The organism is Kribbella sp. NPDC050241, assembly GCF_044459685.1.
In the GTDB taxonomy this organism is placed as follows: Bacteria; Actinomycetota; Actinomycetes; order Propionibacteriales; family Kribbellaceae; genus Kribbella.
This window is the reverse complement of the sequence record NZ_JBITJE010000009.1, coordinates 166,611-221,294: the sequence shown is the minus strand read 5'-3', so window position 1 is coordinate 221,294 and position 54,684 is coordinate 166,611. Positions and strand designations below refer to the sequence as shown.

The following is a 54,684-nucleotide window of genomic DNA, read 5'->3' as shown; positions in this document are numbered from 1 at the left end:
GCAGCCCTGGTACACGGAGGTGCCGCATGACCGAGCAGCGCGAGGGAATCGAAAACACAGCCCGACTTGTGCCTCATGGGCGCCCGGAGCGAAGCGAGGACGTCCATGAGTAGGTGGTTCCGGCCGGCTGGATCCACGTCCCGCAAGGGATTCGACGTGGCCGTCACCCCAGGGGAGAAGGACTGGGAGCACAGCGGCCTGTACGTCGCGACCCTGCGCCCCGGGCAGTCCGTCGAGATCGACACCGGCGATTGCGAGTACCTCGTCCTCCCGCTGCGCGGATCAGCCGAGGTGATCGTCGACGGCGAGACTCTTCCACTCGGCGGCCGCGCCGACGTGTTCGCCGGCCCGACCGACTTCGCGTACGTCCCGCGCGGCTCCACCCTCGCCGTCACCAGCGCGGGTGGCGCCCGCATCGCCCTCCCACACGCGAAGGCCGCGAACGACTACCCGTACCGCCGGATCGGCGTCGAGCAGGTGGAGACCGAGCTGCGCGGAGCGGGCGTCGCCTCCCGCCAGGTCCGCAACTTCGGTACGCCGGCCGTCCTCGAGGCCGACTCGATCATCGCCTGCGAGGTTCTCACCCCGGCAGGGAACTGGTCGTCGTACCCGCCGCACAAGCACGACGAGCACAAGCCTGGCAAGGAGAGCGTCCTCGAGGAGATCTACTACTTCGAGCTCCAGCTCTCCGACGCTGCCCCGGAAGGTGTCAAGGGCAACGACCCGATCGGTTACCAGCGGGTCTACGGCACCGAGGACCGCCCCATCGACGTCCTCGCGGAGGTCCGCGACGGGGATGTGGTGCTGGTGCCTCACGGTTGGCATGGTCCGGCGATGGCGCCTCCTGGTTACGACATGTACTACCTGAATGTGATGGCCGGCCCCGGAACCGAACGTCAGTGGCTGATCACCGACGACCCCAACCACGGCTGGGTCCGCGACCTGTGGGCCACCCAGCAGATCGACCCGCGCCTGCCTTTCGATGCAGCAGAGCCTTTCGGAGGAGAGAAGTCATGACGGTGCGTCTCACGGTCGCGCAGGCGTTGGTGCGATTCCTGAGCGTCCAGTACTCGGAGCGTGACGGCGAGCGGCAGCGCCTGTTCGCCGGGTGTCTGGGCATCTTCGGACACGGCAACGTGGCCGGCGTCGGCCAGGCGTTGTTGCAGGCCGAGCTCGAGGACCCGGCGGCGCTGCCGTACATCCTGGCCCGCAACGAGCAGGCGATGGTGCACACCGCGTCCGCCTTCGCCCGCACCCGTGACCGGCTCCAGACCTATGCCTGCACGGCAAGCATCGGCCCGGGCTCGACCAACATGGTGACCGGCGCGGCCCTCGCCACGGTGAACCGGTTGCCGGTACTCATCCTCCCTTCCGACGTGTTCGCAACCCGGGTGGCGACCCCCGTGCTGCAGGAGTTGGAGAGCTTCGGCGCCGGCGACGTCTCCGTCAACGACGCGTTCCGCCCGGTGTCGAAGTACTTCGACCGCATCTGGCGCCCCGAGCAACTGCCGTCGGCACTGCTGAACGCCATGCGGGTGCTGACCGACCCGGTCGAGACCGGCGCGGTCACACTGGCCCTGCCACAGGACGTCCAGGCCGAGGCCTACGACTGGCCGGACGAGCTTTTCACCGAGCGCACCTGGTACGTCGCCAGACCATTGCCCGAGGCATCAATTGTCGACAAAGCGGTAGATCTCCTACGGGCCGCGAAGGCGCCGCTGGTCGTCGCCGGTGGTGGCGTGCACTACTCCGGCGCCGAGGACGCACTGCGCCGGTTCGCCGAGGCCACCGGCGTACCCGTCTCGGAAACCCAAGCAGGCAAGGGATCTCTGCGCTACGACCACCCGCAGTCGGTGGGCGCGGTCGGCTCGACCGGGACCACGGCAGCCAACGCCCTGGCTTGTGAGGCTGACCTGGTGATCGGTATCGGCACGCGCTACAGCGACTTCACGACGGCCTCGCGGACCGCCTTCCAGAACCCGGATGTGCGGTTCGTCAACATCAATGTCGCGCGCTTCGACGGTGGCAAGCATGCCGGCCTTCCTCTCGTCGCGGACGCCCGGGAAGCCCTTGTTTCCTTGACGTCTGCGCTCGGTGACTGGTCTGTGAGCGACCAGTACAGATCGTCGGCGGCCACTCTCGCAACCCGGTGGGACGAGATTGTGGATAACACCTACAACCCACCCGCGGAGGTGACGTCGAAACTCGCCGTCGGCGTCCTGACCCAGGGCGAGGTGCTCGGTGCCGTCAACGAATTGTCGGCGGCGTCTGATGTGGTGGTTTGCGCAGCCGGGTCGATGCCCGGCGAGCTGCACAAACTGTGGCGGACGCGCGACCCGAAGGGATACCACGTCGAATATGGCTACTCCTGCATGGGATACGAGATCGCCGGCGGCATCGGGGTCCGGCTCGGCGCGCCGGATCGCGATGTCTTCGTCCTGGTCGGCGACGGGTCGTACCTGATGATGTCGAGCGAGCTCGTCACCGCCGTCCAGGAGAACGTGAAGATCATCGTCGTCCTGGTTCAGAACCACGGCTTCGCCTCGATCGGCGCCCTGTCGGAGTCGCTCGGTTCGCAGCGGTTCGGGACGGCGTACCGCAGGCGCAGCGGCGACGGGCGGCTGGACGGGGACTATTTGCCGGTGGACCTCGCGGCCAACGTTCGCAGCCTGGGCGTCGACGTGATCGAGGTGCACGACCGCTCCGAGCTGGAGAAGGCGATCGGTACGGCGAAGGCTGCCGGCGGCCCGATCGCGATCCACGTCACGACCGATCCGTTGATCGGTGGGCCGGACAGCGAGTCCTGGTGGGACGTCCCGGTCAGCGAGGTGTCCGCGCTCCAGTCCACCCAGGCCGCATCCGCGCAGTACGAGGAGAGCAAGAAGTCCCAGCGGTTGTACGTCGCTCCGGTCGAGGGAGACAGCTGACATGGGCACGCTGAGCATCGGTACGGCGCCGGACTCGTGGGGAGTCTGGTACGCCGACGATCCGCACCAGACCCCGTGGACGCGGTTCCTCGACGAGGTGGTGGCAGCCGGCTACCTCCGGATCGAGCTCGGACCGTACGGCTACCTGCCGACCGATCCAGTCCGCCTCAAGGACGAGCTGGACCAGCGCGGACTGACGATCACTGCCGGCACAACCTTCGAGCAACTGCACCGGCCGCAGGGGTGGGAGGCGACCTGGCGCGACGTTGCGAAGACCGCCGAGTTGACGGCCGCGATGGGCGCCAAGCATCTGGTCGTGATGCCGTCGATGTGGCGTGGCGACAAGGGCGAGATCGTCGAGGACCGGCTCGACCACGAAGGTCAGGCACGGCACGGCCGGCAGGTGACCGAGCTGGGCCGCCGGCTGGCCGAGGAGTTCGGTCTGCAGACGCAGTACCACCCACATGCGGACGGGCATGTGGACACGCAGGACACCGTCGAGCGCTTCCTCGAGGAGACCGACGGCGACTACGTGAACCTGTGCCTCGACACCGGCCACATCAGCTACTGCGGCGGTGACAACCTCGAGCTGATCCGCAAGTACCCCGACCGGATCGGGTACGTCCACCTGAAGCAGGTGGATCCGAAGGTCCTGGCCGAGGTCGAGGCCGAGGGGCTCAGTGTCGACGAAGCCGTCCGGCGCGGCGTGATGTGCGAGCCGCCGAACGGCGTACCCGAGCTACCGCCGGTGCTGGATGCGTTGGCTGCGCTCGGCAGTGACCTGTTCGCGATCGTCGAGCAGGACATGTTCCCCTGCCCACCCGACGTGCCGCTTCCGATCGCGGAGCGCACGTTGGCCTATCTGAGATCCCACGGGGGTGGCGAATCGAGGTGACGGCCAGCAGAGTGTGAAACTCTCTGGTCCCACGCAACTCCGCGGAGTGGCCGCGGCTCGTCTGAAAGGCTGGTTGGACTCATGATTCGGTGGCAGAAGAAAGCGGTGGCCGCGAGCGCGGTGATCGCACTGGCGACAGCGCTGGCGGCCTGCAGTTCCTCCGGGGGCAAGCAGGAGGAGCAGAACTCCGGCGGCAGCGGCGGGAACGTCGCGGACACGCCGCGGATGAAGGTCGCGCTGATCACCCACTCGGGTCCCGGCGACACCTTCTGGGACATTGTCCGGCGCGGTGCCGAGGCGGCCGCGAAGAAGGACAACATCGAGCTGCAGTACTCCGCCGACCCGGACGGGGCAGCGCAGGCCAACCTGGTGCAGACCGCGATCGACTCGAAGGTCGACGGCATCGCGGTCACGCTGAACAAGCCGGACGCGGTCATCCCGAACGTCAAGAAGGCGATCGCGGCCGGCATCCCGGTGTCGGTCCTCAACGGCGGCCTGGACTCCTGGAAGACGACCGGCGCGGTCGGATACTTCGGCCAGGACGAGCGGATCGCCGGCCAGGCGACCGGTGACAAGCTCAAGCAGCTCGGCGCGAAGAAGGTCCTCTGTGTCATCCACGAGCAGGGCAACGTCAGTCTGGAGGCCCGCTGCCAGGGCATCAAGGACAAGTTCGGCAATGTCGAGAACGTGAACGTCAACGGCACCGACCAGCCGGGCACGCAGGCGACGCTGACCTCGAAGCTGCAGCAGGACAAGACCGCCGACTACGTGGTCGCGCTGAACGCCGGAATCGCACTGACCGCGGTGACCGCGGCCAAGGACGCCGGTTCGGCGGCCAAGATCGGCAGCTTCGACATGAGCAAGGAGATGGTGGCGGCGGTCAAGGACGGCAGGGTGCAGTTCGCCGTGGACCAGCAGCCGTACCTGCAGGGCTACCTGGCGATCGACTCGATCTGGCTCTACAAGACCAACGGGAACACCATCGGCGGTGGCGAGGCGACGCTGACCGGACCGGCCTTCATCGACCAGTCGAACATCGCGACGGTGGAGAAGTTCGCCACGGCCGGGACGCGCTGAGGTAGCGCCATGGCATCGACCATCACCACCGTGCCGGCGGACGACCGCGTCTCCGCCCGGTCCATCGGTGCCCGGCTGCTCAGCCGGCCCGAGATCGGATCGCTCGTCGGCGCGGCCGTCATCCTGGTGTTCTTCCTGATCGCCGCACCGCCGTTCCGTGACATCAACAACACGGGCACGATCCTGTACCAGGCCGCACTGATCGGTGTGATGGCGGTGCCGGTCTCGCTGCTGATGATCGGCGGCGAGTTCGACCTCTCGGCCGGTGTCGCGGTGACGACGGCCGGCCTGACCGCGGGCATCATCGCCTACCAGCTCAGCGTGAACGTCTGGGTCGGCATCGTGATCGCGCTGGCCCTGTCGCTGGCGATCGGCTTGTTCAACGGCTGGCTGCTGATGCGGACCGGGCTGCCCAGCTTCCTGGTGACACTGGGCACGTTCTTCATCCTGCAGGGCCTGAACATCGCGGTCACCCGGCTGACGTCGGGCGCGGTCGCGTCCAACTCGATCAGCGACATGGACGGGTTCAGCACCGCGAAGGCGATCTTCGCGTCGGAGTTCAAGGTGGGCGGGGTCACGATCAAGATCATCGTCGTCTGGTGGATCGCGTTCGTCGCCGTCGCCGCGTGGGTGCTGCAACGCACGCAGATCGGCAACTGGATCTTCGCCGTCGGTGGCGACGCCGCGGCGGCCCGCGCGGTCGGTGTCCCGGTGACGAAGGTGAAGATCGGCCTGTTCATGGCGGTGGGATTCTTCGCCTGGTTCACCGGCATGCAGTTGCTGTTCGTGCAGAACGGCGTGGTGCAGTCCGGCGAAGGTGTCGGCAAGGAGTTCCTCTACATCATCGCGGCGGTCGTCGGCGGCTGCCTGCTCACCGGCGGCTACGGCTCCGTGATCGGCGGGGCGATCGGCGCGCTGATCTTCAGCATGGTTCAGCTGGGGGTTGTGTACGCCGGGTGGAATCCCGACTGGTTCAAGGCGTTCCTCGGCGCGATGTTGCTGTTGGCCACCATTGTCAACCTCGTCGTCAAGAGGCAGGCGGAGGCACGATGACCACTACGAGGAGCGTCGATTCCGACGCGGTCACCCACCCGACCACGCCGATCGTCGAGCTGCACGACGTTGGCAAGAGCTACGGCAACATCGACGCATTGCGGGGCGTGTCGCTGTCGGTCCGGCAGGGCGAGATCACCTGCGTGCTGGGCGACAACGGTGCGGGCAAGTCGACGCTGATCAAGATCGTCGCCGGCCTGCACGACTACACCGCCGGGACGATGGTGGTGAACGGCGAGGAGCGGCATTTCTCCTCGCCGCGGGAGTCACTGGACAGCGGCATCGCCACCGTCTACCAAGACCTGGCGCTGGCGCCGCTGATGTCGGTCTGGCGGAACTTCTTCCTCGGCAACGAGATCACCAGAGGTCCGTTCCGCCAGCTGGAGGCGGCGCGGATGAAGCGGATCGCGAGCGAGGAGCTGACCAAGATGGGGATCTCGATCCCCAACCTGGAGCAGCCGGTGGGCAAGCTGTCGGGTGGCCAGCGCCAGTGCGTCGCGATCGCGCGCGCGATCCACTTCGGCGCGAAGGTGCTGATCCTGGACGAGCCGACCGCGGCGCTCGGCGTGAACCAGTCCGGCGTGGTGCTGAAGTACATCGTCAGGGCACGCGATGCGGGGCTCGGGGTCATCTTCATCACCCACAACCCGCACCACGCGTACCTGGTCGGCAACCACTTCGTCATCCTGAAGCTCGGCCGGGTCGCGCTCGACACGCACCGGGCCGACATCACGCTCGGGCAGTTGACCACCGAGATGGCAGGCGGTTCCGAGCTCGAGGCGCTCAGTCACGAACTGCGCGACGCCAATCCCGAGGCGGTTGTCGACCAGTCGGGTCCCAGACCGGTTGACACGCCTACGGACAATGAGGAGGAGAGGGAGGGGCCATGACCGATCTCCGGGTCGGCATCGTCGGCGTCGGAGTGATGGGCGGCGACCACGCCGAGCGGGTCGCACGCCGTACCGCCGGCGCGCGCTTGGTCGCTGTCGCCGACCCCGACATCGCCCGCGCCGAGGCACTCGCGAAGAGTCTCGATGTCCGGGTGGTCGAGGATCCGCTCGATCTGATCGCGGCGGACGACGTGGACGCGGTGATCCTGGCGTCGCCCGGGTTCGCCCACGCGGAGCAACTGCTCGCGTGCCTGGAGCACCGCAAGCCGGTGCTGTGCGAGAAGCCGCTGACGATGGACGCGGCGTCGTCGCTCCAGGTGGTCGAGGCGGAGCACAAGGTCGGCCGGCCGCTCATCCAGGTCGGCTTCATGCGCCGCTTCGATCCGGAGTACGCCGCCTTGAAGGAGCTGCTCGACTCCGGGGAGCTGGGCCGGACGCTGATGCTGCACAACGTGCATCGGAACAAGTCGGCCCCGGTGACGTTCCGCAGCGAGATGATCGTGCGGGACTCGATGGTGCACGAGGTGGACATCGCGCGCTGGTTGTTGGGTGACGAGATCACCCGGATCACCGTGCACGCCCCGAAGCCCAGCGGCCTCGTCGGCGACGGCGTACTCGATCCGCAGCTGGCCGTGTTCGAGTTGGCCAACGGAGCGATGGCCGACGTCGAGGTGTTCGTGAACTTCCAGGTCGGGTACGAGGTGCGGTGTGAGGCCGTGGCTGAACGCGGTAGCGCGACCATCGGGCTCGGGTCCGGCGTGTTCACCCGCGCCGGTGGCCAGTGGGGCGGTGCGATGCCGTCCGACTTCCGGGTTCGCTTCGAGCGTGCGTACGACATCGAAGTGCAACGCTGGGTCGAGGCCGCTGCCCGCGGTGCGATCGACGGACCGAGCGCTTGGGACGGTTATGCGGCGGTCGCGGTCTGCGAAGCCGGCATCGAGTCACTCACCTCCGGCCGCCCCGTCGATGTCGACCTGGCCGACCGCCGGAAAGTCCTCGGATGAACCGCCGAACGACCCTCCGCAAGGCCTCGGATGAAGAGCCTGTCGTCAACCTGTCACCCCATGCAGTAAGGAAGCATCGTGAGTACTGAGATCAAGCGCATCACCCACCTGGTCGGCGGCAACTCCTGGACCGGCGTCGCCGAGCGGACCAGCAAGGTCTACAACCCGGCGACCGGCCAGGTCACCGGCGAGCTCGACCTGGCCTCGGCCGCCACCGTCGACGAGGTGGTGAAGGTCGCCCACGAGGCATCCCGAGCCTGGGGCCAGACGTCGCTGACCAAGCGGACCCAGGTGCTGTTCGCGTACCGCGAGCTGGTGAACGAGCGTAAGGACCAGATCGCCGCGCTGATCACCGCCGAGCACGGCAAGGTGCTGTCCGACGCGGTCGGCGAGGTGACCCGCGGCCTGGAGGTGATCGAGTTCGCCTGCGGGATCCCGCACCTGCTCAAGGGCGGCTTCAGCGAGGGCGTCTCGACCAAGGTCGACGTGTACTCGATCCGTCAGCCGCTCGGCGTCAGCGCGGTCATCTCGCCGTTCAACTTCCCGGCCATGGTGCCGATGTGGTTCGTCCCGATCGCGGTTGCCTGCGGCAACAGTGTGGTGATCAAGCCGTCCGAGAAGGACCCGTCCGCGGCGAACGCGATGGCCGAGCTGTGGAAGGAGGCCGGACTGCCCGACGGCGTGGTGAACGTTCTGCACGGCGACAAGGAGGCCGTCGACCGGCTGCTCGAGCACCCCGACATCAAGTCGGTGTCGTTCGTCGGTTCGACCCCGATCGCGAAGTACGTGTACGAGAACGGCACCAGGAACGGCAAGCGGGTGCAGGCGCTCGGCGGTGCGAAGAACCACATGATCGTGCTGCCCGACGCCGACCTCGACCTGGCCGCCGACGCCGCGGTGAACGCCGGCTTCGGCTCGGCGGGTGAGCGCTGTATGGCGATCTCCGCGCTGGTCGCGGTCGAGCCGATCGCCGACGAACTGATCGGCAAGATCAAGGACCGGATGGCCAAGCTGACGACCGGGGACGGCACGCGGGGGTGCGACATGGGCCCGCTCGTCACCGGTCCGCACCGCGACAAGGTCGTCGGGTACGTCGCGGCCGGTGTCGAGGAGGGCGCTGAGCTCACCGTCGACGGGCGCAATGGTGACGTCGACGGCGCCGCCGAGGGCTTCTGGCTGGCCCCGACGCTGTTCGACAAGGTCACCCCGGAGATGTCGATCTACACCGACGAGATCTTCGGCCCGGTGCTGTCGGTGGTCCGCGTTGCGTCGTACGACGCTGCGCTCGACCTGGTGAACTCGAATCCGTACGGCAACGGGACGGCGATCTTCACCAACGACGGTGGCGCGGCTCGGCGGTTCCAGAACGAGGTCGAGGTCGGGATGGTCGGCGTCAACGTCCCGATCCCGGTGCCGATGGCGTACTACTCGTTCGGCGGCTGGAAGAACTCGCTGTTCGGCGACACCCACGCGCACGGGATGGACGGTGTCCACTTCTTCACCCGGACGAAGGTCGTCACGTCGCGCTGGCTCGACCCGAGCCACGGCGGGATCAACCTGGGCTTCCCCACTCACGACTGAAGGCAGGGCTGTCGCCTGGGTGTAGCGTCGAAGGCAACCCCCGGGGCATGAGGAGTACCGCGGCGTACGAAGGCCGGTCGGCCCGTCCGAAGTCAGCGAACACCAAGCCCCGGAGTGCGTCATGTCGAAGAACAAAGGCGGACGTGAAGTCCGCAAACCCAAACAGCCCAAGCAGCCGAAACCCAACCCGAGCGACGGCGCGATCATCCCGCCGACGAAGCAGGGCAGGAAGTAACCGCCGAACCCGGTAGCACGGTTTCGCACCGCGTCCTGCGTGGCTAACGATCCCTCGGCCCCGGCCACACCCGGGCCCGAGGGGCCCGGCCGGGGTGGCTTGGCGCGGTGGTGGTCCGGGGTTGAGCTGGCAGGCGGTCCGGGGTGGCTGGTGCGGGAGGGTGATTGTTGGGCGTTGACCTGGGGGTTGGGGTTGGGTAGCGTCTTGGGGGCGTTGTGGGGACGCGTCGAGACTCGCCGGAAGGCTGGAAGCCACCTCACCTTATCAATGGATTGAGCGCAGTTGTGACGCTCTCTTGTAGCCCGTGCGAGTCCGGGAACGAGAGGACGCGTTGTGAGACTGCTGCCTGACAAGCCGAGCATGGAGTTCCTGCGAAAGCAGGCCAAAGACCTCCTGGTCGCGTTGCGTGAAACCACCCCCGGATCGTCGCTCGCAGATGCGCAGCGGACGCTGGCGGGTGAGTACGGGATGCACGACTGGCCCACGCTGAAAGCCGAAGTCGACCGGCGGAACGCGGACGCCCCCGTCGCACCCGACGGTCTGGCCGACGAAATCGCCGCCGCCTTCGGGCTCGGACGTGTCACCGAGCCGGCCACGCCGGTTTCGTTCACGCCGATGGGACGGTCTTGGGACCTGACGACCGACCAAGGCCGCTGGCTGGCCGGCGCGGTCTACCCGTGGATCACACCCGAACAGGCCGAGATCGGTGCCCGGCTCCGCGACGCGGCCGTGATCGCCGGCGTCGCCGCACCGGTCGCCGTACGGAGTCCGAAGGGACAGCTGATCGAGCGGGTCCGCGACGAGGGTTGGCGCGTGCACGAGTGGCTCGAGGTCGGACCGCCGCCGGTGACGCCGGTCTCGTCAGCGGTGGCGCGGCGGATCGGTACGGCGTACGCGATCCTGCACGGACTGGCGATCCCGAGCGAGGCACCGATCAACCCGTACCTGACCTGGCGAAGCGGGGAGGCCGAGTGGCACCAGCTCGTCGACCGCGCCCGCGCCGCCGGCAAGCCGTGGGCGGGGCAGCTCGAAGCCCTGCTGCCGGAGGTGTTCGAGCTGCACAAGATCGATGCCGACTTCACCGATCAGGAGCTCATCCTCTGCAACAGCAACCTGATCCCGTCGTACGTCCGGCAAGGCCGCAGCGGCGAGCTCGTCGTCACCGAGTGGGACTTCACCGGATCTTTGACGCCGGAGTTCGAGGTCGCCGGCGCGCTGACCCACTGGGGCATGCGGCCGAAGACCAACCACAAGGCGATCGTGGCGTTCCGGGAGGGGTATCTGGAACGGGGTGAGTGGCCCAAGCTCGAGCTGGCCTCGTTCACCCTCGCCGTGACCGCCTGGCTCAACTGGACCTACAACGCGATCTGCGAAGCCATCGACCCGGAGAACGACGAGCGCGCCGAGTTCGCCGAACGTGAAGCGCTCGGTCTCCTCCAGTGGCCGATGACGCGGGCCAGGCTGGAGGACATCCTCGGCGCTTAGCCGCCCGACAGGACAGCGGTCAGCGCCGCGGCGGACGGTTCCGAGGTGTGGCCGTGGAGCAGCTCGGTGCGGTGGAGCAGGCGGGGCGCCGTCAGCGGTACGGCGGCCACCTCGGAACCTGTTGCTGACAAGGGAAGTACGGCCAGGCCGTGACCGGCCGCGATCAGGGCCAGCAGGCTGGCGACATCCGTGCCGGAGTAGGTGAGCGCCGGCCGGATGCCGTCGGTCTCGGTGGCGGCGCGGAGATCGGCGAGCGGTGCCGCGACATCGGGCGCATCGATCCAGCGGGCGTCGACGAGGTCGTGGAGGCTGATCCTGCGGCGGCCGGCCAACGGGTGATCCTTGGCGAGGGCAACGACCAGGTCATCGTGCGACACCGCGGTGGTGCGCAGCGATCCGACGCCGAACAGACGGAGCGGGTCGCTGGGCGCCGCCACTCCGTCGACCAGTCCCAGGTGGTACTCGCCCGCTGCCACTCCCTCCGCCACCGCTTCGCGGCCGCACACGGTCAGGACGACCGCAGTCCCCGCGCGAGCTCGTCGTACCTCGGTCAGGGCGTTCGCCAGCCGGCCGTCGGCTGCGGCGAGCGGGGAGGCCGCGATGGAGAGCGTGCCGGGCGGATCGCCGAGGGCGCGGTGGACATCAGCACGAGCGGCGTCGAGGCGGAGGAGGATGGCGCCGGCGTGTTCGAGCAGGCGCTCGCCCGGGACTGTCGGGACCACGGGCCGTCGGCGGAGGAGCGGCGTACCGAGGTCGTGTTCGAGCGCGGCGATGTGCTGGGACACCGCGGACTGCGTGTAGCCGAGACGTTCCGCGGCGGCGGAGAAGGAGCCGCACTCGGCGACGGCCACGAACGTGCGCAGCAGGTGTGGATCCACACGGATCAGTATCGCTTATGCCCAGTGCAGAGATCATCGTTGGCGCTGATGCTGGCGGGACGCCCAGGATGGTGACCATGAACGCCTACGCCGGACGCATCGCCCTGGTCGCCGATCGCTCGCCGCACGTCCGCTCGCATGCGCGGGTGCCCGGTCTGCTGGACCGGTTGAAGGAACGCGACAATCTGGACCTCGACGTGTACTGGGTACCGACCGAGGAGGCCGACGAGTCGCTCAAGGGGTTCGACGGCATCTGGCTGCTGCCGGGTAGCCCGTACAAGGACGAGGCCGGCGCGGTCACGGCGGTCCAGATCGCCCGGGAGAACAGGATCCCGTTCTTCGGCACCTGTGGCGGGTTCCAGCACGCGATGCTCGAGTTCGCCCGCAACGTCTGCGGTCTGTCGGGCGTGCAGCACGGCGAGAGCAACCCGGCGGCGGACGATCTGCTCATCGTCGCGCTGGAGTGCTCACTCGACGGTCACGAGGGTCCTGTCCAGGTGACGCCGGGCACTCGCGCGGCCGACCTACTGGGCGTCGAGCGGTCGATGGAGCGGTACCACTGCTCCTACGGCCTCGACTCCGCCCGCCTCGACGTACTGCGGGACCACGGCATGGTCTTCAGCGGGTACGACGACACCGGCGATCCGCGCGTCGCGGAGTTGCCCGATCACCCCTTCTACCTGGCCACGCTGTTCCAGCCGGAGCTGGCGGGCGACGGCACTCGACCGCATCCACTGATCGAGGCCTTCGCCCACGCAGCCGCCGGGAAGAACTAGAGCGTGGTGGTCGGACGAGGCTCGAGGCCGGCCGTCCGGTAGCACTCGTCGATCAGCGTCATCGTCGCGACCGCGTCGTCCGCGTCGATCGGTAGCGGTGCACCGTTGCGGATGCGAGCCGTGAACGCCTCCAGCTGATAGGCGTACGACGACTTGCGGCCGAGCTGCTCGACCCAGTGGTCCTCCTTGGTGGTGACGATCACCCGGTCGTCCAGATGCGGCAGCACGAAGCTGGGCGCGAACGCCTCACCGCGGGTGCCGACGATCCTGCAGCTGAAGTCGAGCGTCTCCGCCGCCATGCTCGTCCGCACTGATCCGGTCGCGCCGTTCGGGAACTCGAGGTCGGCGTTCAGCCACTCGTCGACACCGGGCAGCCGCTTTCGCTCACCCGCTCGCGCACTGACCAGTCTGGGTGCTCCACCGGCCCAGGGCGCGACCATGCGCTGGGCGTGCAGGGCGTAGCAGCCGACGTCCATGACTGCGCCGCCGGCCAGCGGCAGCGACCAGCGCGGGTCGTCCTCCGGCGGCGGTGGCATCACCATGGTCGTCTCGACGTGTTGCAGGTCGCCCAGCTCACCCTTGGCGAGCAGCTCGTGCAGCCGCCGGGTCACCGGGTGGAAGACGTAGTGGAAGCCCTCCATCAGCACCACACCGCGTTCCGCGGCAGCGTCGCGCACCGCCGCTGCCTCGGTCGCGTTGCTGGCCGACGGCTTCTCCGTGAGCACATGTTTGCCCGCGGCAATCGCCTTCAGGTTCCAGGGACCGTGCAACGAGTTCGCCAGCGGGTTGTAGATCGCTTCCACCTCGGGATCGGCGATCACGTCGTCGTACGACACGTGCACCTTCTCGACCCCGTGCTCCGCCGCGAACGCCTCGGCCCGGTCCCTGTCCCGCGCGGCGACGGCCACCAGTCGCGCCCCGCTCGAGCGCGCCGGTTCGGCGATCGCCCTCCCCGCGATCCGGGCAGCACCAAGGATCCCGATACGCAGCGGTTCCATGTTTCTCCTCATCGTCAGCGGTACGGCGGGTGCGGCACGACCGTGCCGGCGAATTCGACACCGAAGATGTCATCCTCCCGCACGCCCCCACCACCAAACATCCGTGGCCCGCCATCCGGACCCGACCCCCAGCCCTCAGCGTAAGAGCCTCCCGCTCCACCGCTCCGCTGCCGCGCCCCCCGGATCTTGCCCTTCACCTACCGGCCGCACGGCGTTCATCCGGGTCGCTGAGGTGATTCGGTAACGGAGCGATCTGATCAAATCTGGGTGTTGGGTCGACGGATGCGGGCGCAGGCCGCAGTATTTGCGCATGAGCACCGTGCAGGTCCGGGTTGATCGGAGCAGTCGTACGCCGTTACATGTGCAATTGGCACAGCAGCTCGAGGCGGCGATCCAGGGTGGCGAGTTGCCGGTCGGTTCTCGGCTGAGCAACGAGGTGGACCTGGCGGAGGCCTATGGCTTGAGCCGGCCGACGGTGCGGCAGGCGATCGCGCGCCTGGTCGACCAGGGGCTGCTGGTGCGCAAGCGCGGCGTCGGCACGCAGGTGGTCGGCCACTCGGGCCAGGTACGGCGTTCCCTGGAGCTCACCAGCCTGTACGACGACCTGGCCGCCGCCCACCGGAAGCCGGAGACCGAAGTACTGCGGTTCGGGATGAGCCCGGCGAACGCAGACGTGGCGACCGCACTGCAGTGCGAGCAGGGTGACCGAGTGCTCAGGATCGAGCGACTGCGGCGAGCGGACGCCGAGCCGCTGGCGCTGATGCGGAACTGGCTCCCTCCCGACATGCTCGAGACGGACCCGGTCACGCTGGCCGAGCGTGGACTCTACGAGCTCCTCCGTGCCGAGGGCGTACGGCTGAAGGTGGCGCACCAGACCATCTCCGCCGTACCCGCCACCACCGAGCAAGCCAGACTCCTGTCCGAGGAGCCCGGCTGCCCGCTGCTGGCGACCACCCGCATCACGTACGACGACCACGGCCAGCCGGTCGAATACGGCTCCCACTTGTTCCGCGCCAGCCGCTATTCCTTCGAACACACCCTCGTCCACCGCTGAACCACGGCGTGTCTAGCGGTTGAGGTCCCTGCCCCAGCCGGCGGGCGGGTAGGTCCACCTCGGGCTGTCGGCCATCGCGATCAGCTGGGCCATCGACAGCATCGGCTTGGCGCGGGTCGGTACAGCCTTCTTGTAGGCGGTCGCGTTGGCGCTGCCCAGTGAGATGGTCCGGCCGTCGGGGTGGCCGATCGTCACGTAGTTGATCTGGGGTTCGCTCGGGAGGCCCCTTCTCGCAGAGGTGTAGGCGATGACGAGCGTCCCGTCGGCGCGGGTGGTGCAGAACTCGGGGTGCTCCGGCGGGCAGACGATCGGAGTCTTCTCGGTCTTGATCAGCACCTCGACGTACGACGCCCCCTTGCCGTCATCGGCCAGGACGGATGCGCCGATGAAGTCGTCGCCGAAGCTCGTCGGCTTGCTCACCCTGGTCCCCGGCGGGAGGAGTGATTGCAGCGTGAAGAGAATCCCCTTCTTCGTCACCGTGTCCTGCGTGGTGGCGCTGGTCCTGGGCGTCGTACCGCTGCTGGTCGCGGAAGGCGTCGCGGCCGGTGTTGCCGCGAACGGAGGCTGCTCTGACGGGCGGCCGCCGAGGGCTTGGGTGCCGGCCACAACGATCCCGACGGTGGCCAGTACTGCGACTGCTCCGCCGGCGCCGGCGAGGGCCGTCCGGCGCCGGGACAGGACCTGCCCACGGCGGATGCCGCGCTCGACCAGATCGGTCGCGTTCGGTTCGAGGTTCTCGGTGGCCCGGTCCATCAGGTCGGGCAGGCTGTCGTTCAGAGGTGTCATCGAGGTTCTCCCAGGGTCAGAGGGCGGCCAGGTGGACGGCGTCGTCGCCGAGCACCGTCCGGAGACGGTCCAGGGCACGGGACGTCCGGGTCCTGACCGCACCGGCGTTCTTGCCCAGATCGAGCGCGACCTGTTCGACGCTGCGATCTTCGAAGAACCGCAGCACGAGCACCGCACGATCGAGAGGGGCCAGCTCGGCGAGCGCCTGCTGGAGGGACAACCGCAGCTCGGGGTCGCCGGGCCGGTCCGCCCGGTCCGGCAGCGTCTCGCTCGGCTGCTCGGTCGAGCTCCGGCGCCGCCGTTGCGAGATGTAGGTGCGCGCCAGCACCGTCTGTGCGTACGCCGGCAGGTTGTCGACGTGCTCGATCCGGCGCCAGGACCGGTACAGCTTCGCCAGCGTCTCCTGGACCAGGTCTTCTGCCAGGTGGTGCTCACCGGCCAGCAGCCAGGCGGTCCGATACAGCCTCGGAGTGCGCGCTCTGGCGAACTCCTCGAAATCCTCGGTGGCTCGCGTCAAGTCACCCTCCCGGTCGTCGTCTCACCTTCTTTGACGCTCCCTGCGCCCTGCTGCGTTACACCGCCGGCGGAAGAAGTTATCCACAGCCCGCCGGAGCAGAGTGGCAGGTGAGCCCCGGGCTTGACAGGATGGTCGCGCACGGTGACCAGATGGTCGCCGACGGGACTTCTGGGGAGACCGATGGCAGCCGACAGACTCGCCGCGCGCCGGCCGGGCCGGGACGCTGTCGAACTGATCGACGCGCAGGTCCGGGATGTTGTCCGGCGGGAGGGGATCGACCCGCTGCGGGATCCGGGAGCGGTGGACGCGATCGTTGCGACCGTCGTTCGGGAGTACGACGAGCGCAGCCTGACCGGGGTGGTTCCACCGATCGTGGATGTGGACGCGGTCAGCCGGGAGGTGCACGACCGGGTCGCCGGCTTCGGGCCGCTGCAGCGGTTCCTGGATGACCCGGCGGTCGAAGAGATCTGGATCAACGAGCCGAGCCGGGTGTTCATCGCGCGTGAGGGCCGGCATGAGCTGACCACGACGGTGCTGACCGAGGAAGAGGTCAGCGATCTGGTCGAGCGGATGCTGAAGACGACCGGCCGGCGGATCGACGTCTCGCAGCCGTTCACCGACGCGCGACTCCCCGACGGCAGCCGCGTGCACATCGTGCTCGGCGGCATCACGCAACGCTACGCAGCCATCAACATTCGCAAATTCACGGTCCGCGCGACCCGGCTGAGCGATCTGGTCGCGCTCGGATCGCTGACCCCGCACGCGGCCGCAGTACTCGACGCCGCCGTCGCGGTCGGGCTGAACATCCTCGTCTCGGGCGGCACCCAGGCCGGCAAGACCACGATGCTCAACGCCTTGGCCGGCTCGATCCCGGGCAGCGAACGCGTGATCAGCTGCGAAGAGGTCTTCGAAATCAAGCTCCCGATTCCGGACTGGGTGTCCATGCAGACGCGGCAGGCGGGTCTCGAAGGTACAGGTGAGGTGCGGCTGCGCGATCTCGTGAAGGAGTCGCTGCGGATGCGTCCGTCCCGGCTGATCGTCGGCGAGGTCCGCGGCGAGGAGTGCCTGGATCTCCTGCTGGCTCTCAACAGTGGACTGCCCGGCATGTGCACGATCCACGCGAACTCGGCGCGCGAAGCTCTGACCAAGATGTGCACGTTGCCGTTGCTGGCCGGCGAAAACATCGGGTCTCGGTTCGTGCTCCCGACCGTGGCCGGCTGCGTGGATCTCGTCATCCATCTCGGCATCGGGGCGGACGGGCAGCGGCGGGTGCGGGAGATCGTGGCGGTCAGTGGGCGGATCGAGGAGCAGGCGATCGAGACCGAGACGGTGTTCGGCACGGTCGACGGGCAGTTGCGGCGGGCCGAAGGGCATCTGCCGCATCCAGAGCGCTTCCAGCATGCGGGGTACTCCTTGTCCGGGCTGCTGACCGAGCTGCCGCGAGGTGTGGGCTGATGGGACTGCTGCTCGGACTGTTCTTCGGGATCGGCCTCCTGCTGATCATCTGGACGTTCGCGGTGCCGGCGGAGACGCGGCCGGCGAACGACGCGCGACTGATCGCTCGAAGCCGCGACCTTCTGGCCGGCGCGGGGATCGAAGGTGTGACGCCGGGCGCGTTCATCGGCGCGTGCCTGATCACCGGCGTCGCCGGGTTCGTGGTGATGTTCGTGGTTTCGGGCGCGTGGCCGGTCGGCGTGGTGTTCGGCCTGATGGCCGGTGGTCTGCCGGTCGCGCTGGTGCGGAGCCGCGCACGGAAGCGGCTCGCCGAGTTTCGTGAGCTGTGGCCCGATGTCGTCGACAACATCGCCTCCGCGGTCCGGGCGGGGCTGTCGCTGTCCGAGGCGCTGGCCCAGGTCGGTGAGCGTGGACCGCTGCCCTTGCGTGAACCGTTCCGCCGGTTCGGCGCGGACTATGCGTCGACGGGTCGCTTCGCGGATTCCCTGGACCGGTTGAAGGCGCGGCTCGCTGATCCCGTCGGCGACCGCGTGGTCGAGGCATTGCGGATCGCGCGCGAAGTCGGTGGTGGGGATCTCGGCCGGTTGCTGCGTTCGCTGTCGACGTTCCTCCGCGACGACGCCCGGACCAGATCTGAGCTCGAGTCCCGGCAGTCGTGGTCGGTCAACGGTGCCCGGGTCGCGGTCGCTGCGCCGTGGCTCGTGCTCGCGTTGCTGTCGTTCCAGGGCGACCTGATCCAGCGCTACAACTCTCCGGTCGGCGCACTGATCATCGGTGTGGGTGCAGCGGTCTGCGTGATCGCGTACCGACTGATGCTGCGGATCGGCCGGCTGCCCGAGCCCGAGCGGGTGCTGCGATGAGCCCGATGGTGCTCGGTGGCCTGGTGGGTGTGCTCTTCGGACTCAGCCTTCTCCTGGTCGTCCGGCGTTTGCCGTTCCTCCGGAGGCCGTCGGTCGACGACCGGATCGCGCCGTACCTGCGTGATCTTGGTGGGCCGGAGGTGTTCCTCGGTGTGGTCGACTCCAGCTCGCCGTTCTACGCGATCGTCCGGTTGTTCGGGCCGTCGCTGCGGGCCGGGGCCGGTCGGCTGGAGCGGCTCCTTGGTGGCGCCGCGTCGATCCGACGCCGGTTGTCGCGGGCCGGGATCGAGCGGTCTGTCGAGGAGTTCCGGATCGAGCAGGTGCTGTGGGGTACGGCGGCGTTCGGGGCAGGGCTCGTCGTCTCGATCGTCGCAGTGTCGTTCGGTGTCGGGAATCCGGTCGGGATGCTGGTGTTCTGCGGTCTGCTCGGCGTCCTCGGAGTACTTGCCCGAGACACCTATCTGAGCACGCAGGTACGACGCCGGGAGCGGCGGCTGCTCGCGGCGCTGCCGACCGTGGCCGAGCTGCTGGCGTTGTCGGTGGCGGCCGGTGAGGGTCCGGCAGCGGCGCTCGATCGGGTCGCCCGGTCCTGCCGCGGCGAGCTCGCCGACGAACTCCAGCGGGTCCTTGGTGAGACCCGCGCCGGTGAGACGCTCGTCCGCGCACTCGACGGCCTCGCCGACCGCACCGGTCTGCTCGCGTTGTCGCGGTTCGCCGATGGTCTCGCGGTCGCACTCGAACGCGGTACGCCGCTGGCCGACGTGCTGCGCGCGCAGGCGGGGGACATCCGTGAGGCCGGGCGGCGCGAGTTGATCGAGTCCGGTGCCCGCCGTGAGGTCGCGATGATGGTCCCGGTCGTGTTCCTCGTCCTGCCGGTCACCATCGCGTTCGCCTTCTACCCGGGCGCTGTCGGAATCCGGCTGATCGCCGGATGAACTGAGGAGAGGTCATGTCCCTACTGCTGACGAGACTGTTCGTGGCGCTGCTGGCGCCACGGCCCGCACGGAAGGAGCGCGGCGACGTCCCCGGCTGGGTGCTGATCACCGTGATGACCGCCGGGCTGGTCGTCGTGATCTGGGGCCTGGCGGGCAAACAACTCGCGCAGATGCTGCAGGACGCACTGGACTCCGTCTCCAACAAGTGATGGTTCCCGTCCGCCCGCATCCGCCGCGGCCGCGTGATGAGCGTGGCTCGGCGGTGGTCGACTTCGTGCTGGTGTCGATGCTCGTGGTGCCTTTGTTCCTTGGCATCCTGCAGGTCGGGCTCTACCTGTATGTCCGCAACACCTTGACCGCCGCGGCGTCCGAGGGTGCGGCCTACGCGGCCGTGCTGAATCGGCAGCCGGCCGACGGAGAGGGGCGGACGCGCGATCTGATCGACGGGGTGGTGAAGGACGGGTTGATCGATGCGGTCCAGTCCGAGGAGACCGACATCGACGGCCGGCCGGGAGTGCAGGTCGTCGTGAAGGCGCACATGCCACCGCTGGGCTTGTGGGGTCCTGGCGTCGCGTTCAGCGTCGAAGGTCATGCCGTCAAGGAGACCGGCGAATGAACCGATCGCGGGACGAGCGCGGCAGCGCGGTGGTCGAGTTCTCCTGGCTGGCGCTGTTGCTGATGGTCCCGTTGATCTACGTGATGCTGGCCGTGTTCGACGTCCAGCGGGCGTCGTACGGCGCGACCGCGGCGACCCGGGCCGCGGGGCGGGCGTTCGTGATCGTGCCGGCCGGGTTGTCGGAGGACGAGGCGCGAAGCCGGGCGTTCGAGGCGGCGCGGCTGGCGATGAAGGACCAAGGCGTCGAGCTCACCTCCGACCAGCTCACGATCAGCTGCGATCCTGCCTGCCTGGAGCCGGGGTCGACGGTCACTGTCACGCTGGCCACCGACGTACCGCTGCCGTTCATCCCGGACGCACTCGGTGGGGAGCCGCCGGCGATCCACCTCAGTGCCTCGCACACGGAGCCGTACGGCGACTATCGCGAGGCCAAGGGCAACGGATGAACGGATGCCGACGGCAACAGGGTGAGCAGGGTCAGATGACTGTCCTGATCATCGGCTTCACGGCGATCATCTTGCTCATGATCGTCGTGGTGACCGATATCTCCAAGGTGTTCCTGGTACGCCGTGACCTCGATGCGACCGCGGACGGCGCCGTACTGGCCGCGGCGAACGGGCTGGCAGCGATCTACGCGCAACCCGCGGCGGACGGGAACGCCGAGTTCGACCCGGAGCAGGCCCGTCGGCTGACGGCCGAGTACCTGGACCAGGTTGCCGCGAGCAACCGATTCGGTGACCTCGACTGGTCGGCCGACGTCGCCGGTACGACGGTGACCGTGCGGCTGACGTCCTCGGTGGACCTGCCGTTCGAGCCGCCCGGCTGGCAGGGAGACGCGGACATCGCCTCCGAGGCGGCCGCGATCGTCCCGATCCGGTGAATCCCGCGTTCGGCCACGGCAGAAAGGGCACCATGGGGTGATGAAGATCGAGCTGAACGGACGGCGGGCGCTGGTGTCGGGATCGAGCCAGGGGATCGGGCTGGCCATCGCCACCGAACTGGCCCGGGCGGGTGCGGCAGTGGTGGTGAACGGACGCGGTGAGGAGAAGACCAGCGCGGCCGCGGATCAGGTCCGCAAGGAGGTGCCGGACGCGGACGTGACGGCGATCGCGGCCGATCTCGCCTCGGCGGAAGGCGCCGGCGTACTGCGGGATCGGGTCGGCGAACTGGACATCCTGGTCAACAACCTGGGCATCTTCGGAGCCAAGCCGGTGCTGGAGATCGATGACGACGAGTGGCGCCGGTACTTCGAGGTGAACGTGCTGTCCGCGGTCCGGCTGATCCGGATGTATCTGCCGGGGATGATGGAGCGCGGCTTCGGCCGGGTGATGAACATCGCGAGTGACTCGGCCGTGGTGACGCCGCTCGAGATGGTGCACTACGGGATGACGAAGACGGCTCTCCTCGCGGTGACGCGTGGCTACGCGAAGGCCGCCGCGGGCACCGGCGTGACGGTGAACTCGGTGATGGCGGGCCCGACCCACACGCCGGGCGTCGAGGACTTCGTGTACGAGTTGGTCGGTGACGACCTGCCGTGGGACGAGGCGCAGCGCCAGTTCATGAAGGAGCACCGGCCGTACTCCTTGATCCAGCGCCTGATCGAGCCGCCCGAGATCGGCAATCTGGTCGTCTACCTCAGCTCCGACCTCGCGTCCGCCACCACCGGCGGCGCGGTGCGCGTCGACGGCGGCTACATCGACTCGATCCTGCCGTAGACCTTCAGCTGAGGATCCAAAAATGTAGTGACTACAAGATTGGATGGAGTAAAGCAGGGTGCCTTACGCTCTGTCGAATGGAGACGGGGCGGCGGGAGCGGAAGAAGCAGCAGACGCGGCAGGCCATCTCGGATGTCGCGACCGCGCTGTTCCTCGAGCGCGGCTTCGACGCGGTGACGGTGGCCGAGGTCGCGCGCGCGGCGGACGTCGCCGTACAGACGGTGTTCAATCACTTCCCGGCCAAGGAGGATCTGTTCTTCGACGAGCAGGGCTGGTGGACCGGGCCCGCGCGGTCGATCCGTGAGGCGCCCGCCGGGGCGGATCCGGTGACTGTGCTGGAGGCGGCGTACCTCGCAGAGACCCGGGAGCGGCTCGAGGCCGGGCATCTGGCGACGTGGAAGCAGTTCGTCCGGACGATCGAGAGCAGCCCGGCCCTGCTGGCCCGTCGCCGGCTGAACGCTGCCGAGATGGAGAAGTCGCTCACCGAGGCCCTCGACGAGCGGAATCCTGGGCACCTCAGAAACCGTTTGATCGCCGCGCAGTTCGCCGCCGCGCAGAAGGTCCTGGAAGAACAGCTGATGCGGCTCCTGCCCGACGAAGCGTCCGCGGATCAGGTGCGGGAAGCCCAAGCAAAGCTGGAAAGGGCAGTCGCAGAGGTCTTCGGAGTACTCCGCCATGGCCTAGCTTTACCGGCTACCACGGCCTAGCGGGTAGGCTGCTTGGTTGTGGCTGGACTGGATTTTGACGCGGAGCTCAAGCAGCTCGACGCGACGCTGACCTCGATCGAGAAGGTGCTCGATCTTGATGCGCTGCGCCGGGAGATCGCCGACCTCGGTGAGCAGGTCGCCGCGCCGGACCTGTGGGACGACCAGGCGAACGCGCAGAAGGTGACCTCGCGGCTGTCCAGCCTGCAAGCCGACGTGGAGCGGGTGACCGGGCTGCGGAGCCGCCTCGACGACCTCGGCGTGATGATCGAGCTCGGCCGGGAGGAGAACGACGCCGACAGCATCGCCGAGTCGGAGAAGGAGATCGGCTCGCTGAGCAAGGCGATCCAGTCCCTCGAGGTCCGCACGCTGCTGTCCGGTGAGTACGACGAGCGCGAGGCGCTGGTGACGATCCGGTCCGGCGCGGGCGGTGTGGACGCGGCCGACTTCGCCGAGATGCTGCAGCGGATGTACCTGCGCTGGGCCGAGCGGCACGGATACGCCACCGAGGTCTACGACACGTCGTACGCCGAAGAGGCTGGGCTGAAGTCGACGACGTTCGGGGTGAAGGCGCCGTACGCGTACGGCACGCTGAGTGTGGAGTCGGGCACGCACCGGCTGGTGCGGATCTCGCCGTTCGACAACCAGGGCCGTCGGCAGACCTCGTTCGCCGCGGTCGAGGTGGTTCCGGTGCTGGAGCAGACCGACGAGATCGACGTTCCCGAAGAGGAACTGCGGATCGACGTGTACCGCTCGTCCGGCCCCGGTGGCCAGAGCGTCAACACGACCGACTCGGCGGTCCGGATCACGCACATCCCGACCGGCACCGTGGTCTCCTGCCAGAACGAGAAGTCGCAGCTGCAGAACAAGGCCAGCGCGATGGTGATCCTGAAGGCCAAGCTGCTGGCGCTCAAGAAGGCCGAGGAGCGGGCCCAGATCGACGCGTTGCGCGGTGACGTGCAGGGCTCGTGGGGTGACCAGATGCGGTCGTACGTGCTGCACCCGTACCAGATGGTGAAGGACCTGCGCACGCAATACGAGTCCGGCAACACCTCCGGTGTCTTCGACGGTGAGATCGACGACTTCATCGAGGCCGGCATCCGCTGGCGCCGCACCGGCCAGACGGTTGCCGAACACAACTAGTGCAGCGCACCGATCTTCGCGCCGACTGCAGCAGTTGCTTCGGCCTCTGCTGCGTTGCGCTGACGTTCAGCAAGTCAGCGGACTTCGCGATCGACAAGCCCGCAGGTGAGGCTTGTCCCAATCTGAGTGATGACTTCCGCTGCACGATCCACAGCAAGCTGCGGGCGAGCGGCTTCCAGGGCTGCACGGTCTACGACTGCTTCGGCGCCGGCCAGGAGATCTCCCGCCGGGCCGGCAAGAGCTGGCGCGAACAGCCAGGCCGGCAGATGTTCGCCGCGCTGCCCATCCTTCGTCAGCTGCACGAGCTGCTCTGGTATCTCACGGAAGCCCTTGAATACAGGGCGTTCGAGGCCGAGATCCTGGCGGCGATCGAGCGGGTCGAGAGTGTCGCCAGGACTGCGGACCTGACGAAGGTCGACGTGATCGCGGAACGGGCCGTGGTCAACGAGTTGCTCCTGAAGACCAGTCAGCTCCTGCGCGGCAAGCAGAGCAAGAAGAAAGAGCGCCGCGGCGCCGACCTGATGGGTAAGGGCCTCCGCGGCGCGGATTTCGCGAAGGCCAACCTGCGCGGTGCCTACCTGATCGGCGCCGACCTGCGCGACGCCGATCTCCGGCAAGCCGACCTGATCGGAGCAGATCTTCGCGACGCCGACCTGCGCGGCGCCGACCTGACCGGGGCGATGTTCCTCACCCAGGCTCAGGTCAACGCCGCGCGTGGCGACAGTGCGACCAGGCTTCCGTCCGCGGTTACGCGCCCGTCCCACTGGGGCGCGAACCCAGCCGGTGCGTGACCGGCGTCATCAGCAGTGAGATGACGGTGATGCTCAGAGCCACCGCCGCGAGTGCCCCGCCTTGTCCCCACGACGTGCCGGCCAGCGCCAGGTACGCCGTACCGACGATGGCTGCGCCGAAGGCGAGGGTCGTCTGCTGGCTGGTGAGCAGGATGCCGCTACCCAGTCCCGCCTGTGCCGGCGGTACCTGACCGACGACCACGCCGATGAGCGGCACCATCACCAGTCCGCTGCCGAAGCCGGCGATCAGCATCGGTACGGCGAGCGTCCAAGGCGTCACGTTCGGCCAGGCCATCAACGTGATGACGGCCAGTACGGCGTACCCGACGGCCTGGATGATCCAGCCGCGGAGGATGAGGCCGGCGCCGTACCGCTGCTGCAGCCGCGGACCGTAGACCGAGGTGATCAGGAACCCGACTGCCATCGGCAACAGGCTCAGACCGCCTTCCAGCGGGGACATGTGGGCCTCGCCCTGCGTGGCGAGCGCGAAGACGAACATGAAGCCGCCGAACGTGGTGAAGAACGCGCTCGCCAGCAGCAGGCCGAGCCGCATCGCGCGGAGCCGCAGAACCGTCGGCGGGATGAGTGGAGCACGACCTGACTTCTCGGACCTGTGCTGGTGTACGCCGAGCACTGCCACAGCCGGAATGACCGCGGCCAAGGAGAGCCACGTCCAGAGCGGCCAGCCGAGTGGGCGTCCTTCGGTGAGCGGCAGAAGCAGCAGTACGAGGGCCAGTGCGAGCAGAGCGGCGCCGACGAGGTCGACCCGATGTGCCTTTTCGGCCTTGGTCTCCGGGAGCAGCCGGATCGCAGCGGCCAGCGCCAGCACGCCGACCGGGACGTTGACGAGGAACACGGCCCGCCAGCCCAGCCCGAAGACATCAGCCTCGACCAGCACGCCGCCCAGGATCTGGCCGAGCGCAGCCGCGGCACCGCCGGCCACACCGAACATGGCCATGGCGCGGGCGCGGTGCTCGCCGGTGAGCAGGCTGGTGATCGACGCCAGGACCTGCGGTGTCATGGCAGCGGCCGCGGCGCCCTGGACGACACGAGCCGCGAGGAGTACGCCGATGGTCGGGGCGATCGCGCAGATCAGCGACAGCACGGTGAATCCGGTCAGGCCGATCAGGAACAGGCGCTTGCGGCCGAAACCGTCGCCGAGGCGGCCGCCGACCACCAGCAAGGTGGCGTTGGCGATGCCGTAGCTCCCGACGACGAGTTGGAGCTCGCCGGAGGTCGCGTGCAGGTCCGAGCCGATCGCCGGCAGCGCGACGTTGATGATGAAGAAGGAGAGCATCGGCAGGAAGGCGCCGAAGAGGAGAGTGGTCAGTGCCACCGGGCCCAGCGGCGACGCGACGGCACGCGGCCGGGCGGAAACACCGGTGGCGGTGGCCTGGAGCTGGTCTGTCATACCTCCAGCCTGCGCGCGCTCGGAGCCTGGTGGTGAGAGCCTGGTTATCCTGGTATTGACACCACCTGGCACCAGGCTGGATCTCGCGCCAGGATAGGACCATGACCACCATCCCAGCCACCACCGACAGAATCTCCGCGCCGGCTCCGACACCGGCGTCCGCGGACACGACGGGCAGCGTGGTCAAGGCGGAGCAGCGGCGGGAGCTCGGGGTGTTCCTGCGCAGCAGGCGGGAGCGGATCCAGCCGGAGGAGGTCGGCCTCGCGCCGGGTGGCCGGCGGCGGACGCCGGGGCTGCGGCGGGAAGAGGTCGCGCTGCTCGCCGGAGTCGGCGTCACCTGGTACACCTGGCTCGAGCAGGGCCGGGACATCAACGTGTCGGCGCAGGTGCTCGAGGCCGTGGCCAACACGCTGCGGCTCGACCGGCTGGAACGCAACCACCTCTACACGCTGGCCGGCATCCAGCTCGGCCCTGCGCGCGGCGAGTGCTCGGTGCTGCCCGCGTCGATCCAGAAGATGCTCGACGCCGTCTCGCCGTACCCGGCGCTCGTGCTGAACTCGCGCTACGACATCCTCGCGTTCAACGACGCGTACTGTGACGTGGTCCTGGACATGCGTGCCATCCCGGTCGAGGAACGCAACATGCTCTGGCTGACCTTCGTGTCGCAGGAATGGCGGTGCAGCTTCGCGGAGTCGGAGTCGATGAAGCACCACATGGTCGCCGCGTATCGGGCCGCGCTCGCCCACCACCTGGGCGAGCCGGTGTGGCAGGACCTGACTCAGCGGCTCCTCGCGAGCTCCCCGCTGTTCGCGGAGCTCTGGGAGCGGTACGACGTCGCCGCGCCGAGCACCCGGATCAAGGTCCTGGACAACGCCAGGGTCGGCATGCTGCGCATCGAGCCGGCCACCATGTGGCTGACCCAGGCCGGCCAACTCCGCGCCAACGTCTACACCGCCGCCGACGAGGACACCGAAGCCAAACTCCGCATCCTCGTCGGGGCCGGCTGAGGGGCGCTCAGCCGGGCGATCACATCCGGTCAGGCGGTGTCGCGGTCGGGCCAGACCGTCTTCAGGGTCTGCAGGGTGACGGCGATCGCCGGGCGACGGGCGGTCGTCGTGCGCCAGACGGCGTACAGGCGGCGGCTCGGGGCCGGCTGCAGCGGTACGACGACCACACCGTCGGGGAGCGTGCCACGGCCGAGCCGGGGGAGCAGGCCGATGCCGATGCCTCGGGCAAGCATCGCCAACTGCGTCTGGTACTCCGCGACCGAGTAGGCGATCTCGGGCTCGACGCCGGCCCGGCGCATCGTCCGGACCAGCCATTCGTGACAGATCGAGCCGGCCGGTTGGCAGATCCATCGCTCCCCGACCAGGTCCTCCGCCCGGACAGACTCCTTGCCGGCCAGGCGGTGCGCCGCCGGGACGAGGACGTCGGCCGGATCGGAGCCGAGCTTCACCCGGGACAGTCCCTCCGGCAGGCTGAGCGGAGTGTTCTGCCAGTCGTGCACCACCGCCACGTGGATTTCCCCGCGACCGACCGCGGCAACTGCCTCGAACGGATCGGTCTCGGTCACCCGCACATCCAAACCCGGGTTCTCGTCGATCAGCCGTGCCAGCGCCTGCGGCAGGAGGCCGCGCGCGGCGGTCGGGAACGCGGCGATCTTCAAGGTGCCGATTGCCTGTCCACGTTGCTCTTCCAGCGTCAGTTCAGCGTCCTCGACCAGCTCAAGGATGCGCGCGGCGGTCGACGCCAGCTGCCGGGCGGCGTCGGTGAGGACGATCCCGCGTCCCTGCCGCTCGATCAGCGTCGTCCGTGTCTCGCGCTCCAGCTTGGTCAGCTGCTGGGAGACCGCCGACGGCGTGTAGCCGAGCACCTCGGCCGCGCGGTTGACCGACCCGTACTGCGCGACTGCGTGCAGGGCTCGGAGTCGGCCGAGATCAATCATTCAGCACTCCTAAAGTGATGGCGGTAGTAATCGGTGCTAGTCCTTAAGTGTACGCCGACCCAGACTGGACCGCATGAAACCTCGTGACCTGCTCCTCGCGCTCGCGGTCGTCGTGGTCTGGGGCGTGAACTTCGTCGTCATCGAGGTGGGCCTCGAGGACTTCCCGCCGCTGCTCTTCTCCGCCTTGCGCTTCTTCTTCGCCGCCGTCCCGGCGATCTTCCTGCTCGGCCGTCCACCAGTGGCCTGGCGGTACGTCGTCGGGGTCGGTCTCGCGCTCGGGGTGGCGAAGTTCGGGCTGCTGTTCACCGCGATGGATCATGGCGTCCCGGCCGGACTGTCGTCGCTGGTGCTGCAGTGTCAGGTGATCTTCACGGTCCTGTTCGCGGTCGCCGTACTGCGGGAGCGGCCGCGCAAGGCGCAGGTGATCGGCATTGCGATCGCCTGCCTCGGGATGGTGCTGATCATGCTCGACCGCGGACTGGCCGCACCGCTCGGCGCACTGTCGTTGGTGATCGTCGCCGGTGCGTTCTGGGGCGTGTCCAACACCATCACCCGCTATGCCAAGCCGCAGGACACCTTGCGCTTCATGGTCTGGGTCAGCGCGGTCGCCGTCGTACCGCTGCTCATCCTGTCGCTCCTCACCGAGGGACCGCACACGGATCTCGAGGCCCTGCGCGGGATCGACCTGACCGGCATCGGGGCGATCGGCTACCTCGCCTTCGCCGCAACGCTGTTCGGATTCGGTGCCTGGGGCTACTTGTTGCGCCAGTACGACGCGAGCACCGTCGCACCCTTCTCTCTGTTGGTGCCGATCGTCGGCATGGCCGCGGCGTGGGGGTGGCGCGGTGAGGCAGTCGGCCTGCAGCAGGCGATTGCGGCGGTCCTGGTGATCGGTGGCATGGCGTGCACCGTCGTACGACGCCGGCCTCGGACCAAGGCGGACGCCGAGCGACCGGCACTGGTGGAGCCCGTCGGCTGATCCGGTGTGTGAGAGGGTTGGCCGCATGGTGCTCGAAGTGGCGTTGTTCGATGTGATCGCCGGCCAGGAAGACGCGTTCGCGGCCGCCTATCTGCAAGCCCGCAAGCAACTCGAGAACGCCGACGGCAGCCGGACCATTCGGATGTCGCGCGGTATCGAGACCTCGACGCGCTTCGTGCTCCAGGTCGAGTGGGACTCGCTCGAGGCGCACGAGGCGTTCCGGGCGAGCGAATCCTTCGGTGTCTGGCGCGGCCTGATCGGCCCGCACTTCGCGAACCCGCCGCACGTCGAGCACTTCACCGACGTCCAGGACAGTTGACCGGATGGATGCGCAGCAGGTCAGTCGGCTGACCGCTCGGTGGATCGAGAAGCTGCCTGGCGAGGGCAGCACGGTTGTCTCCGGGCTCGGCATCCGGCCGCTGCTCGCGATCCTTGCCCAACTCGCCGTCGGACCCGCGCGGGACGAACTCGTCGAAGCCGCCGGCGGACCGTACGACGGTCTGCTGCAGACCCCCGAACTCCGGATGGCGCTCGGTCTGTGGACGCGGCCGGAGGTCCCGCTGCAGCCGGGAGTCGACCGGTTCCTGCCGCCCGAGGTCCGCGGCACGTTGACCGATCAGGCGGCGCTGGACGCGTGGGTGGTCGAGCAGACTGACGGACTGCTGGACCGGATGCCGATCCAACTGACGCCCGAGGTGCTGCTGGTGCTTGCGTCCGCGTTGGCGTTGCGGACGAAGTGGGTGCTGCCGTTCAACGAGTATCCCCGCGATGGGCAACGGTGGCTGAGCCGGTCCGACGATGACCTCGACAGCGTGCGCGTGTACGAGAGTGCGGCCGGACCGTTGACCGTGGCAACAGTCGTCGGCACTGGGGAGTTCGACGTACGGCTCGTGGTCGGTGAGACCGGTCGTGGGCGGGGCGCTGTGCTGGCGGCGGCGGTCGAGCTGAGTGGCGACGGCGTGAGCGGGTCGGAGGTGCTGGCGGCTGAGGCGTCGGCGCCGGCTCTGGAAGTGATCGACTCGATGTCGCCGGTGCCGTCGGTGCTGTTGTCGTTGCCGTACTTCGAGGTCGATGCCGAGCATGATCTGCTCGAGCATCCGGACGTGTTCGGGCTGACGTCGGCGATGGATTCCAGCGAGGGGCACTTCCCTGGCCTGAGTTCGCAGCCGTTGGCGATCGACCAGGCCAAGCAGGCGGTGATGGCTCGCTTCTCCGCCACCGGCTTCGAAGCGGCCGCCGTCACGACAATGGCGATGGCCGCCGGGTCCGCGCCGATGCCTGGCGCGAAGGCATTGCTCGTATCACTGGTGCAGCCGTTCGGGTTCATCGCTGTGCACCGGCCGACCGGCGTACCTGTCGTCGCCGGCTGGGTGAACTACTCGTAGGGATTGGCCGGGGCGGTCACAGGTTCGATCGTCTCGACGGTCAGTGCGGCGTCCGTGAAATGAAAATCGGCGTCATCTCGGCGAATAGTCGTGGTGGGGTGCGGACGCCCAGGCCATCACCTCGGCATGGACCTGGCGCATCCGCGGGGAACGACCGCGGAGCCGGGCGATTGTGATGGCCTGGGCGTCCGGCGTGGCAGGGTGGAGATATGGATGCCGACGTGGTGCGCGCAGTCAATGACCTCACCGCTCGCTGGGCCCGCACGCTTCCGGCGGGGAACACTGTCGTGTCCGGGCTCGGTCTGTGGCCGCTGCTCGCGATCCTGGCGACGGCCGCGGATGAGCCAGGCCGGACCGAGTTGGCGCAGGCCGCCGGTGTCGACGCGGCGGCGGGGTCCCGGGACGCCCTGTCGCTGGTTCGGGCGATCGAAGGCTCGGCCGATCTGCATGCGGCGCTGGGCGTTTGGGTGAATGAGCAACTGAAGCTCGCGGAGACGTTCGACAGTGTCGTGCCGGCGCCGCTGATGGGAACGCTCACCGGTCGTGCCGCCGTCGACAAGCCGAAGCTCGACGCGTGGGCCGCGGAGCACACCAGCGACTTGATCCGCGAGATGCCGGTCGAGATCAACCCCGACGTGATGCTCGTCCTCGCCTCGGCGCTGTCCCTGCGCACCACCTGGGTCCGACCGTTCACCGAGCAGATCAAGCGCGTCCAGGCCGGACCGTGGGCGGGCAGCCGGTGGCATTGGTTGGAGCGCGTCGACAGCGACCTCGACGCCGTACGGCGGTACGACGACCTGACCGTGATCACGGTTCGCGGCGATGCGGATGTCGACGTACTGCTCGGGGTTGGATCGGGTTCGCAGCCAGAAGTGCTCGCGGGTCTTCTCGGTGCCGCGGCCCGTCCGGCTGACGGCCTACCTGGGAGTGCGCTGATCGATCAGGGGGAGCCCGGTACGGAGCTCGCGCCGGGGGTGAAGGTGGGGCAGACCACGGCGCCGCGGCCCGATCTGAAGCTGACGCTGCCGTCGTTCAATGTCGAGGCCGAGCACGACCTGCTGGAGTTGCGTGAGCTGTTCGGGTTGACCACGGTCACCGCGGATCCCGGGGTCCGCGGCCACTTCAGTGCGATCAGCCCGGTGCCGCTCGCCGTCGGGCAGGCGAAGCAGAAGGTGCTCGCGCGGTTCTTCGCGACCGGGTTCGAGGCCGCGGCGGTCACGTCGATGGCGATGGTCCGGGCCTCGATGCCGACCCGCCAGGCCCGCCGGCTCGAGGTCGCGCTGGACCAGCCGTTCGCGTTCACCGCAGTACTGCGGGAATCGCGGCTGCCGATCGTTGCCGGCTGGGTCGCAACCCCTACAGAGCCGGGAGACTGAACAGCCGGTTCAGCAGCGCGGACGCCTCGTCGACGCCGACCTGGTCGCCGGTGAGGAGCAGGTCGAACAGCAGACCGCGAGACGCCGCCAGACCGAGCCGCGCGTACGCCGGTGCCTCGTCGGGTGGGATGCCCGCGCGGATGCACAGCTCGATCACCGGCGGAAGCCAGACGTTGATCAGGTCCGCCTTCAGTGCCTCGGTGTGCGGGCGATTCTGCATCGCGTGAGCGCTCAGCTCGAAGAACAGCGGCCCGTAGATCAGGGCCGCCTCGGTGACGCGGCGCCAGAACAGGTCGTTCTGCTCCTCCACCGGCAGATCGGTTGCCAGCACCTCGGTCAGCAGGTCGCGCTGTTGCTGCTCGACGGTCCGGACCACTTCGGCGAGCAGTCCTTCGCGGGAACCGAAGTGGTAGATCAGCATCCGGTGGCTGGTGCCGATCGAGCCCGCGATGCTGCGCAGGCTCGCGTCGCCCACGCCGTGTTTCGCGAAGTGCTCGACGGCACCGTCCAGCAGGCTCTCTCGGCTCACTGGGTGTCAGTGGTCGGGGTTGTCTGCTCGCTGACCTGCTTCAGCTTCTCCGTCTCCGTCTCGATATAACGCTGCGTGAGACTCGCGTACAGCCTGCCGAACAGCCAGCCGAGCGGACCTTCCTGAATGATCGTGGCGGTCGCGACCGTGCCCTCCGGCGTACTAATGACGCGGTGACCGCCGGTGGTCTTCAGGCCGAGCGCCCGGGAGACCCACTCGAAGTACTCGCCTTCCTTGAGGTCTGTCACCTCCCAGACCGCGGGCCGGAGCTTCGGCTGGCGGATCCGCGTCTTGGAGCCGACGTGGATGCGACCTGCGTCGAGCCGCTCGACGGAGTCGATGGTCGTCGGGGTCCACTCGGGCCACCTGGCGACGTCGCTGTAAACCTCCCAGACCCGCTGGGGCGTGGCCTGGACCTTGACTGAATGATCGAAGCGCATGTACCAAATGGTACATCAGGTCTTTGTCAGGCTTCGACAGGCGTCTGCTGTGGCTTCACTCGCGCCAGGTAGGGTCTGGGGCCATGGCTGACCAGAACGTCCCGCAGAACGTCGACAACGAGCAGGACCCGGGCGCGAACACCCAGATGTTCCGCGCCTTCGTGAGAGAGGGCCAGGCCGAGGCCACCACCGAACCGAAGGTGAACGGCCGGGTGCTGGCTGTCGTCGGCGCCGCCGTGGTGCTCATCGCGGTCATCGCCGCGATCGCCGTCTTCTGAGTCCTTGACCCTGATCCCGGTCGACGTCGTCCGGGTCTTCACCGACCCCGACGGACGCTTCGGCAACCCGCTCGGCATCATCGACGGTGCCCTCGTGCCGCCCGCGGACCGGCTGCGGGTGGCCGCCGAGCTGGGCTACAGCGAGACCGTGTACGTCGACGACGCCGCGTCCGGCGCGATCCGAATCTTCTCCGCGACCACCGAAATGCCCTTCGCGGGCCACCCGACCGTCGGCGTCTCGTGGTGGCTGCACTCCCAGGGACACTCCGTGGACACGTTGCGAGTGCCTGTCGGTGACATCGCCGTCACGCGGCAGGGCGATCTGTTCGCCGTACAAGCGGACACCGCCTGGGGAAGCGACTGGGACTGGCGGGAACTCGAGTCCGCCGAGGCCGTCCTGGCCGCCGACCCGGCGTCGTACACCGCCGGCCACTCGTATCTCTGGGCCTGGCTGGACGAATCCCGCGGCCTCATCCGGGCCCGCGCCTTCGCACCCGCCATGGGCGTCCGGGAGGACGAGGCAACAGGCTCAGCCGTCACCCAACTGACCGCCCACCTGGCCCGCGACCTCCACATCATCCAGGGCGCCGGATCCCACCTCTACACCACTCACCTCCCGCCCAGCCATGCCACAGTCGCCGGGCAGGTCGTCGCCGAAGCCTCCCGCACCGTCACGATCTGAGCGCCCGATTTCTGCATCCGTTGACGGTTGTGGGGGCGCGGATGGAGCATGGGTGCTCGGCTAGTTGGGGAGGTTCTGGTGGCGGAGGTTGTCAGGGCTGGGTTGGTGCAGGCGTCGTGGACCGGTGACAAGGAGTCCATGATCAAGGCCCACGAGGAGTACGCGCGGCAGGCGGCTGCGGCCGGGGTACGCGTGTTGTGCTTCCAGGAGTTGTTCTACGGGCCGTACTTCTGCCAGTTGCAGGATCCCAAGTTCTACGAGTACGCCGAGTCCGTGCCGGGGCCGACGACCGAGCGGTTCGCCGCGCTGGCCAAGGAACTCGGCATGGTCATGGTGCTGCCGGTCTACGAGCACGAGCAGCCGGGGGTGCTCTACAACACCGCGGCGGTGATCGATGCCGACGGCAAATACCTGGGTAAGTACCGGAAGAACCACATTCCGCAGGTGAAGGGGTTCTGGGAGAAGTTCTACTTCCGGCCCGGGAACCTCGGCTATCCGATCTTCGACACCGCGGTCGGCCGGATCGGCGTGTACATCTGCTACGACCGGCACTTCCCGGAGGGGTGGCGCGCGCTCGGGCTGGCCGGGGCGAAGATCGTGTTCAACCCGTCCGCGACCAGCCGGGGACTGTCGGCGTATCTGTGGAAGCTCGAGCAGCCGGCCTCAGCGGTGGCCAACGAGTACTTCATCGGCGCGATCAACCGGGTCGGCATCGAGTCCGACTTCGGTGACAACGACTTCTACGGTACGTCGTACTTCGTCGACCCCGAGGGCAAGTTCGTCGGGGACGTCGGGCACGACCACGATCCGGAACTGATCGTCCGGGACCTGGACCTGAACCTGCTGGACACGGTCCGCGACCGCTGGCAGTTCTACCGCGACCGCCGCCCGGACGCGTACGGCGACCTGACCAAACCGTAGGACGAACCGTCTCGAAGGAGAATCCGGCATGACGTTGCTGGTCAAGGGTGGGACCGTCGTCGGGCCGACCGGGACGCAGGTTGCGGACGTCCTGGTCCAGGGCGAGAAGATCGTTGCCCTGCTGGATCCGTCGTTCAGCCAGTCGATCACTCCGGACGAGGTGATCGATGCCGCCGGCAAGTACGTCATTCCGGGCGGGATCGACGCACACACGCACATGCAGCTCCCGTTCGGCGGTACGGCGGCCAGTGACACCTTCGACACCGGGACCCGGGCAGCGGCCTGGGGCGGGACCACGACGATCATCGACTTCGCCGTCCAGCGGACCGGTGAGGTCGTCCAGGACGGCCTGGCCGCCTGGCACGCGAAGGCCGACGGCAACTGTCACATCGACTACGCCTTCCACATGATCCTCGGCGGCGTCGACACCGACGCCCTGAAGGCGATGGACCAACTGGTCGCCGACGAGGGCATCACCAGTTTCAAGCTGTTCATGGCCTACCCCGGGGTCTTCTACTCCGACGACGGCCAGATCCTGCGGGCGATGCAGACCGCGCGGGAGAACGGCGCGATGATCATGATGCACGCGGAGAACGGCATCGCGATCGACGTACTCGTGCAGCAGGCACTGGCCCGCGGGGAGACCGATCCGATCTACCACGGCATCACCCGCCCGGCCGCGCTCGAGACCGAGGCGACCAGCCGTGCGATCGCACTGGCCGAGGTGGCGAAGGACTGCCCGCTGTACATCGTCCACCTGTCCGCGAGCGGAGCCCTGGAGGCGGTCGCCACCGCCCGCGACGCCGGCCGGAACGTGTTCGCCGAAACCTGCCCGCAGTACCTGTACCTCACCCTCGAGGATCAGCTCGGTGCGCCCGGATTCGAGGGCGCGAAGTGGGTCTGCTCGACCCCGCTGCGCAGCAAGCACGAGTCGCACGCGAAGGACCTGTGGAAAGGGTTGCGGAGCAACGATCTGGCGATCGTGTCGACCGACCACTGCCCGTTCTGCATGAAGGACCAGAAGGACCTCGGCGTCGGCGACTTCTCCAAGATCCCGAACGGGATCGGCGGCGTCGAGCACCGGGTCGACCTGATCTACCAAGGGGTGGTGGACGGTCAGCTGTCGCTGGAGCGCTGGGTCGAGACGATCGCGACGACGCCGGCCCGGATGTTCGGGCTGTACCCGCAGAAGGGCATCGTCGCGCCCGGCTCGGACGCCGACCTGGTCGTCTACGACCCGAACGCGACCACCCGGATCAGCGTCGACACGCACCACATGAACATGGACTACTCGGCGTACGAAGGGGTCGAGATCCAGGGCCGGGTGGGCACGGTGATCTCGCGCGGCGAGGTGATCGTGGCCGACGGCAACTACCATGGCCGGAAGGGCCGGGGGAAGTTCCTGCGGCGCGGCCTGTCGTCGTACCTGCAGTAGAACAAGGGGGGAAGACCGTGGACTTCGGAGTGGTGTTCCAGTGTGATCCGCCGGCGTCCGCGGTCGTGGAGCTGGCGCGCAAGGCGGAGGACGCGGGGTTCGGCTACGTCTGGACGTTCGACTCGCACCTGCTCTGGCAGGAGCCGTTCGTCATCTACAGCCAGATCCTGGCCGCGACGCAGCGGGTGATCGTCGGCCCGATGGTGACCAACCCGGGCACCCGGGACTGGACCGTGATCGCGTCCCAGTTCGCCACGCTGAACGAGATGTTCGGCAACCGGACGATCTGCGGGATCGGCCGTGGCGACTCCGCCCTGCGCACGCTCGGGGCGAAGCCCGGCACGATCGACCAGATGAAGGAGTGCGTCCGGGTGGTCCGCGCGCTGGCCCGCGGCGAGACAGTCGAGTATCGCGGCCAGCAGCTGAAGTTCGCCTGGGTCGACAACGGCGCGCTGGACGTGTGGGTCGCGGCGTACGGGCCAAAAGCACTGGCCGCGACCGGTGAGGTCGGCGACGGCTACATCCTGCAGCTCGCCGACCCCGACATCGCGGAGTGGATGATCACGGCAGTACGACGTTCTGCCGAGGAGGCCGGCCGTGATCCCGCGGCTATCAAGTTCTGCGTCGCAGCACCGGCGTATGTCGGGGACGACCTGGAGCACCAGCGCGAACAGACCCGCTGGTTCGGCGGGATGGTCGGCAACCATGTGGCCGACATCGTCGGCCGCTACGGCACGTCGGGCGCGGTACCGAAGGCGCTGACCGACTACATCGAGGGCCGGAAGGGCTACGACTACGCCGAGCACGGGCGGGCCGGCAACACCCACACCGCCTTCGTCCCGGACGAGGTGGTCGATCGCTTCTGCATCCTCGGCCCGGTCGACCGCCACATCGCCCGGCTGACCGAGCTGAAGGCGCTCGGCGTCGACCAGTTCGCGGTGTACCTGCAGCACGACGGGAAGGAAGAGACGCTCGCGGCCTACGGCAAGGACGTCATCCCGGCGTTCTGAAGCCGTTCCGCTGCTTGGGCCAGGCGGCGGCCGGTGCCGGTCGCGCCGTACAGCGTCGCGGGCGGGTAGTCGGTCGTCACGGTCCTGGAGACGAGGCCGGCGGTCGCGAGGTCCTTGAGGGCCAGGGCGAGGGCGCGGTTCGACATGCCGGGGAGGGCTGCGCGCAGTTCGGAGTACCGGCACTCCCGGTTGAGCACGGCCAGGATCGGCAGCGACCACTTCCGCAGGCCGACGTCCTCCAGTTCGAGCTCGACGAGCAGATCGGTCAGCGCGACGGATGGGTCGCCGAGCCGCTCGCCCTCGATCGTGAGCAGGTACTCCGGCCTCAGCGGGTGCCCGTGACCCGGGTTGCGCTCGATCAGGCCCGCGTCCGTGAGGAAGGCGAGCGTACGGCGCAGTGACTCCCGGCTGACGCCGAGCGTGTGAGTGAGGTTCACGAAACGTCCGCCCTGCCCGCGGTGCAGCTCGGCGAGCACCGGGACGGCCCAGCGGAGGTGCAGCAGGCGGGAGAGCGTTGACACGAAAGTAAGCCTAGTATAAAAACAGGACTATGAGCGGGATCGAGTACGACGGGCGCGCGGTCTGCGCCCTGGACGTCGGCGACCTGGAGCGGTCGCTGCGGTGGTACGAGCAGGCGCTGGGCTTCGAGGTCGTGCACCGGCTGGACGCCTGGGGGTGGGCCGAGCTGAGTACGCCGCTGCCGGGGATCTCGATCGGGATCGGGCAGGTCGAGGACCCGAAGACGGATGGCGGAGTCGTCGTCACCTTCGGCGTACGGGACATCGACAAGGCGCGCGAGCACCTCGAATCGCACGGGACGCGCTTCGACGGCGAGACGCGGCTGGTCGCCGACGAGGTTCGCCTCGCCACCTTCTACGACCCCGACGGCAACACCTTCATGCTCTCCGAGCGAGTGGCGCAGGCGTGAGTACGCCGCCGCGGCCTGGGATGGAGAGCCTCACACTCGTCCTGCTCCGGCGTCCCGCAGACCCGCCGGCCCTGCCCGAGGACGAGCAGGACCGGATCCAGCAGGCACATCTCGCCTTCCTCGATGCGCGTCGCACGGAGGGCGTGATGGGTGCGGCCGGCCCCTTCCGCGATCACGACGACGAGACGCTGCGCGGGCTGTGCCTCTACCGTGTCGGCATCGAGGAGGCCCGCCGCCACTCAGCCGACGATCCAGCCGTCCGCGCCGGCATCCTGACCGCCGAGGCCATCACCTGGTGGTTCCGCGAGGGCGAGGTCCGGCTGCCCAGCTGAGCGTGCTGCGGGCTGTAATGATCGGGCCGCATCGGACAGAAGCTGGGTATGAGAGCTTTCCGCCGATCACTCGTGCCGATGGCGGTGACGTTACTGGTCACAGCCATCGGTCTATCCTCCCCATCCGCTGCCGCGCCGCCTCCGGCCGTCCAGCCGGCAGGGCTCGAGCGCGCCGTCACCCTGATCACGGGTGACCGAGTGCAGACCTCCCCGGATCTGCGCCAGGTCCGGTTCGTCCCCGGCCCGGGCCGGGAGAACGTTCACTTCTCGATCCACCGGACCCCCGGCGCCGTCTTCGTCGTACCGTCCGACGCCGGCCGGTTGATCGCCGACGATCGGCTCGACCGGCGGCTGTTCGACCTGCGCCAGATGCTCAACTACGACGACGGCCTTCCGCTGGTCGTCACCTCCTCCGGGCCGGCGGCGGTCCGGGTCTCGAAGGCCAAGGCCGCCGACCTGTACGCCGAACTGGCCGGCACCCACCGGTCCGCAGAGCCCATCGGCAAGATCTGGCTCGACGACGGGCGCACTGCGCCGCCCGCAGCCTCAACCAGGGTCAACCTGCAGGTGGTGCCGAGCACCGACGCGATCGAGTACGACGTGCAGCGCTGGCCGCACACCGACGACACTCCGCAGGACAAGACCGTCACCTACACCAACGACGGCGACCAGCCGGTTCCGCTCGCGCTCGAGGCCGAGCTGACGGCGCCTGACGGCGCACCGGCGGCCGAGTCTGCGGTGCAGCTGAGCGCGTCGTCGCTGACCGTTCCGGCACATGGCACCGCTGAGGTCGTCGTCACCTCGAACACCAACCACACCGGGCCCGACGGGCAGTACACCGGCCGGCTGACGGCGCGACTGGCCTCCGGTGACACGCTCACCACCACTCTCGCCGTACTGCGTGAGGTGGAGAGCTACGACCTGACCGTCCGTCACCTCGACCGGACCGGCGCGCAGACATCGGGTTACTACGACTTCCTCATTGATCGCGACGCGACCGAAGGGCACGACGGGTCGCAGGAGTTCTTGGGGGGCGACGGCAGCGAGTACAAGGTGCGGGTTCCCAAGGGGCACTACCTGCTGGAGTCCGTCTTCGGCGTCTACGCCGAGAGCAAGGAATCGATCGATCTGGTCCTGCCGCAGCTCGATGTGACGGCTGATCGCACGATCACGTTCGATGCCCGGCAGGCGAAGCCGGTCAGGCTCTCGGTCCAGGATCAGCGGGCCGGCAACGGATTCACCATCGCCGCCTTCGAACTGGTGACGCCGTTGTTCAACCGCGGCGGCGGCATCGGTGGCACCGGTGATCCGGCCCTGTTCGTCGGTCAGATCGGTCCGACGGTGCCCGGACTGACCAGCACCCTGCACAGCGAGTTCGGCGTCGGCACACCCACCCCGGACGGTGAATACATCGACAGTCCGGTGGTGTACCACCTGAACTGGTCGAAGCTCGACGGATACTTCGACGGCTTCACCAAGGCCGTTCGCGACAGCGAGCTGGCCACGCTGCGGCCCACGATCACAGCGGGCGCCGCAGAGACGACCGCAGCGTGGTTCGCCTGGCGGATCTCGCCCAGGATCGGCATCGACTTCGGCGAGACCTACCGGTACACCAAGCTCCCGGCCACACCGACCATCCGGGTGACCGTGGCCGACGACTTTCGCTGGCAGCCCCAGGTCCGGTACTCGGGCAGCGACCCGCTCGGCTTCACGCAGTCCGCCGTCACCTGCCAGGCCGGGCGGACGTGTCCCAGTCAGTGGGGCGACACGGTCGTGACGCCGGTCGCTGCCCACGCTCGGCTGCTGCAGTTCCAGTCCTTCGACGCCGTCAACCAGACTGACCTCTCGCGGGCGGGTGACGTCCTCACGCTGTCGGCTGCGGGTGCCGACGGGTCCGGACATGTCGCGCGCAGGACCGGAACCTTCACGGTGAGCCCCGACGGAGACACCCGCGTCAAGGTGCCGAACGACGGGACCGCGACGGTCGACGTCTCGCCGGACGAGGCGACGTACAAGCTGGACCTCGTGACCGTGGGGTCGCCGCTCGGAGTGTCCACCAGGACCATCAGTTCGTGGCGGTTCAGGTCCGGTACGACGGCCACCAAGACCGCTCTGCCGCTGTGGACCGTCGGCTACCGGCCAGCTGTCGAGACCGGTGCGACACACATGCTGCCCTTCGAGCTCAAACCGTTGCTCGGAGCAAAGGTCGGCCCGCTGACCACCGTCGGCTTGCAGACGTCAACCGACGACGGCGCGACCTGGCAGCCGGCCAAGGTCCGCGGGACCGGCCTCAACCGGTACGTCGCCGAGATCAGCACCCCGGCGGGCGCGCAGACGGTGTCGGTGCGAACCACCGCCGCCGACGGCCAGGGCAACACGGTCGACCAGGAGATCGACCAGGCCTACAAGCTGCATCACTGATCCCGTTCCGGATGGCTCCGGCGCTCGGAGCCGTCCGGCATGGGTCAGGGGTTCGGTGTCCAGCGGTAGGCGCCCGGGAGGAGGTCGGTGGCCAAGACCGAGCCGACGCCCTCGGCAGTCGGCAGGATGACGCGGATGCCTGGGTGGTAGTCGACCAGGATCTGCCGGTCGCGACCGCACGGGCCGACGACGCCTCGACCTTCGTTGCCTACGGCCACGATCGTGGTGAGCTCGCGCGCGCCCTCCGCCCGCGCTCGGCCGAGCGCCACCAACTCGGCGCACGGCCCGCCGGTGAAGTGGTACAGGTTGATGCCGGCGTACATCCGTCCGTCCACACCGCGCACCGCGGCACCCATCGTGTAGACGCCATCCGGTCCGTCGGTGTTCGCGTCCACGGTCCGGCGGGCCAGCTCGATCAGCTCGCGGTCGTCATCGGTGAGTGGGTGCACGGTGATCATGCACCCACTCTGCCATCCGGTCAGCCGGTGATGCGCTTGAGTTCCGCGTTCACCACGGCCTTGACGGCCTTGATCTCGGTGGCCGGATCGGATCCGCTGCGGATGATCCGGTTGAGCGCATCGGAGTACGCCGAACTGGACTTGGGCGACCACAGGATCGGGGTCTGGGCGTGCCCGTTCTGGTTGACGAACGTGACCGCGTCGGCCGCCGGGCCGGACTTCAGCTTCTCCGCCTTCGCGGCCAGGCTCTTGCGGGCCGGGATGTGGAAGCCGTACGACTGGGCGAAGTCGAGCTGCTTGTCGGTCTGGCCGACCCACAGCCACTGGACGAACTTCTTCGCCGCGTCGACGTTCTTCGACTTCGCGTTGACGCACGACCCGTACGCGCCGACCGGGACGCTCGGCTTGCCGGTGCTGGCGTTCAGCTTCGGCCACGGCAGTACGCCGTAGTCGTCCGGGAACGCCTTCTCGATCACCGGCAACGTCCACAGGCCGGTGAACTGCATCGCGGTCAGCCCCTGGGTGAACGCGGACGGGTCGGACCAGTCGGTCGGTGCCCCGAGCAACAGAGTCTTCGAGGTGAACAACTCGCGCAGCTTGCGCAGCGACTCGGCCGCGGCCGGGTCGTCGAAGCCGAACTGGTTGTCGTCGGTCAGGTAGTCCAGGCCGGCCGACCAGAGCGCCGGTCCGCCGAGCACGCCGACGCCGCCGTCGTTGCCGACGAACAGGCCCTTCACCTTGTCCGTGGTCAGCGCCTTCGCGGCCGCGAGCAGCTCGTCGACCGTCTGCGGCGGCTGAAGGCCGGCCGCGCTGAGCAGGCTCCTGCGGTAGACGAGCAGCTGCATGTCGGTGACCTGCGGGATCGCGTAAAGCCTGTCCTGGTAGGACATCCGGGCGATCAGCGACGGAGTGAAGTCGTGCCAGGTGTCGCCGAGCAGGTCGGTCAGCTCGACCACCTGACCGGCCTTGATCATGTCGATCGTCGGACCGTTGACGTACTCGAAGACGTCCGGACCCTGGTCGGTCAGCAACGCGGTAGCGGTCTTCTTGTCGTAGTCGCCCGGCGACCACTGGATGCCGACCGTCGCGTCCGGGTACTCCTTCGCGTACCTCTCGACCGCCTGCTGGGTCCCGGCCTCGCCGTACTGGTGATACCACTGCGCCAACGCCGGCTTCGACCCGCCGGACCCGGTCTCCGGCCGCCCCGAGTCGGACCTACACCCAGCCACAGCCAAAGCCGCCAACCCACCACCCGCCGCCAGCACCCGCCGCCTGCTGATCCCAGCACCCACCATCACACGTCCTCCATCCAGCGCAGTCCCACAGCCCGCGCACCACCCAAGACCCTACGACTGAGCAGGCGCACGACGCCGAACTTCCAGGTGGTGAGAACCGCGATCGCGTATGCTGTGCCACATGTCTTCTTCTCGTGACTAGAGAGGGTTCCTGCGCTGGATGGCGCGGTTGAGCCCAGTTTGTTCGGATCTCTAGGAGCGAATTCATGTCCGGCACTTCTCGTGCCGGGAGCTACCGTGATGTTGTCTTGCTGCCGTTCGCGTTGCGCACGTTCGTGCCGGCGTTGTTCGGGCGGCTGGCGTACGGTCTGCTCCCGTTGTCCCTGCTGTTCACTGTCCAGCACTCCACCGCTTCGTTCGCGACCGGCGGGACGGCCGTCGCGTTGTTCGGTCTCGCATCGTTGTCGATGCCCTACAAAGCCCGTCTCGTCGACCGTTTCAGCCAGCGTCGCGTCCTTCCCCTGCTGGCCGCCGGCTCATCCGTCGCTCTCGTCGCATCGACTCGTACGGCGGACAGCGTCGTGCTGCTGCTGGTCGGTACGGCGGGACTCCTCGCACCACCGTTGGGACCGTCGATGCGGTCGAACTGGCGGCTGCTCACCGACGGCTCCGACCTGAAGGAACGGGCCTACGCGCTGGACGCCGTCTGCGAGGAATCGCTGTACCTGGGCGGTCCGCTGCTCGCCGGCGTACTGATCAGCGTCGCATCCGCCCGGTCGGCGCTCACCTGTTGCGCCGTCCTCATGATCACCGGGACCATCCTGATGGTCACGAGCCCGATCACGACCCACACAACCGCGGCGCCGCCGAACCGCCATCCGTTGGGGCCACTCACGATCCGGCCGCTACGGCGGATCCTGCTCGTCATCATGGTCACCGCGTCAGGCGTCAGCATCGCCTATCTCTGCGTGGCCGGCGTCGCTCAACGGGCCGGCAACCCCGGCGCGGCCGGGTACGTCGAGGCGGGCATTGGTCTGGGCAGCGTCGTCGGCGGACTCCTCTGGGCGCGCCGGAAACACACGCGGTCCTGGCCGATTCACCTTGCCGGGCTGATCGGCGTACTTGCCATCGGGCTATCGGCCGCGTCGCTTGCACCCAACCTCGTCGTCCTCGGGGTCGTGATGGCGGTCGCCGGGCTCGCTGTGGCTCCGCTGTTCGTGGTCGCCTACCTGGCGGCGGACGACGTCACTCCGGCGCACCAGCGCACCGAGGCGAGTACGTGGATCAACACGGCCAACAATCTCGGCAGCTCGGCCGGCTCGGTGCTTGCCGGGCTGGCGATCGACCGGGCGTCGCCGACCCAGGGGTTCCTGGCCGGCGGCGTACTGCTGGCGGTCGTCGCCGCGACGGTCTGGCGGTCAGGCGTCGGACAGGCGGGCGATGGTGGCCGACGCCCGGCGGACGATCGGGACGGGGCCCTCGGGGAGGACGTCGCCGATGAAGGTGTAGTGCTGCAGGATGTCAGGGTCGACGCCTCCGGGACGGTGCCGGCTGTGGTCGCGGACCCAGTCGATGATGTCGCCCCAGCCGGGGGCCGCGAGCGATCCGCCGAAGTGCTGGACGGACAGGCCCGCGCACAGGTTGCCGAAGGCGAGGCGGTGGGCCAGCGGCCAGCCGCGGAGGGTGCCGAGGACCAGTGACGCCAGGAAGACGTCGCCCGCGCCGGTCGGGTCGTAGGACCGGACCGGCAGCGCGGGGACCTGCTCCTCCTCGCCCGTGGTGGAGTCGATCGCGAGTACGCCGTCCGCACCGTTGGTGACCACCGCGAGCGGCACTCGATCGGCCAACTTGTGCAGCGCGGCCTTCGGCGTGTCGGTGCGGGTGTAGGCCATCGCCTCGCCCGCATTCGGCGTGAACGCGTGGAAACCCTCCAGTACGTCGAGCACAGCCGGGGACCACTCGTCGGTCGGGTCCCAGCCGACGTCGCCGAACAGCAGCGCTCCGGACTCTCGCGCCTCGACGGTCCAGCCGGGCAGCTCGTCGGCGACCGGCACGATCGCGGACCGGGTGTTCAGGCCCGGGCCGACCAGTTTGCTCGGGTCGCCCGGGGCCTCGTGGGCGTGGGTGACCATCGCGCGGTCCCGGTCGATCGACATCGAGACGGTGACCGGGGAGTGCCAGTGGCCGATCCGGCGGGAGTGGGACAGGTCCACGCCCTCCTGGTCGGCCAGCGTCCGCCAGCAGAAGTCGGCGTACACGTCGTCGCCGAAGACGGCCGCGAGACCGCTCTTCAGGCCGAGGCGGGCGGCCGCGATGGCGAAGTTCGCCACCCCGCCCGGGCAGGAGCCCATCCCCTCGGCGAAGATCTCGGTCCCGGTGGTCGGCGCGGACTCCAGGCCGGTGAGCACGATGTCGAGGAACACCGTGCCTTGCACGAACACGTCGTACGCGTCGGGTTCGTTGGTCACGGTGACACTGCTCCTTGTCATCCTTGGTCGGTCGCTGGTTGCCGGCGCGGTTCTGTCCGTGCCGGGTGGAATGCTCCTTCGTAGCATCATCGACCGGTCATCACCACGGGTTTGGGAGGACGTTTGTGAGTGGCGGGGTGTGTCCATGATTCCGACCTGGATCTCGGTCGTGGGTGTGGTGATGACCGTGATGAGCCCGCTGCTGGCGCTCGGCGGTGTGTTCCTGGGCTCGTACCTGACCCGGAAGTCGGATCGTGAGCTCGACGTCTGGCGGCACCGCGAGGAGACGATGCGGATGGTCCGCTGGGCGGTCGAGCAGATCCTCGAGGGTGACGAGGCGGGGACGGACGCCGGAGTCGTGACACTGCGTTCACTGATGCGGTCGGAGCTGTTACAGGCTGAGGACTACGATTTGGTCGCCGCGTTGACCGCCTCCGTTGCGATCGACCGGGTCGGCCCGGCCGCGTACGCTGATATTGCGGATGCTGATATCGAGGTCGTCGAGGGAGACGAGGAGCATGGCTGAGAAGAAGACCGTGAGGGTCTCTCGTCAGGCCGTCGAGTTGGCCCGCCTGCACGTGGAGGCCGCGCGCAGGGCCGGCCGGAAACCCGAGCCGGGAGTGGCCCGCATCGCGGGTGCCCGCCCGGACAACGGCAACGGCGCGTCACCGGCCCCCGCCTGAGAGTTCGGTCCGGCGCTGGTTCGCCGCAGTACAACGATTGACGTCGTAGACCGTCTATCGGACGCACCCGTTCGGAGCGGCACGCCTGGTCGGCGGCACGCCCGGAACCACCTACACTGATCGACGGCCGCTCCGGTGGCGTACGGTGCCATGGTGGTTACCACTGCGTCGCTCCCTGTTCCCGACCACGGCCGGATAGACCCGTGATCCGCTTCGAGAATGTGTCCAAGACGTACGAGGGCCAGTCCAAGGCCGCTCTGCTGAACGTCAACGTCGAGATCGAGAAAGGCGAGTTCGTCTTCCTGGTCGGCACCTCCGGGTCCGGCAAGTCGACGTTCCTTCGTCTGGTCCTGCGCGAGCACCGGACGACCAGGGGTCACATCATGGTGGCCGGCAAGGACCTGAACCGGCTGGCCAGCTGGCGGATCCCGCAGATGCGCCGCCAGATCGGCACCGTCTTCCAGGACTTCCGGCTGCTGCCGAACAAGACCGTCGCGGAGAACGTCGCGTTCGCGCTGCAGGTGATCGGCAAGCCCCGGTCGCACATCCGCAAGACGGTTCCCGAGGTGCTCGAGCTGGTCGGCCTGGACGGCAAGGAGGACCGGCTCCCCGACGAGCTGTCCGGCGGTGAGCAGCAGCGGGTAGCGATCGCCCGCGCGTTCGTGAACCGGCCGATGATCCTGATCGCCGACGAGCCGACCGGAAACCTGGACCCTGGTACGTCGGTCGGCATCATGAAGCTGCTCGACCGGATCAACCGGACCGGGACCACGGTCGTGATGGCCACCCATGACGTGTCGATCGTCGACCAGATGCGCAAGCGCGTGATCGAGCTGGAGAACGGTCATGTCGTCCGTGACGAGTCGCGCGGCGTCTACGGCTATCAGCACTGAGACCGCTGCCTGAGTACAGGGACTGACTGAAGAATGCGCTTGAACTACATCCTCTCCGACCTCGGTATCGGCCTGAAGCGGAACCTCTCGATGACCATCGCGGTCGTCGTCACCATCTGGGTGTCGCTGTCGCTGTTCGGCAGCGCGCTGCTCGCCCGCGAGCAGGTCGACCTGATGAAGGGGAACTGGTACGACAAGATCCAGATCTCGGTCTTCATGTGCACCAAGGACTCCGGCGGCCGTGGCTGCGCCGGCGCCGAGGTGACCCAGGAGCAGAAGAACCGGATCCGCCAGGTGATCGAGTCGAACCCGGACACCGCACCGGACGGGGTCTTCGGCGAGTCGAAGAAGGAAGCGTTCGAGTCGTTCAAGAAGCTGTACAAGGACTCGCCGATCGTCAGCACGGTCACCGAGGACCAGATGCAGGAGTCCTACCGGGTCAAACTGAAGGATCCACAGCGCTATCAGAACCTCGTCAGCGCGGTCAGTGGCTTACCCGGCGTCGATACCGTGCAGGACCTCCGGCAGTACCTCGATCCGTTGTTCAAGGCACTGAACGGGTTGCAAGTCGGCGCTCTGGTCGCCGCAGGACTGCTGCTGGTGGCCGCGTTGATGCAGATCTCGAACACGATCCGATTGGCGGCGTACGCCCGGAGACGGGAGATCGGCATCATGCGCCTGGTCGGCGCGTCGAACTTCTATATCCAGCTGCCGTTCTTGCTGGAGGCGGTGCTGGCCGCCTTGATCGGCGCGGTCCTTGCCTGCGGCACGTTGTGGGTCTTCGTGTACGTCGTCGTCATGCAGCGGGCCGAGGAGACGTTCCGGGTCTGGCAATGGGTCGGCGCCGCGGAAACCTTCCGGGCGACGCTGATCATGGTGGTGGTCGGACTGATCCTCGCCGTGGTCCCGACATTCCTGACAACCCGGAAATACCTCAAAGTCTGACCCGGGTGACTTATCGTGCAATAGCAGCATCACCGCACGACAACTCAACCCAGAGCAAGGGGTCGACCTGTGGTCCCGCACTTCCCCGGTGCGAACCCGCGTCAGCGGGGGAGCATCAAGCGAGACGACAGCACCGGCACCACCGCCACGCCGTACCAGCGATCACGTAGCAGACCGCCGGGACGGCAGACGGTCGTTGCCGCATGCTGCCTTGTCCTGTCCCTGTCCGCCGGAGTCCTGGCGGCGGTTCCGGCTGCCCAAGCGGACCCGCCGGATCCAGCCGCCAAGAAGAAACAGCTCGACTCGCAGATCGGTGCGCAGAAGGCCGATCTCGCCGAGGCGTCCGACCAGCTCGGCGAATCCGTCGCCGCGTACAACCAGGCCGAGGCCAAATACAAGGTCGTCCAGGTCAAGTACGCCGCCGCCCAAGGCCGACTGGCGGCCGCGAAGGCCGCCGATGTGGTTGCCGCGAGCAAACTCCAGGCCGCCGAGCAGGCGCTGACGTCGGCGGTGGCCGACGTCGCGGCGGGCGAGCAGCTGATCACCGAGAAGCGGGCCGTGGCCGGGCGCGCGGTCAGATCGGCGTACCAGCAGCAGACCGGCCTGGTCGGGCTGACGATCGCGCTGCGCGGTGCGTCGCCGGCCGAGATCGCCACCGGGATGCAGGTGCAGCGCAACGTGTTCGGCATCCAGGGCAACGCGATCACGAACCTGAACAACGCGCAGGCTCAGCTCGCGAACCAGCGGGCCAAGGTCGCCCTGGCCGAGAAGACCGCGGTCGCGGCCCGGGCCGAAGCGGCCCGGACGGTCAAGCAGGTCACCGCACTGACCAAGCAGGTCGCGGCCGACAAGGCCGAGGCCGCCGCGGTCGCCCAGGTGAAGCTGGTCGCGTACAAGGCCGCGGAGCGCGAGAAGAACACCGAACAGGCGCAGTACAACGCCCTTGTCGCCGAGCGCAGCCGGGTCGAGCAGCTCTTGATCGCCCGCGCGAAGGCCGAGAAGGCCGCGGCCGCCCGCAAGAAGGCGGCCCGGGAGAGGGCCGAGCGGGCGAAGGCTCGCAAGGAAGGGCGGCCGCCGCGGCGCATTCCGGACGACTCCGGCGACGGCGGGCTGAGCTACCCGGTCAGCAGCTACATCACGTCGCCGTACGGAATGCGGTTCCACCCTGTCCTGCACTATTGGAAGCTGCACGACGGCACGGACTTCCGCGCCCCCTGCGGTACGCCGATCCGCGCGGCGGCGAGCGGACGAGTGACGGACAAGTACTACAACGGTGGTTACGGAAACCGGCTGTTCGTATCGCATGGAGTGATCGACGGCAGCTCCATCACCACGGTCTACAACCACCTGTCGCGGTACAAGGCGCGCGTCGGCGAGCACGTCAGCAAGGGCGAGATCATCGGGTACGCCGGAACCACGGGGTACTCCACCGGCTGCCATCTGCACTTCATGGTCTACCAGGACGGCCGGGTGGTTAATCCGATGAAGTGGCTCTGAGCTACCTGCGATACTGGTCGGATGGTGAAACAGACCGGCCAGCAGAAGCCGATCGCGCAGAACCGGAAGGCGCGACACGACTACCACATCGAGGACGTGGTGGAGGCCGGGCTGGTGCTGACCGGGACCGAGGTGAAGTCCCTGCGGCAGGGCCGGGCCTCCCTCGTCGACGCGTTCGCCGCCGTCCGCGGTAGCGAGTTGTGGCTGCAGGGGATGCACATCCCGGAGTACAAGCACGGCACCTGGACCAACCACGAGCCGCGCCGCGCCCGCAAGCTGCTGCTGCACAAGGACGAGGTGCAGAAGCTGATCCGGGCGGTCGAGCAGCAGGGCGTCTCGCTGATCCCGCTGTCGCTGTACTTCAAGGACGGGTACGCCAAGGTCGAGCTCGCCACCGGTCGAGGCAAGAAGGACTACGACAAGCGGCACGCGCTGGCCGAGCGCCAGGCCGATCGCGAGGCCCGGCGCGCCCTCTCGGAGCGCACCCGCCGCCGCGACTGAGGGGGCCGGGCCGGCCGGGCTGAGGGCTGTCTGGGGTCGGCTCAGGGGTGGCTGGGGGCTGCACCCGATGGGGCGGACGGCGTCCGGCGCGCAGAGTGGATGCATGTCCACTTCAGACCTGCTGGTGACGCCGGCCCAACGGGACCGCGCCGTCGAGATCCTGAAAGAAATGTACGCCGACGGCCGGCTGGACCACGCCGAGTTCGACACCCGGCTGGAGCTGGCTCTGAGGGCCCGCACCCGTGCCGAACTCAACAGCACCTTCGACGGACTCGTGTCCCGGCCCGTCCCGACGTACGCACCCGCCGCCTTCACCCGGCCGGCCCCGGTGCAGCGGTACTCCGGCGATGGCCGGGGGATGGGGACCGTCGCGCACTGGCTCGGGTACCCGACGTTCTTCGTCGGCCCGGCGATCGTGGTGGCGACGGCCGGCCAGAAGAACCCGGGCGTCCGTAAGCACGCGGTGGAGGCGCTGAACTTCCAGCTGAGCGCCTTCGGGGCGTTCGCGCTGCTGGGGATCATGACGGGCGTGACGCACGGCTTCACGGGGTTCCTGTTCCCGATCCTCGGCATCCTGTGGTTCATCCTGACCGGGATCGGTGGCCTCGCGACCGCGGTCGGCTCCAACTTCCGCTACCCGTTCACGCTGCGCCTGATCAAGTAGTGGCTCCACCCTGGCAGGCTGGGTGATCGCTCTGGCCGGGCTGATGGTCGCGGGGGCGGCGGTCATCTTCCTGCGCGCGCCCGAGGCGTCGCCTGCCGCTGACCGTGTGTAACGGGAATGTCAGGTGCGGGTCGCCTGTTGGACTTGATAGTGTGGACTTCCACCGCCCTGCGGGACCGGTGGGAGTTTGACAACTCAACAGGGGGTGAACGGTTTCGACTTTGGACGTTTGTTCCAAGGGAAGCGGGCCGAGGATCCAGGGTTATCTCGTTAACGATCTCTGGAAACCAATAACTGCCAATTCTCAGCGCAGTAGCTTCGCTCTCGCCGCCTGACGGCCTGAGCACTTAAAGAAGCGGTCAGCCCGGGGATGCTCCCGTCCCGGCTCCTGGCCTCATTTAGGGAGCTTGCTGCACTAGCCCGGTCACGGGGCTGGTGTGGGACATTTACAGTGACTGAGCCTGTCAGCGACGTGTCTGTGAGAGCGCTGGGGCTGAGAAAACGACTAACAGACTGCGCCCGGAGAAGCCTTGAAACACCGCTGAAGGACGCGGGTTCGATTCCCGCCACCTCCACCCCTGAGAGTTACAAGAAGGCCGGTCCCCTCGGGGACCGGCCTTCTTGCGTGTACTGGGGGTTCTCAGGTGTTGAGGGTGGTGCTGGGGGACTGGCCGTAGGCGGTGCGGTATTGGTTGGCGAAGCGGCCGGGGTGGTGGAAGCCCCAGTGGGCGGCGATGGCGGTGACGGTGGTTTGGGTGGGGTCGGCGGCCTGGAGGTCGGCGTGGGCCTGGGCGAGGCGGACTTGTCGGAGGTAGGCCAGCGGGGTCGTGTCGAGGTGCCGGCGGAACGCGAGTTGGATCGCGCGGTTGGTGACGCCGGCGGCGGTGGCGATGTCGGCGATGGTGAGCTCGCGGTGGGGGTTGGCCTCGATGTAGCTGATCGCTCGGCGGAGGGTGGCCGGGTGGGCGTCGCGGCGGTTCTCGGCGGTGGGGTCGGTGCGGGTGTTGTTGGGGACCGTGGCCAGGACCATCGCGGCGAGGAACTGCGTGATGGTCGTGGAAATGAGGGGTTCGGAGACGAGCGCCGGGTTGGTGAGTGTCTGCGTGTGCACGTAGTCGATCGCGTCCCGCAGTTGCCGCTGGGCCGCCGTCGTGGCGGGTCGGTGGCTGTGGAAACTGAGCGCCGCGGGCCTTCGCCCGTCGAGCGCGGTGGCGGCGACCCGCTGCAGGACGGTGGGATCGATCATGAGGACGAGCTCACGCGGGTGCCGCAGCCTGCCCGTGAGCCCGCGCTCTCCAGGAGGCAGGAGCAGTACGTCGCCCGGTCCAGCGGAGTACTCCGGAATCTCGACTCCACCGGAACGAAGGCTGCACACGAAGTAGCGGTCGAGCGGATCGGCGCGGTAGGACAGGTCCGCGCCGAGCTGGAACTCATCGCTGGTCAGGCCGGGGAGGAAGGTCCGGGCGATGCGGGTCCGGGTCGGTACGCCGTTGAGTCCGGACAGGTTCACCCGCGTGTACGTCTCGGACAGAAAGGCCTCGATCTCGTCGATCGTGGTGCTTTCGAAGACGACTGGCATCGCAGCTCAGCTTCCCTCCTGGAGGGTCCGGCCTGGGCTGCGACCGTAGGCGGCGTGGTAGGAGGCGGTGAATCGGGGGACGGAGAAACCCCACCGGTAGGCGACCGTGGGGACAGTGACGCCGCTGGCGGGGTCGGTCTTCTGCAGGTCGCGGTGCGCGCGTTCGAGTCGGACCTGTCGTAGGTGCTCGAACGGCGTACATTCCAGATGCCGGCGGAAGGCGTACTGGAGTGCACGGGCACTCGTGCCGACGGCCTCGGCGATGTCGTTGACGCCGATCGGTTCGGCGGCATGCGCGTCGATGTAAGCCACGGCTCGTTGAACGGACGCCGGCGTGACCCAGCCGGGTGAGCGGGCGTACGAGACCCGCAGCGTCGCGTTCGGGAAGACCACGAGCATCGACGCGATGACGTGCGTGTGCAGTTGCTGGGCGACCAACGGACTCTCCGCGGACGACGGTACGTCGGTCAGGACGCGGTGGACGTAGTGGCTCACCGACTGCCAGTACCCGCTGAGCCGGGCGTTGAGTGGCAGCCCGGTGCCCAGCCAGAAGTCGTCAGGCGAAACGCCGTGCGCCGACTCGGCGGCCTCCTCGAGGTCGCGGTAGCTGACGCGCGTCCCGATCGAGTCGAACGGCGGGAATTCGAGCGCCATCGGGTCGTCCGGCGCACGCATCAGCGAGCCACCGGCCGGCACCCGCAACTCCCCGCTCGGGACGGTCGCGACGGCCGGCCGCGAGAACCAGACAACGAGCGGTTCCTTGTACGGTTCGGTGTCCACCGCGAAACCCAGACCCACGTGCCATCGGTCCGAGCCCAACGGTCCGCACTGCGTCGTCTCGATCTTCACTGCCCCGGTGGAGAGCTGACCGCCGGCGACTCGCGGGCTGGCGGAGGGAAAGACCGCATCCAGCGCGTCGACGACGGCGTCCGAACCCTCGCCGAGCATGAATCCCCGCACGACACCACCAGTTCGGGTGCTGTCGGCTGCCGTCACGTTTGTCAACCTCCACGAGGACTTGCTCCGAAGCTACGCCCACACACCACGCGGCGAAACCAGACAAGCCTCATGGATCGAGAGGCCATGGACAGCGCTGGAACCGGCGCGCATGCTGAAAGCGGTGGGGTCGGGGGGCGCCCGGGCAGCCCGGAGCCGTGACCGCGCCAAGGGGGCGATTGGCATGGCCAGAGTCGAGCGACGTCATCAACGCGACGAGGAACTGGAACAGGTCGACATCGCGCCGGTTCCAGGACGTCGATCAGGTATCACACCACGGATGTTCACCGGGATCGTCTTCATCGTGGCGACCCTGGCCTTCATGGTGGCCGCGACGGTGTTGTCGATGACGTTCGATTGGCCCGACATCCTGCGTCAACCGGCGGATGTGGTGTTGCCCGAGTACGTCGACGGCGGCACGAGCCTGGTCTGGACGTGGTTCGCGGTCGCATGGACGTACGCGATCCTCGCCGTACCGATCCTGTTGCTGCCGACCGCGCTGAAGCGCAGGGACGACGCGGCTCTGCGGGTCGCCACCTGGGCGGGCGCGGCGTCTGTGCTGCTGGCGCTGGTCGGATTCCTGCGCTGGGTCTTCGTAGTACCGCCACTGGCCGACACCTACGTCAACGGAGACACAGCTACGCGTACGGCGGTTGCCGTGGCGTGGACCGCGCAGCATCAGTACGGCGGTGCGCTACTCGGTGAACACCTGGGACAGTTCCTGGGCATCGTGTGGTCGGTCACCGTCAGCATCATCATCCTGCGAACCAAGCTGATGCCGAGATGGGCGGGCTGGCTCGGGCTGCTCGCCAGCGCGCTGTACTTCACCAACCAAGGCGACATCCTCGCCACCGCGATCCCCAGCTTCCCGGTCTGGGACCTCGGCGGCCTGCTCGGAAGCTACCTGTGGGCAATCTGGCTAGTAGTGCTCGGCGTCCTGCTCCTCCGCCCCCCGAACCCATCGACCAGCCCTTAGACCGGCCGATTTCTTCCGCGTCGCTCAGCGATAGTCGCGGAACGTGCGGCGGAGGTCGTCGGTCCACTCGGTGGGGAGTTCCCAGGGGATGAAGTGGCCGCCGCCCGGGTGGGCGGTCAGGTTGACGTGGTTGTACCACTCGGCGCGGTCGCTGTTCAGGAAGTTCTGCACGCGTTCCTCGGGGGTGCTGACGCCGGGTGGGTCCTCGTAGCCGACGAAGGTGATGCCGGTGGGTGCTTCGATGGCCGGCGTACGGTCGTGCGACGGCGTCCACGGGTAGCGGTTGTTGTTGGCGTAGGTGCGGATCGAGGTGTCGATCGCGTTGCCGGCCCAGTAGATCGTGGCGTGCGTCAGCAGGTCGTCGTCGCTGAACGCCTTGTCGCCGCCGGACCAGCTCAGCCACCGCTCGAGGATCCACGCGAGCATGCCGGCCGGTGAGTCCGCGAGGCCGAAGCCGAGGGTGCTCGGGTCCAGGACATGCGTGGCCAGGTGGGCCGCGAACCGCCGTTCCAGCTCGATGATCCGGTCGTGGATCGCGGGCGGCAGGTTCGGCGGGATCGGATTGCCGCCGCTCAGGTCCCAGCCGCGGTCGCCGTTGAAGAACGTGAGTTTCAGACCCGAACCGATGTGGATCCCGTAGAGCTCATCGGCGTACTTGTGACCGAGTTGCCCGGTGACGAGCGCGCCGACATCGCAGCCGGCGGCGGCGTACTTCGGGTAGCCGAGGACGCCGGTCATCAGGTCGTGCCAGACGTCGGCGATCTTCCAGAAGTTCATGTCCGGCTGGTTCGTCAGCGGTGTCGAGAACCCGAAGCCGGGCAGCGACGGCACGATCACGTCGAACGCGTCGGCCGGATCACCGCCGTACGCCGCCGGGTCCGCGAGCGGGCCGATCACCTTCGACCAGTGCCAGAACGTCCACGGCCAGCCGTGGCTCAGGATCAGCGGAACCGGGTTCGGACCGACGCCGGGCTTGCGCAGGAAGTGCACGGGTACGCCGTTCACGTCGACGCGGTAGTGCTCGAACGCGTTGATCGCCCGCTCGGCGGCACGCCAGTCGAACCCGTCGGCCCAGTACTCCACCAGTGCCTGCAGTCGAGTACGACGTACGCCGTAGAAGCCGTCGTCGTTCCCGGCGTCGAGCGGCCATTTGGTCGCGGTCAGTCGGCGGCGCAGGTCGTCGAGGACGTCGTCCGGGACGTGGATCGGGGTTGGCTCCAAGGGAAAGCCGGTCATAGTTGCTCCTCAGCGGCGATCTCGGTCAGCCGGGTCAGCACGTGGATGGAGCTCGCGAGTACGTCGCGCTCCTCGGGGGTCAGTCGGTCGACCAGGCGGGACAGCT

Annotated in this window: 60 protein-coding genes, 1 other RNA gene and 1 pseudogene (2 of these 62 running past the window's edge); 46 read left to right on the top strand and 16 right to left on the bottom strand. The window is 68.3% G+C overall.

Annotated features, from left to right (window positions below):
* The 10 genes from ACIBG5_RS33825 to ACIBG5_RS33780 all read left to right on the top strand — a co-directional run.
* Positions 1-30, top strand: the final stretch of a protein-coding gene (locus ACIBG5_RS33825; protein WP_396395588.1) for a deoxyribose-phosphate aldolase. It extends 846 nt beyond the left edge of the window; the window shows 30 of its 876 coding nt (coding positions 847-876); its start codon lies off the left edge, out of view; it ends in the stop codon at positions 28-30.
* Between the two features lie 75 nt (positions 31-105).
* The gene (gene iolB, locus ACIBG5_RS33820; RefSeq protein ID WP_396395587.1) at positions 106-1,017 is read left to right on the top strand and encodes a 5-deoxy-glucuronate isomerase; all 912 of its coding nucleotides are present in this window, start codon (positions 106-108) and stop codon (positions 1,015-1,017) included.
* Positions 1,014-2,927: a 3D-(3,5/4)-trihydroxycyclohexane-1,2-dione acylhydrolase (decyclizing) gene (gene iolD / locus ACIBG5_RS33815; protein WP_396395586.1), complete on the top strand. Its 1,914-nt coding sequence runs from the start codon at positions 1,014-1,016 to the stop codon at positions 2,925-2,927. Before iolB ends, iolD begins: the two co-directional genes overlap by 4 nt.
* Before the next feature lies 1 nt (position 2,928).
* Positions 2,929-3,822 (top strand): TIM barrel protein, encoded by an 894-nt coding sequence (locus ACIBG5_RS33810; RefSeq protein ID WP_396395585.1) that lies wholly within the window; start codon positions 2,929-2,931, stop codon positions 3,820-3,822.
* 81 nt (positions 3,823-3,903) lie between these two features.
* Positions 3,904-4,899 carry a substrate-binding domain-containing protein gene (locus ACIBG5_RS33805; RefSeq protein WP_396395584.1) on the top strand — a complete coding sequence of 332 codons (996 nt, stop codon included), beginning with the start codon at positions 3,904-3,906 and terminating at the stop codon, positions 4,897-4,899.
* Positions 4,900-4,908: 9 nt separating this feature from the next.
* The gene (locus ACIBG5_RS33800; RefSeq protein WP_396395583.1) at positions 4,909-5,952 is read left to right on the top strand and encodes an ABC transporter permease; all 1,044 of its coding nucleotides are present in this window, start codon (positions 4,909-4,911) and stop codon (positions 5,950-5,952) included.
* Positions 5,949-6,842: an ATP-binding cassette domain-containing protein gene (locus tag ACIBG5_RS33795; protein WP_396395582.1), complete on the top strand. Its 894-nt coding sequence runs from the start codon at positions 5,949-5,951 to the stop codon at positions 6,840-6,842. Before ACIBG5_RS33800 ends, ACIBG5_RS33795 begins: the two co-directional genes overlap by 4 nt.
* On the top strand, positions 6,839-7,846 hold the full coding sequence (locus ACIBG5_RS33790) for a Gfo/Idh/MocA family protein (RefSeq protein WP_396395581.1): 1,008 nt from the start codon (positions 6,839-6,841) through the stop codon (positions 7,844-7,846). Before ACIBG5_RS33795 ends, ACIBG5_RS33790 begins: the two co-directional genes overlap by 4 nt.
* 78 nt (positions 7,847-7,924) lie before the next feature.
* Positions 7,925-9,427 (top strand): CoA-acylating methylmalonate-semialdehyde dehydrogenase, encoded by a 1,503-nt coding sequence (locus tag ACIBG5_RS33785; RefSeq protein ID WP_396395580.1) that lies wholly within the window; start codon positions 7,925-7,927, stop codon positions 9,425-9,427.
* Positions 9,428-9,995: 568 nt separating this feature from the next.
* Positions 9,996-11,147 (top strand): hypothetical protein, encoded by a 1,152-nt coding sequence (locus ACIBG5_RS33780; protein ID WP_396395579.1) that lies wholly within the window; start codon positions 9,996-9,998, stop codon positions 11,145-11,147.
* On the opposite strand, the gene ACIBG5_RS33775 is transcribed toward ACIBG5_RS33780, so the two are convergent.
* Positions 11,144-12,025, bottom strand: a complete 882-nt coding sequence (locus tag ACIBG5_RS33775) for a LysR family transcriptional regulator (RefSeq protein ID WP_396395578.1) — start codon at positions 12,023-12,025, stop codon at positions 11,144-11,146. The two genes, ACIBG5_RS33780 and ACIBG5_RS33775, sit on opposite strands and share 4 nt — an antisense overlap.
* Before the next feature lie 77 nt (positions 12,026-12,102).
* Between ACIBG5_RS33775 and ACIBG5_RS33770 the strand changes: the two genes are divergently transcribed.
* Positions 12,103-12,801, top strand: a complete 699-nt coding sequence (locus tag ACIBG5_RS33770) for a hypothetical protein (RefSeq protein WP_396395577.1) — start codon at positions 12,103-12,105, stop codon at positions 12,799-12,801.
* On the opposite strand, the gene ACIBG5_RS33765 is transcribed toward ACIBG5_RS33770, so the two are convergent.
* Positions 12,798-13,799: a Gfo/Idh/MocA family protein gene (locus ACIBG5_RS33765; RefSeq protein ID WP_396395576.1), complete on the bottom strand. Its 1,002-nt coding sequence runs from the start codon at positions 13,797-13,799 to the stop codon at positions 12,798-12,800. The two genes, ACIBG5_RS33770 and ACIBG5_RS33765, sit on opposite strands and share 4 nt — an antisense overlap.
* Before the next feature lie 310 nt (positions 13,800-14,109).
* On the opposite strand from ACIBG5_RS33765, the gene ACIBG5_RS33760 reads away from it, so the two are divergent.
* On the top strand, positions 14,110-14,853 hold the full coding sequence (locus ACIBG5_RS33760) for a GntR family transcriptional regulator (protein ID WP_396395575.1): 744 nt from the start codon (positions 14,110-14,112) through the stop codon (positions 14,851-14,853).
* A 12-nt stretch (positions 14,854-14,865) separates the two neighbouring features.
* On the opposite strand, the gene ACIBG5_RS33755 is transcribed toward ACIBG5_RS33760, so the two are convergent.
* Entirely contained in the window at positions 14,866-15,639 is a 774-nt protein-coding gene (locus tag ACIBG5_RS33755) for a hypothetical protein (protein ID WP_396395574.1), read from the bottom strand.
* Between the two features lie 16 nt (positions 15,640-15,655).
* The gene (locus ACIBG5_RS33750) at positions 15,656-16,156 is read right to left on the bottom strand and encodes a SigE family RNA polymerase sigma factor (RefSeq protein ID WP_396395573.1); all 501 of its coding nucleotides are present in this window, start codon (positions 16,154-16,156) and stop codon (positions 15,656-15,658) included.
* A gap of 180 nt (positions 16,157-16,336) precedes the next feature.
* On the opposite strand from ACIBG5_RS33750, the gene ACIBG5_RS33745 reads away from it, so the two are divergent.
* The 11 genes from ACIBG5_RS33745 to ACIBG5_RS33695 all read left to right on the top strand — a co-directional run bounded on the left by ACIBG5_RS33745 (position 16,337) and on the right by ACIBG5_RS33695 (position 24,375).
* Positions 16,337-17,611, top strand: a complete 1,275-nt coding sequence (locus ACIBG5_RS33745; RefSeq protein ID WP_360445337.1) for an ATPase, T2SS/T4P/T4SS family — start codon at positions 16,337-16,339, stop codon at positions 17,609-17,611.
* Positions 17,611-18,471 carry a type II secretion system F family protein gene (locus ACIBG5_RS33740; protein ID WP_396395572.1) on the top strand — a complete coding sequence of 287 codons (861 nt, stop codon included), beginning with the start codon at positions 17,611-17,613 and terminating at the stop codon, positions 18,469-18,471. Before ACIBG5_RS33745 ends, ACIBG5_RS33740 begins: the two co-directional genes overlap by 1 nt.
* Positions 18,468-19,406 carry a type II secretion system F family protein gene (locus ACIBG5_RS33735; RefSeq protein ID WP_396395571.1) on the top strand — a complete coding sequence of 313 codons (939 nt, stop codon included), beginning with the start codon at positions 18,468-18,470 and terminating at the stop codon, positions 19,404-19,406. Before ACIBG5_RS33740 ends, ACIBG5_RS33735 begins: the two co-directional genes overlap by 4 nt.
* A 14-nt stretch (positions 19,407-19,420) precedes the next feature.
* Positions 19,421-19,615 (top strand): hypothetical protein, encoded by a 195-nt coding sequence (locus tag ACIBG5_RS33730; RefSeq protein WP_131519427.1) that lies wholly within the window; start codon positions 19,421-19,423, stop codon positions 19,613-19,615.
* The gene (locus ACIBG5_RS33725) at positions 19,615-20,022 is read left to right on the top strand and encodes a TadE family protein (RefSeq protein WP_396395570.1); all 408 of its coding nucleotides are present in this window, start codon (positions 19,615-19,617) and stop codon (positions 20,020-20,022) included. The genes ACIBG5_RS33730 and ACIBG5_RS33725 overlap by 1 nt, the downstream gene beginning before the upstream one ends.
* Positions 20,019-20,468: a hypothetical protein gene (locus ACIBG5_RS33720; RefSeq protein WP_393387194.1), complete on the top strand. Its 450-nt coding sequence runs from the start codon at positions 20,019-20,021 to the stop codon at positions 20,466-20,468. Before ACIBG5_RS33725 ends, ACIBG5_RS33720 begins: the two co-directional genes overlap by 4 nt.
* 35 nt (positions 20,469-20,503) lie before the next feature.
* Complete coding sequence (locus ACIBG5_RS33715) at positions 20,504-20,902, top strand: pilus assembly protein TadG-related protein (protein WP_396395569.1); 399 nt, start codon at positions 20,504-20,506, stop codon at positions 20,900-20,902.
* A gap of 40 nt (positions 20,903-20,942) precedes the next feature.
* A complete protein-coding gene (locus ACIBG5_RS33710; protein ID WP_396395568.1) occupies positions 20,943-21,737 on the top strand; it encodes an SDR family NAD(P)-dependent oxidoreductase in 795 nt (264 codons plus the stop codon).
* A 77-nt stretch (positions 21,738-21,814) separates the two neighbouring features.
* Entirely contained in the window at positions 21,815-22,444 is a 630-nt protein-coding gene (locus tag ACIBG5_RS33705; protein ID WP_396395567.1) for a TetR/AcrR family transcriptional regulator, read from the top strand.
* An 18-nt stretch (positions 22,445-22,462) separates the two neighbouring features.
* Positions 22,463-23,584 carry a peptide chain release factor 2 gene (prfB, locus tag ACIBG5_RS33700; RefSeq protein ID WP_396395566.1) on the top strand — a complete coding sequence of 374 codons (1,122 nt, stop codon included), beginning with the start codon at positions 22,463-22,465 and terminating at the stop codon, positions 23,582-23,584.
* Positions 23,584-24,375, top strand: a complete 792-nt coding sequence (locus ACIBG5_RS33695) for a pentapeptide repeat-containing protein (RefSeq protein WP_396395565.1) — start codon at positions 23,584-23,586, stop codon at positions 24,373-24,375. Before prfB ends, ACIBG5_RS33695 begins: the two co-directional genes overlap by 1 nt.
* Here ACIBG5_RS33695 and ACIBG5_RS33690 read toward each other — a convergent pair.
* Positions 24,332-25,786, bottom strand: coding sequence for an MFS transporter (locus tag ACIBG5_RS33690; protein ID WP_396395564.1), 1,455 nt, complete (start codon positions 25,784-25,786; stop codon positions 24,332-24,334). The two genes, ACIBG5_RS33695 and ACIBG5_RS33690, sit on opposite strands and share 44 nt — an antisense overlap.
* A 101-nt stretch (positions 25,787-25,887) precedes the next feature.
* Here ACIBG5_RS33690 and ACIBG5_RS33685 point away from each other — a divergent pair, with 101 nt between their 5' ends.
* The gene (locus ACIBG5_RS33685; protein ID WP_396395563.1) at positions 25,888-26,793 is read left to right on the top strand and encodes a helix-turn-helix transcriptional regulator; all 906 of its coding nucleotides are present in this window, start codon (positions 25,888-25,890) and stop codon (positions 26,791-26,793) included.
* Between the two features lie 29 nt (positions 26,794-26,822).
* Here the strand turns inward: ACIBG5_RS33685 and ACIBG5_RS33680 are convergent, their stop codons facing one another.
* Entirely contained in the window at positions 26,823-27,731 is a 909-nt protein-coding gene (locus ACIBG5_RS33680; RefSeq protein ID WP_396395562.1) for a LysR family transcriptional regulator, read from the bottom strand.
* A 73-nt stretch (positions 27,732-27,804) separates the two neighbouring features.
* Between ACIBG5_RS33680 and ACIBG5_RS33675 the strand changes: the two genes are divergently transcribed.
* The 4 genes from ACIBG5_RS33675 (at position 27,805) to ACIBG5_RS33660 (ending at position 31,471) form a co-directional block, all read left to right on the top strand.
* Positions 27,805-28,710, top strand: a complete 906-nt coding sequence (locus tag ACIBG5_RS33675; RefSeq protein WP_396395561.1) for an EamA family transporter — start codon at positions 27,805-27,807, stop codon at positions 28,708-28,710.
* 25 nt (positions 28,711-28,735) lie between these two features.
* Complete coding sequence (locus ACIBG5_RS33670) at positions 28,736-29,029, top strand: antibiotic biosynthesis monooxygenase (protein ID WP_360445311.1); 294 nt, start codon at positions 28,736-28,738, stop codon at positions 29,027-29,029.
* 4 nt (positions 29,030-29,033) lie between these two features.
* Complete coding sequence (locus tag ACIBG5_RS33665) at positions 29,034-30,095, top strand: serpin family protein (protein WP_396395560.1); 1,062 nt, start codon at positions 29,034-29,036, stop codon at positions 30,093-30,095.
* Between the two features lie 209 nt (positions 30,096-30,304).
* Positions 30,305-31,471, top strand: coding sequence for a serpin family protein (locus tag ACIBG5_RS33660; protein WP_396395559.1), 1,167 nt, complete (start codon positions 30,305-30,307; stop codon positions 31,469-31,471).
* On the opposite strand, the gene ACIBG5_RS33655 is transcribed toward ACIBG5_RS33660, so the two are convergent.
* The gene (locus ACIBG5_RS33655; protein ID WP_396395558.1) at positions 31,452-32,000 is read right to left on the bottom strand and encodes a TetR/AcrR family transcriptional regulator; all 549 of its coding nucleotides are present in this window, start codon (positions 31,998-32,000) and stop codon (positions 31,452-31,454) included. The genes ACIBG5_RS33660 and ACIBG5_RS33655 overlap by 20 nt on opposite strands.
* Complete coding sequence (locus ACIBG5_RS33650; RefSeq protein WP_396395557.1) at positions 31,997-32,440, bottom strand: SRPBCC family protein; 444 nt, start codon at positions 32,438-32,440, stop codon at positions 31,997-31,999. Before ACIBG5_RS33650 ends, ACIBG5_RS33655 begins: the two co-directional genes overlap by 4 nt.
* Before the next feature lie 83 nt (positions 32,441-32,523).
* Between ACIBG5_RS33650 and ACIBG5_RS33645 the strand changes: the two genes are divergently transcribed.
* From ACIBG5_RS33645 to ACIBG5_RS33625, 5 genes are all read left to right on the top strand, one after another.
* Positions 32,524-32,718, top strand: coding sequence for a hypothetical protein (locus ACIBG5_RS33645; protein WP_393387242.1), 195 nt, complete (start codon positions 32,524-32,526; stop codon positions 32,716-32,718).
* A 4-nt stretch (positions 32,719-32,722) separates the two neighbouring features.
* Positions 32,723-33,400 carry a PhzF family phenazine biosynthesis protein gene (locus tag ACIBG5_RS33640; protein ID WP_396395556.1) on the top strand — a complete coding sequence of 226 codons (678 nt, stop codon included), beginning with the start codon at positions 32,723-32,725 and terminating at the stop codon, positions 33,398-33,400.
* Between the two features lie 78 nt (positions 33,401-33,478).
* Complete coding sequence (locus ACIBG5_RS33635) at positions 33,479-34,321, top strand: nitrilase-related carbon-nitrogen hydrolase (protein ID WP_396395555.1); 843 nt, start codon at positions 33,479-33,481, stop codon at positions 34,319-34,321.
* A gap of 28 nt (positions 34,322-34,349) precedes the next feature.
* Positions 34,350-35,756, top strand: a complete 1,407-nt coding sequence (gene hydA / locus ACIBG5_RS33630; RefSeq protein ID WP_396395554.1) for a dihydropyrimidinase — start codon at positions 34,350-34,352, stop codon at positions 35,754-35,756.
* 17 nt (positions 35,757-35,773) lie between these two features.
* Entirely contained in the window at positions 35,774-36,766 is a 993-nt protein-coding gene (locus ACIBG5_RS33625; RefSeq protein ID WP_396395553.1) for a TIGR03842 family LLM class F420-dependent oxidoreductase, read from the top strand.
* Here the strand turns inward: ACIBG5_RS33625 and ACIBG5_RS33620 are convergent.
* Positions 36,736-37,287, bottom strand: a complete 552-nt coding sequence (locus ACIBG5_RS33620) for a winged helix-turn-helix transcriptional regulator (RefSeq protein ID WP_396395552.1) — start codon at positions 37,285-37,287, stop codon at positions 36,736-36,738. The two genes, ACIBG5_RS33625 and ACIBG5_RS33620, sit on opposite strands and share 31 nt — an antisense overlap.
* Positions 37,288-37,316: 29 nt before the next feature.
* On the opposite strand from ACIBG5_RS33620, the gene ACIBG5_RS33615 reads away from it, so the two are divergent.
* The 3 genes from ACIBG5_RS33615 (at position 37,317) to ACIBG5_RS33605 (ending at position 40,447) form a co-directional block, all read left to right on the top strand.
* Positions 37,317-37,694, top strand: a complete 378-nt coding sequence (locus tag ACIBG5_RS33615) for a VOC family protein (RefSeq protein WP_396395551.1) — start codon at positions 37,317-37,319, stop codon at positions 37,692-37,694.
* Positions 37,691-38,026, top strand: a complete 336-nt coding sequence (locus ACIBG5_RS33610; protein WP_396395550.1) for a YciI family protein — start codon at positions 37,691-37,693, stop codon at positions 38,024-38,026. Before ACIBG5_RS33615 ends, ACIBG5_RS33610 begins: the two co-directional genes overlap by 4 nt.
* Before the next feature lie 78 nt (positions 38,027-38,104).
* A complete protein-coding gene (locus ACIBG5_RS33605; RefSeq protein WP_396395549.1) occupies positions 38,105-40,447 on the top strand; it encodes a hypothetical protein in 2,343 nt (780 codons plus the stop codon).
* A 44-nt stretch (positions 40,448-40,491) separates the two neighbouring features.
* Here the strand turns inward: ACIBG5_RS33605 and ACIBG5_RS33600 are convergent, their stop codons facing one another.
* Both ACIBG5_RS33600 and ACIBG5_RS33595 read right to left on the bottom strand, forming a co-directional pair.
* The gene (locus ACIBG5_RS33600; RefSeq protein WP_396395548.1) at positions 40,492-40,905 is read right to left on the bottom strand and encodes a cytidine deaminase family protein; all 414 of its coding nucleotides are present in this window, start codon (positions 40,903-40,905) and stop codon (positions 40,492-40,494) included.
* Positions 40,906-40,925: 20 nt separating this feature from the next.
* Positions 40,926-42,134, bottom strand: a complete 1,209-nt coding sequence (locus ACIBG5_RS33595) for an ABC transporter substrate-binding protein (RefSeq protein ID WP_396395547.1) — start codon at positions 42,132-42,134, stop codon at positions 40,926-40,928.
* 272 nt (positions 42,135-42,406) lie between these two features.
* Here ACIBG5_RS33595 and ACIBG5_RS33590 point away from each other — a divergent pair.
* Positions 42,407-43,543, top strand: a pseudogene (locus ACIBG5_RS33590) (MFS transporter); the annotation flags it as partial.
* Between the two features lie 15 nt (positions 43,544-43,558).
* Here the strand turns inward: ACIBG5_RS33590 and ACIBG5_RS33585 are convergent.
* Positions 43,559-44,608, bottom strand: a complete 1,050-nt coding sequence (locus tag ACIBG5_RS33585; RefSeq protein ID WP_396395546.1) for a carbohydrate kinase family protein — start codon at positions 44,606-44,608, stop codon at positions 43,559-43,561.
* A gap of 145 nt (positions 44,609-44,753) precedes the next feature.
* Between ACIBG5_RS33585 and ACIBG5_RS33580 the strand changes: the two genes are divergently transcribed.
* The 8 genes from ACIBG5_RS33580 (at position 44,754) to ssrA (ending at position 50,369) form a co-directional block, all read left to right on the top strand.
* The gene (locus tag ACIBG5_RS33580) at positions 44,754-45,134 is read left to right on the top strand and encodes a hypothetical protein (RefSeq protein WP_396395545.1); all 381 of its coding nucleotides are present in this window, start codon (positions 44,754-44,756) and stop codon (positions 45,132-45,134) included.
* Positions 45,127-45,291 (top strand): hypothetical protein, encoded by a 165-nt coding sequence (locus tag ACIBG5_RS33575; protein WP_360445271.1) that lies wholly within the window; start codon positions 45,127-45,129, stop codon positions 45,289-45,291. The genes ACIBG5_RS33580 and ACIBG5_RS33575 overlap by 8 nt, the downstream gene beginning before the upstream one ends.
* Positions 45,292-45,494: 203 nt before the next feature.
* Positions 45,495-46,184 carry a cell division ATP-binding protein FtsE gene (gene ftsE, locus ACIBG5_RS33570; protein ID WP_131364582.1) on the top strand — a complete coding sequence of 230 codons (690 nt, stop codon included), beginning with the start codon at positions 45,495-45,497 and terminating at the stop codon, positions 46,182-46,184.
* A 33-nt stretch (positions 46,185-46,217) separates the two neighbouring features.
* Entirely contained in the window at positions 46,218-47,129 is a 912-nt protein-coding gene (gene ftsX / locus ACIBG5_RS33565) for a permease-like cell division protein FtsX (protein ID WP_396395544.1), read from the top strand.
* 69 nt (positions 47,130-47,198) lie between these two features.
* On the top strand, positions 47,199-48,626 hold the full coding sequence (locus ACIBG5_RS33560; RefSeq protein WP_396395543.1) for a M23 family metallopeptidase: 1,428 nt from the start codon (positions 47,199-47,201) through the stop codon (positions 48,624-48,626).
* 21 nt (positions 48,627-48,647) lie between these two features.
* Positions 48,648-49,127 (top strand): SsrA-binding protein SmpB, encoded by a 480-nt coding sequence (gene smpB, locus ACIBG5_RS33555; RefSeq protein WP_396395542.1) that lies wholly within the window; start codon positions 48,648-48,650, stop codon positions 49,125-49,127.
* A 103-nt stretch (positions 49,128-49,230) separates the two neighbouring features.
* Positions 49,231-49,791 carry a DUF1707 and DUF4870 domain-containing protein gene (locus tag ACIBG5_RS33550; RefSeq protein WP_396395541.1) on the top strand — a complete coding sequence of 187 codons (561 nt, stop codon included), beginning with the start codon at positions 49,231-49,233 and terminating at the stop codon, positions 49,789-49,791.
* 201 nt (positions 49,792-49,992) lie between these two features.
* Positions 49,993-50,369: a transfer-messenger RNA gene (ssrA, locus tag ACIBG5_RS33545) on the top strand.
* Between the two features lie 62 nt (positions 50,370-50,431).
* Here ssrA and ACIBG5_RS33540 read toward each other — a convergent pair.
* Positions 50,432-51,370 carry an AraC family transcriptional regulator gene (locus tag ACIBG5_RS33540; RefSeq protein ID WP_396395540.1) on the bottom strand — a complete coding sequence of 313 codons (939 nt, stop codon included), beginning with the start codon at positions 51,368-51,370 and terminating at the stop codon, positions 50,432-50,434.
* A 6-nt stretch (positions 51,371-51,376) separates the two neighbouring features.
* Entirely contained in the window at positions 51,377-52,366 is a 990-nt protein-coding gene (locus tag ACIBG5_RS33535) for a helix-turn-helix transcriptional regulator (RefSeq protein WP_396395539.1), read from the bottom strand.
* Positions 52,367-52,550: 184 nt separating this feature from the next.
* Here ACIBG5_RS33535 and ACIBG5_RS33530 point away from each other — a divergent pair, with 184 nt between their 5' ends.
* Positions 52,551-53,342, top strand: a complete 792-nt coding sequence (locus tag ACIBG5_RS33530; RefSeq protein ID WP_396395538.1) for a DUF4386 domain-containing protein — start codon at positions 52,551-52,553, stop codon at positions 53,340-53,342.
* A gap of 24 nt (positions 53,343-53,366) precedes the next feature.
* Here ACIBG5_RS33530 and ACIBG5_RS33525 read toward each other — a convergent pair whose 3' ends face one another.
* Together ACIBG5_RS33525 and ACIBG5_RS33520 are read right to left on the bottom strand one after the other, a co-directional pair.
* Complete coding sequence (locus ACIBG5_RS33525; protein WP_396395537.1) at positions 53,367-54,578, bottom strand: epoxide hydrolase family protein; 1,212 nt, start codon at positions 54,576-54,578, stop codon at positions 53,367-53,369.
* Positions 54,575-54,684, bottom strand: partial view of a MarR family winged helix-turn-helix transcriptional regulator gene (locus ACIBG5_RS33520; RefSeq protein ID WP_396395536.1) — the 3' portion only. The gene runs 328 nt beyond the window's last position; only the last 110 of its 438 coding nucleotides appear in the window; its start codon lies off the right edge, out of view; it ends in the stop codon at positions 54,575-54,577. The genes ACIBG5_RS33525 and ACIBG5_RS33520 overlap by 4 nt, the downstream gene beginning before the upstream one ends.

Excerpts from the sequence above, each read along its gene's own strand:
- ACIBG5_RS33575 (WP_360445271.1), top strand. The coding sequence starts at position 45,127 with ATGGCTGAGAAGAAGACCGTGAGGGTCTCTCGTCAGGCCGTCGAGTTG.
- ACIBG5_RS33580 (WP_396395545.1), top strand. The coding sequence starts at position 44,754 with ATGATTCCGACCTGGATCTCGGTCGTGGGTGTGGTGATGACCGTGATG.
- ACIBG5_RS33720 (WP_393387194.1), top strand. The coding sequence starts at position 20,019 with ATGAACCGATCGCGGGACGAGCGCGGCAGCGCGGTGGTCGAGTTCTCC.
- ACIBG5_RS33650 (WP_396395557.1), bottom strand. The coding sequence starts at position 32,440 with ATGCGCTTCGATCATTCAGTCAAGGTCCAGGCCACGCCCCAGCGGGTC.
- ACIBG5_RS33600 (WP_396395548.1), bottom strand. The coding sequence starts at position 40,905 with ATGATCACCGTGCACCCACTCACCGATGACGACCGCGAGCTGATCGAG.
- ACIBG5_RS33730 (WP_131519427.1), top strand. The coding sequence starts at position 19,421 with ATGTCCCTACTGCTGACGAGACTGTTCGTGGCGCTGCTGGCGCCACGG.
- ACIBG5_RS33645 (WP_393387242.1), top strand. The coding sequence starts at position 32,524 with ATGGCTGACCAGAACGTCCCGCAGAACGTCGACAACGAGCAGGACCCG.
- ACIBG5_RS33675 (WP_396395561.1), top strand. The coding sequence starts at position 27,805 with ATGAAACCTCGTGACCTGCTCCTCGCGCTCGCGGTCGTCGTGGTCTGG.
- ACIBG5_RS33525 (WP_396395537.1), bottom strand. The coding sequence starts at position 54,578 with ATGACCGGCTTTCCCTTGGAGCCAACCCCGATCCACGTCCCGGACGAC.
- ACIBG5_RS33810 (WP_396395585.1), top strand. The coding sequence starts at position 2,929 with ATGGGCACGCTGAGCATCGGTACGGCGCCGGACTCGTGGGGAGTCTGG.
- ACIBG5_RS33540 (WP_396395540.1), bottom strand. The coding sequence starts at position 51,370 with ATGCCAGTCGTCTTCGAAAGCACCACGATCGACGAGATCGAGGCCTTT.
- ACIBG5_RS33685 (WP_396395563.1), top strand. The coding sequence starts at position 25,888 with ATGACCACCATCCCAGCCACCACCGACAGAATCTCCGCGCCGGCTCCG.
- ACIBG5_RS33755 (WP_396395574.1), bottom strand. The coding sequence starts at position 15,639 with ATGACACCTCTGAACGACAGCCTGCCCGACCTGATGGACCGGGCCACC.
- ACIBG5_RS33795 (WP_396395582.1), top strand. The coding sequence starts at position 5,949 with ATGACCACTACGAGGAGCGTCGATTCCGACGCGGTCACCCACCCGACC.
- ACIBG5_RS33670 (WP_360445311.1), top strand. The coding sequence starts at position 28,736 with ATGGTGCTCGAAGTGGCGTTGTTCGATGTGATCGCCGGCCAGGAAGAC.
- ACIBG5_RS33760 (WP_396395575.1), top strand. The coding sequence starts at position 14,110 with ATGAGCACCGTGCAGGTCCGGGTTGATCGGAGCAGTCGTACGCCGTTA.
- ACIBG5_RS33725 (WP_396395570.1), top strand. The coding sequence starts at position 19,615 with ATGGTTCCCGTCCGCCCGCATCCGCCGCGGCCGCGTGATGAGCGTGGC.
- ACIBG5_RS33530 (WP_396395538.1), top strand. The coding sequence starts at position 52,551 with ATGGCCAGAGTCGAGCGACGTCATCAACGCGACGAGGAACTGGAACAG.
- smpB (WP_396395542.1), top strand. The coding sequence starts at position 48,648 with ATGGTGAAACAGACCGGCCAGCAGAAGCCGATCGCGCAGAACCGGAAG.
- ACIBG5_RS33735 (WP_396395571.1), top strand. The coding sequence starts at position 18,468 with ATGAGCCCGATGGTGCTCGGTGGCCTGGTGGGTGTGCTCTTCGGACTC.
- ACIBG5_RS33690 (WP_396395564.1), bottom strand. The coding sequence starts at position 25,786 with ATGACAGACCAGCTCCAGGCCACCGCCACCGGTGTTTCCGCCCGGCCG.
- ACIBG5_RS33710 (WP_396395568.1), top strand. The coding sequence starts at position 20,943 with ATGAAGATCGAGCTGAACGGACGGCGGGCGCTGGTGTCGGGATCGAGC.
- ACIBG5_RS33705 (WP_396395567.1), top strand. The coding sequence starts at position 21,815 with ATGGAGACGGGGCGGCGGGAGCGGAAGAAGCAGCAGACGCGGCAGGCC.
- ACIBG5_RS33770 (WP_396395577.1), top strand. The coding sequence starts at position 12,103 with ATGAACGCCTACGCCGGACGCATCGCCCTGGTCGCCGATCGCTCGCCG.
- ACIBG5_RS33805 (WP_396395584.1), top strand. The coding sequence starts at position 3,904 with ATGATTCGGTGGCAGAAGAAAGCGGTGGCCGCGAGCGCGGTGATCGCA.
- ACIBG5_RS33790 (WP_396395581.1), top strand. The coding sequence starts at position 6,839 with ATGACCGATCTCCGGGTCGGCATCGTCGGCGTCGGAGTGATGGGCGGC.
- ACIBG5_RS33680 (WP_396395562.1), bottom strand. The coding sequence starts at position 27,731 with ATGATTGATCTCGGCCGACTCCGAGCCCTGCACGCAGTCGCGCAGTAC.
- ACIBG5_RS33660 (WP_396395559.1), top strand. The coding sequence starts at position 30,305 with ATGGATGCCGACGTGGTGCGCGCAGTCAATGACCTCACCGCTCGCTGG.
- ACIBG5_RS33800 (WP_396395583.1), top strand. The coding sequence starts at position 4,909 with ATGGCATCGACCATCACCACCGTGCCGGCGGACGACCGCGTCTCCGCC.
- ACIBG5_RS33745 (WP_360445337.1), top strand. The coding sequence starts at position 16,337 with ATGGCAGCCGACAGACTCGCCGCGCGCCGGCCGGGCCGGGACGCTGTC.
- hydA (WP_396395554.1), top strand. The coding sequence starts at position 34,350 with ATGACGTTGCTGGTCAAGGGTGGGACCGTCGTCGGGCCGACCGGGACG.
- ACIBG5_RS33740 (WP_396395572.1), top strand. The coding sequence starts at position 17,611 with ATGGGACTGCTGCTCGGACTGTTCTTCGGGATCGGCCTCCTGCTGATC.
- ACIBG5_RS33665 (WP_396395560.1), top strand. The coding sequence starts at position 29,034 with ATGGATGCGCAGCAGGTCAGTCGGCTGACCGCTCGGTGGATCGAGAAG.
- ftsX (WP_396395544.1), top strand. The coding sequence starts at position 46,218 with ATGCGCTTGAACTACATCCTCTCCGACCTCGGTATCGGCCTGAAGCGG.
- iolB (WP_396395587.1), top strand. The coding sequence starts at position 106 with ATGAGTAGGTGGTTCCGGCCGGCTGGATCCACGTCCCGCAAGGGATTC.
- ACIBG5_RS33605 (WP_396395549.1), top strand. The coding sequence starts at position 38,105 with ATGGCGGTGACGTTACTGGTCACAGCCATCGGTCTATCCTCCCCATCC.
- ACIBG5_RS33715 (WP_396395569.1), top strand. The coding sequence starts at position 20,504 with ATGACTGTCCTGATCATCGGCTTCACGGCGATCATCTTGCTCATGATC.
- ACIBG5_RS33550 (WP_396395541.1), top strand. The coding sequence starts at position 49,231 with ATGTCCACTTCAGACCTGCTGGTGACGCCGGCCCAACGGGACCGCGCC.
- iolD (WP_396395586.1), top strand. The coding sequence starts at position 1,014 with ATGACGGTGCGTCTCACGGTCGCGCAGGCGTTGGTGCGATTCCTGAGC.
- ACIBG5_RS33765 (WP_396395576.1), bottom strand. The coding sequence starts at position 13,799 with ATGGAACCGCTGCGTATCGGGATCCTTGGTGCTGCCCGGATCGCGGGG.
- ACIBG5_RS33615 (WP_396395551.1), top strand. The coding sequence starts at position 37,317 with ATGAGCGGGATCGAGTACGACGGGCGCGCGGTCTGCGCCCTGGACGTC.